This is a genomic window from Runella sp. SP2 (assembly GCF_003711225.1).
Taxonomy (GTDB): domain Bacteria; phylum Bacteroidota; class Bacteroidia; order Cytophagales; family Spirosomataceae; genus Runella.
In genome coordinates, this window is the sequence record NZ_CP031030.1 from 3,744,270 (window position 1) to 3,801,940 (window position 57,671).

Here is a 57,671-nt window from a genome sequence, read left to right on the forward strand (position 1 = left end):
ACAAACCCGTTGGTGATGGTCGGAATTTGTACGTCTTTGACCAAGTCGGGGGCATGTTGAAAAATGTTAAACAAAAACATCCGTAACTCCGTCGGCCCAGCTTGAATCAAATCCAAATACTCACCAAAAGGCATGTGGATTTTGGGTGCCATGTAGCCTTTTCCCGCATCGTGAAAATCGTTTCCAAAGAGCGGTACGTTCATTTGTCCGTAGTTTTTTTTCAAATACTCAAACGTCCACTTTTGAGTGGCGGGCCACTGAGCCGCCAAGTCTTTAAAAACAACGGGTTTGCCTGGCAATAGGTACTGTTCTCTAAATTCTTCGGGGGTAAGGCCCGAACGTTTTTCAATTGGCTGCAATTTCATGATATAACGCTGGTTATGAAGTGGAAAATAGTATTGTCAAAATAACAAAAAACCCAAAAAAATGACTCACACTGTTCTAACAATTTAATATACGTTTAATGAGCCCTGCCCTTTCTGAATGACAACTCACCGCGCCTTCTCCCTCAATAATTTGACATAACTTTTCGATTCACTTGCAAGATTCGGCTGAGTTAGTAAATTTGTCCGTCAACAGTCAGATTTTATACACAGATTATTTCTCAAACCTCCAAAAACATAAACCTACCATGCTCGAAGCTGCTGTACAATCCAAAATAGACCAATGGCTTAGCGGAAATTACGATGCCGAAACAAAAGCAACTATCCAACAACTTGTTGATCAAGAAAACATTACCGAACTTACCGATTCGTTTTACAAAGACCTAGAATTCGGAACAGGAGGTTTGCGCGGTCTGATTGGCGTGGGTTCCAATCGGATGAACCAATACACCATAGGGGCAGCTACGCAAGGATTGGCCAATTACCTCAACAAAAATTTTGCGGGTGAAAAAATTAGCGTGGCGATTGCCCACGACAGCCGTATCAAATCAGACGAGTTTGCACGGGTAACGGCCAATATTTTTTCGGCCAATGGCATTGATGTCTATCTTTTTGAAGCCCTGCGCCCCACGCCAGAACTGAGCTTTGCGATTCGTCTTTTGGGATGTAAAAGTGGCGTGGTCGTGACGGCTTCCCACAATCCTAAAGAATACAATGGCTACAAAGCGTACTGGGACGATGGCTCGCAAGTGGTAGCACCACACGACCGCAACGTGATTGCGGAAGTAAACGCCATTCAGTCGATTGACGACATTAAGTTTGAAGGCGATACCTCGAAAATTCACCTCATCGGCAAAGAGGTGGACGAAAAATACCTCGACCAAATTGTGTCACTTTCTATTTCTAAAGACGCTATTGCGCGCCAAAAAGACCTTAAAATTGTCTTTACACCCATCCACGGAACGGGCGTGACGTTGGTACCGCCGTTGCTTCAAAAAATGGGCTTTGAAAACGTGACTGTTATCGCCGAGCAAGCCGAAGCCAGCGGAAACGGCCAATTCCCGACGGTAGTTTATCCCAACCCTGAAGAATCGGAAGCAATGTCGATGGCGGTCAATAAAGCCAAGGAAATTGATGCGGATCTTGTATTAGGTACCGACCCCGACGCCGACCGCGTAGGGATTGCCGTTAAAAACCACCACGGTGAGATTCAATTACTTAACGGTAACCAAACCGCTACGTTACTCATTTATTACCTCCTCCAAGCGTGGAAAGAAGCGGGTAAATTGAGCGGAAAAGAGTTTGTTTGTAAGACCATCGTAACCACCGACCTCATCGACAAAATGGCGGCGGGTTACGACGTTTATTGCTACAATACGCTCACAGGCTTCAAGTACATTGCCCAAGTAATCAGAGAGTTAGAAGGACAGCAACAGTTTATCGGCGGTGGTGAAGAAAGCTACGGCTACCTCATCGGCGACGCTGTGCGCGACAAAGATGCCATTGCCAGTTGCGGAATGATCGCTGAGTTGACGGCCTACGCCAAAGACAAAGGCTTGAGCTTATTTGATATGCTAATGGAAGTCTATAAACAATTTGGCTTCTACTACGAGGGACTCATTTCGCTAACCAAAAAAGGAAAAGCTGGGGCCGAAGAAATCCAGCAAATGATGGCCGACTTCCGCGCCAACCCTCCGCAGTCGTTGGCAGGTTCGCCCGTGATTCGCATCGACGATTATAAATTCTTGAAGCGCACCGAAAACGGCACGACCGTTGACATTCCTTCGGGAAGCATGGGAATTGAGTCATCTAACGTGCTTCAATTCTTTACCGCCGACGGCACGAAGTTTACCTGTCGCCCGTCGGGTACGGAGCCTAAAATCAAGTTTTATGTAGGCGTAGTAGCACCGCTCAACAGCAACGAAGAGTTTGATGCAGTTTACGCTTCATTGAAACAAAAAGTAGCCTCTATCGGGGAAGAATTGGGACTGAAATAAGACCAAATAATAATTTTTTTTAAAAATTTTTGGGCAGATAAAATAATTTGCCGTATATTCACGTTACGTTTAGAGTCCCAGTGACAAACTGGGGCTTTTCATCATAGGTTAAGTGTGAGAAAAGCCATTCGCATATAGCGAGTTGGCTTTTTTGTTTTAGAGGTTCTTCCGTATTTTTACACCCAACCAAATTCTACCATACACAACGTACAAACCCTAATCAACTCGTAATGAGGAAAATAAATACCTTACTATGGTGTCTTACCCTCTGGGCAGGGGTAACGCTCTCGTACCAAAGTTTGGCCCAAGACGCCAACTACGAACGCGACTATAAACGTGCCGTAGCACTCTATAAAACAGGCGAATACAACCTCGCCATGGCTGACTTGCTTCCCCTAACAGCTCGCAAATACCAGCACGGGTTGGTGCCTTTTGCGCAGTACTATTACAGTTTGGCGGCCCTCAAAAACAACCGCCCCCTCGAAAGCCAACAAATGTTGCTCCAACTCAGGGAACGCTTTCCTGAATGGAAAAAAATGGACGAAGTATCGTACCTACTCGCCGACTTATCGTTTCGTGATAAGCAATACAACAAAGCGCTTGAATATTTAGCCGAAATTACCAACGTTTCGGTCAAAAAGGACGTAGAGCCGCTCAAACGCGTGTATATCAATCCCGTTCAAGATTTAGCGTTGCTAAAAAAACTCAATCAACAACATCCTTCCGATAAGATTGTAGCCCTTCGGTTGATTGACGTTATTCAACGTACTTCCAACGACAAAGCCGATTTGGAACTTTCGGACGACCTTACGAACCGTTTTGGGATTGCTCCCTCCAAGCCCGCCAACGACGTGACGCCGATGAAAAAAAACACCAACAGTCAGTCAAAGGGATATTACAACATTGCGGTCATTTTACCATTTAAAGTAAAGGAGTTTTCACCCAACCAGCGCGTTCGGAGCAATCAGTTTGCTTACGACATGTACGAAGGCATGAAACTCGCCAAAGCCAAGCTCCAGCAAGAAGGGATTCTGGTAAATATGTTTACTTACGACATAGGCAGCGACCCCGAAGACATGCTCAACGTGGTCAACAACACCAATTTTGCCCAAACCGACCTCATCGTTGGCCCCGTTTATAGCGAGCCCGCCAAATTGGCCGCTGATTTTGCCCAAAGCAATGGTATTTTTTACGTTCACCCCACTTCGCTCGTCACCGACCTGAGTGCTACTTTTTCCAGTACACTTTTACTACACCCTTCTTTTGAACGTCAAGCGTCTCAGAGTTTTGATTATATGCGGTCGTTGCCCGCTGCTACCTCCAAAAAAGTAGCCATCTATTACGGCAGCTCCCGCCGCGACTCCACCTTGGCCGCCGCCTACCGCGCCAAAGCCACTGCTTCGGGCTATCAGGTAGCGGATTTTCGTCGTACCCGCGAAAAACTAGATACCACCGCGACCATTTCGAGCGTAAACAAACCAGGTCATATTGCCGTTTTTAGTAGTAATGAAAACGATGGAAACAAAATCTTGGCTTTGATGGACAAACGTCATATCAATGTTCCGTTACTTGCCAACTCTACGGCCTTTAACGTAGGCGGAATTGGAGCAAATGCCTTCAACAACCACCCTGTTTACATCATTGATACCGAGTTTATTGACATTGCCAAATCTCAAGTTCGTGATTTTCAAAATTTGTATTTTTCAAAACGTAACACCGTTCCTTCGATTTATGCCTTGCAGGGATACGACCTCGTGTTGTTTTTTGGGCGAATGCTCCACAAGTACCAAAATCAATTACGGAACGGGCTAGACGTTCGTTCCTACGACGATGATTATTTATTGTCGGGTTTTAATTACCAACATTCCAACGATAACCAAGTTGTACCTATTATCCAAATCGACGATGCAAGGTGGGTGCGGGTCAATGCGCAGTAACGTTTATTAATTCAATTAATTTTGCCAAAACAGCAATGCAAATCAGTCAAAGTCAAGCACTTTTCGAAAAAGCCAAACAATACATCCCAGGCGGAGTCAACTCGCCCGTACGTGCCTTTCGTGCCGTAGGCGGCTCCCCTCTTTTTATTAAATCGGCCAAAGGCCCGTACCTCTACGACGAAGACGGTAACCAATACCTCGAATGTATCAACTCTTGGGGGCCCATGATTTTGGGCCACGCCCATGAGCTCATCGAAAAAGCCGTGTCGGATGCCATTCAAAACTCGTTTTCCTTTGGCGCCCCTACCCGCAAAGAAGTCGAAATGGCGGAGTTGATTATCAGCATGGTACCTTCGGTCGAAAAAGTACGGATGGTCAACTCGGGCACCGAAGCCACCATGTCGGCCATTCGGGTAGCGCGGGGATATACAGGCCGTGATAAAATCATCAAGTTTGAAGGCTGCTACCACGGCCACGGCGACAGTTTTTTGATTGCTGCAGGCAGTGGTGCCGTTACCATGGGCGTTCCTGATAGCCCAGGCGTCACCAAAGGCGTCGCCAACGACACCCTCACGGCACCTTTCAACGACCTCGCCGCCCTAACCACCCTTGTCGAAGCCAACAAAGGCCAAGTAGCGGCCTTGATTTTAGAACCCGTGGTTGGGAACATGGGCTGTGTATTGCCCAACGAAGGCTACCTCCAAGCCATCCGCGACTTGTGTACCAAAGAAGGCATCGTCCTCATTTTTGACGAAGTAATGACGGGTTTCCGCTTGGCCAAAGGTGGTGCGCAAGAGCGTTTTGGCATTGTGCCCGACATGACGACGATGGGTAAAATCATCGGGGGTGGAATGCCCGTAGGGGCTTACGGTGGAAAGCGTGAAATCATGGACTGCGTATCGCCCGCAGGGCCTGTGTATCAAGCAGGTACGCTCTCTGGAAACCCCATTGCGATGTCGGCAGGGTTGGCCATGTTGCGTTACCTCGACAGCCATCCCGAAGTATATACCCGCCTTGAAGAAGTGGGTAGCACCATCAAAAACGGGTTTAACGCCTCACTCCAAAAGCTGGGGCTCAACTACACCATCAACCAAATCGGGTCGATGTTTACGTTGTTTATGACCGACCAGCCCGTGACCGATTTTAACTCCGCTAAAACGGCTGATTTGGCCTTGTTTGGGCGGTATTTTCAGGCCATGTTGAAGCGCGGCATTTACCTTGCTCCTTCGCAGTTTGAAAGCCTATTTTTCTCATACGCACTTGAAGACCAGCACGTTCAGCAGTTGATTGAGACCAACGAAGAAGCATTGAAAGAAGTCATATAACTTCCCATGGAGATACCCCACGAGCGCAGAAATAGCTGCGTTCGTGGGAGTTTTTAGTCTTCCAATAAATGTACCCTAACAGGGCGTAAAGTACGACCCGACGTAACAGGCGATAATTCCATTTCACCTTCCAGAACAACACGTCGATTTTCTTGGTCAAGTTCTACCTCGTACTGCCCTCTAAAGAAGAGACGAAGATTTTTGTATAACGCCTCATCGCAGCAGGGTTCATTGAAAAATACTTGGTTGGGGCTATTTATGACGTAAGCCGCCGTAGCCAATGCCTGGTTATCAAAACCATACGTAACTTCAGCGCGATGGTTTGTTTTCCCTTTTTTAAACTCCAAAAAGCTCGCATTATAGTACTTGACAGAGTCATTCTCTGCCGCATTTCTTCCTAAAAATTCAATACGTTGTATCTGCCAGCGTCCTTGCAACGCGCTTTGGGTAAAATCAGGTTCTCTTTGACAACATAGCAGCAGAGTGCATAACAAAATAGAAAGAGTGGTTTTCATAAAATATACATGATTTTTACTTTATCGCCTCAAAACAAAAACTCGGTTATTACTTCCATCTATTTATTCAACAATAAATCCAAAATGGTTTTGTCGATAGGAAGGCAAAAGAGGATAGATGACCCCTATCTGATTGTTTGTTGATTTTATGTTAACCTGTGCATTGAAATAGGGACTCCCAAGCATACAGACCCCTTTAGGAAGTTTCCATGCTTTAATTTCATCAAAGTTACTTAGCAATTCATATTGGCCTTTCTTTTTAGCAATGTATTGGAGTTCCAACAGCCAAACGCCATTTTTTAACTCACAATCAAAATGGTAAGCATTGTTTCGTTTTCCCTTTAGAACCCGCATTGTAAAGTATTGGTCAAAAACGCGAGCAATAGTCGTGTCAGTAGCAAAAGGGTTATTTTTTTTATAAGTAGTATCGGGAATCAACCAAACCTTAATCCACAGAGCTACTTGTTCGCTAACTTTTACATTTTCTCTCGTAAGTGAATCATAGACATGTTGATTCATAGCCAAGTTCACGTACACTGTATCTCCAATATGAAGTTTCGGTTTAGTGGTCTTTACGTTGAGGTCAAAACTGCCCAGTTTATACGCTTGCGGAATACGGCTACTGCAAGGAAAAACGTTTCTCCAAAACTCATCTAATCGGCAAGAAACTAGAGACAGCATTACCCCCATGCTTATAATAAGCTTACAAACAATCTTCCTGATTACCATACCTTAGTATAATTATAAATTTCTATTTTCTTTTTACTTTATCGCCTCAAAACAATACGTATGGTAGCCCGTACGCGTAAAAATTCGCCCTTTTTCACCGTCTTTCCCTGATAAGCCCGTCACAAACACCCCGAAATGACCATCTAATTTCCCATCCGTATCTGAGGGAATATCCCACAATAATTTGGTGGTTTTCAAGTCCCTTGCGCGAAGGCGACCCTTGGAAAGATAGTACAAAATACCCTCTGCATAGTATGAACTCGTGTAAGAAAGTGTCTCGTTATCCAGTTTCCAAATTTGTTCTCCCGTATCGGCATCTACGCAGTAAAGTGTACTCATACTATCATACAAGACCATGTAACGGTTTTCAAATATACCTTGTATCTCCGCAAAGCTTGGTAGCACTTTAATCCATACTCGCTCGCCTGTTCGCCAGTGATGGCAAACCACTTCATTACTCGTAATCGTGTACATCTTATCTCCTCGCAAACGAACTGCCCCATTCAAAACACCTATCTTGCGCTCACCCCACAACGGTTTACGATCGTATAACCACCGCTGCTGCGAGAGATTGTAAAGAGAAAGAAAAGCTTCATATTCGTGGCGTTGGGGACCAAGCTCGGTATAGGTAATCAACAATAGTGTATCTTTTCCCTCTACTATCGGGCGAATATCATTGATAGACCCCACATGAAACTGCGTAATGCCTACTCCTACGTATTTACGGCTGTAATTGGGCATTAAGATTTTTTCCTCCTTACCAGTTAGAATATCTCCTCGATATATGGATTGTTCCCAAATGCCTTTATCATATAACGCCATGGGCGTGCCAAAAGTAAAATAATATGTCCCTAATCCATAACATAAACCTACCCCCGAATAATCCGTTGTTTTTTTCCAAGCAGTCTTGCCAGTCTCTATATTAATACAATAATTGCGTGGGCCATACTGGTATAGTAAAAGGTTTTGGTATTGATAAACCTCATGGCCTTGATAATTAAGTAGCATAATTTCCTCGTTAGGTCTAATAACATCACGCCAACGCCAAATCGGTTTTCCTGTATCAAGATTGAGCAATCGAAACTCATTTTCCAAGGTACTAGGGTTGGTGTAGTAGGTATCTAACAATCCATTGTTGATAAAGTGAACAAAACTTGGCCCAACTCTGGGTCTATTAAAATCTGAAATATTCTCTACTTTCCAAATTGATTTCTTTTGAAAAACTACACCGTTTTCATCAACTTTCTCAAAAGAGATATTTTCTTTGCAGGAAGTCATGGTTACACCTAACAGTGTAACCATGATTAGTTCATTCAACCATTTCATCGGCGCGGAATAAAAAAACTATTGCCAAACTGAGTTCCTGCATCAAAAGCTCTGTTTAACTCATTCCTTGAGAAATCACTTCGTCTCATCTCCTGATGATTATTACCTGCTAGTTCTCGTATTTCAGCATTGGATGCCCAAGCCGTGTTTTCCGCAATCTGTGAGCGGCGCGGTACGAGGCCATCGGTTTGGTCACGAGCAAACATCGTTACGTCGTGCCTTGGCTCAACATTAGACCACGCCCTCACAAAGGCATTAATGGCGTGGTTAGGAAAGATGTTAACTACTGACATTTATAGCTGTTTTAAGGTACTGATTTTAGACAAACACTTCATTTTCAAGCCCTTTACAGGCTTATTTCATAAGTTATGTTCTCAAAAGCAGGGTAAAACAGGGTAATTGTCAGCAATGTAGGAGCTTTCTTATTCAAACGCAACTAATAGTTTCACTTTTGAGTAAACGGTAAAAAAATGTCACCTTTTTTCAAAACCTACTGCCGAAAGTGTAGTTTTGAAAAATAGAACAATTACACGATTTGTCTTATGCCCAAACGCATTATTTATTGGTTCCGAAACGATTTACGTTTACACGATAACGAAGGTTTTTTCAAAGCAACCCAAGACGCCGAAGAGGTGATTCCCGTCTTTGTCTTTGATACACGCCAATTTCAGCAACTTGATCGGCTTGGTTTTCCTAAAACGGGGACGTTTCGCGCAAAATTTCTGCTCGAATCCGTGCAAAACCTACAAGACAACCTCCGCAAAAAAGGCGGTAACTTGGTCATTCGTACGGGAAAGCCTGAAGTTATTTTGAGCGAATTGGCCCGCCAATATACCGCTGACGCCATTTATACCAGCAAAGAAGCCGCCCAAGAAGAGGCCGACATCGAAACGGCGCTTTCCAAAAAGCTCAAGGTTGATAACGTTGAGTTTGAGGTTTTTTGGCAATCTACCCTGTATCACCCCCGCGATATTCCGTTTTGGGTTTCGCGCATTCCTGACACCTTTACGGAATTTCGCAAAGCCGTTGAAAAACAATCCAAAATACGCCCGACCTTTGCCACACCTACGGTCGTTCGCCTTCCCGAAGGACTTGAAATTGGCAAAATCCCCGAAATTTACGAGCTGATTCTTTTTTCCAGCCTTCCCATTGCGGACGTCCGTGGAGTCCTGCCTTTTCACGGAGGAGAAACGGAAGGATTACGGCGTTTGAAAAATTATTTTTGGGATACCGACCACCTTAAAGTTTATAAAGAAACCCGCAATGGCTTGCTTGGCGAAGACTATTCGTCCAAATTTTCGGCTTGGTTGGCCTATGGTTGCGTTTCGCCGCGCTACATCTACGAAGAAGTAAAACGCTACGAAGCCCAGCGCGGCGCCAACGAATCGACTTATTGGCTTATTTTTGAGTTAATTTGGCGCGACTATTTCCGTTTTATTACCCTAAAATTCGGCTCTCGCCTCTTTAAAGTCTCTGGTATTCAGCACAATATCCTACAAAAATGGGAAAATAACCAAGAACTTTTCCAAAAGTGGATCAACGGAAAAACGGGTGTACCTTTTATAGATGCCAACATGCGCGAGTTGCAATTGACAGGCTTTATGTCGAACCGTGGACGCCAAAACGTGGCTAGTTTTTTGGCCAAAGATTTACACCTAAACTGGACGTGGGGAGCAGCTTACTTTGAAAGCCAACTCATTGATTATGATGTGTGTAGCAACTGGGGAAACTGGAATTATGTGGCTGGCGTAGGCAACGACCCGCGCGAAAATCGCTACTTCAACATCCATACCCAAGCCACTCGCTACGACGAACAAGGCGAGTACGTCAAGACGTGGCTACCACAGCTTGCAAACGTGCCCGCAGCCAAAATCCACCAAGTATGGAACCTGAGCCCTGCCGAACAAAAAACTTTTGGGTTACAGCTCGGCAATGATTATCCCAAAGCCATCGTTAATGGCAACAAATGGTTAAAACGATGAAAATCAAGCACTATCTACTCAGCACCGCTCTCTGTATTTCGGCAGCCGCTTATTCGCAAGATTTTATTCCTGCGTACGACCGTTTTTCGGGCAAAGAAACTTCTTATCTAACCCTCGAAGACGGCACCAAAATTGAAGGCACGCTCGAAGACCTCGACCGCCGCAAAGGCTTAATCGAAGAAGTAACGATTAAAGATGCCAACGGCAAAAAATGGAAATTTACACCCGACAAAATCAAGTCGATGTACCTGATGCCCAGCGGCTTCTCTAAATTTTCAACCAACATGGACGTGGGCACCAAAGTCAAAAAATGGGACGCTACCTACATCGACAGCGAAATCATCAAAAAAGGGTACGCCTATTTTGAAAAAGCCAACGTAGCCGTCAAAAAAGAGCCCGAAATGCTCTTGATGCAGCTGCTTAACCCAGGTTTTAACAGCAAAATCAAGGTATTTCACGACCCTTTTGCCGCCGAAACCATGCGCGTAGGGTTTGGGGGTATGACCATGGCGGGCGGCGACGATAAGTCGTACTACGTTCAAATAGGTGATAATGTAGCCAAAAAACTCAAAAAGAAAGATTACGACGACGAATACAAAGTCCTTTATTCAGCCTGTCCAACACTCTTAAAAAAGGTAGGTGAAAAGGTACGCTGGACAGAATTTTCTAAAAACGTGTATGAATATACGTTTGAATGTCAATAACTAATTTAAGGGACAAAATACAAAGTTGCAAATGGCAAGTTTGCACAGGGCAAAAGTCCAACAAACGGCAACAATTTGAGCATTTTCACGAATAAACAGCCAATTCTAAAATCTGATTTTAGAATTGGCTGTTTATTTTTGTCATAAATCACTCAAGAAAATCCGTTTACCCCGCTAACTTTGGGGCAAACGGATTCCAACAAACAAGAACGTTATATTCCAAAAGATGACAAACTACATCGAAGCCAACAAAGATAGATTTTTGAGTGAGTTGCTCGACTTGCTCCGCATTCCATCGGTCAGTGCCGACCCCAAATTCAAAGACGACGTCCGCCGCTGCGCCGAGGCGGTCAAAGACGCCATTCTGAAAGCAGGAGCCGACCTCGCCGAAATTCACGAAACTCCTGGTCACCCCGTAGTTTATGGTGAAAAAATCATTGACCCCACGCTTCCAACGGTGCTCATTTATGGCCACTACGACGTGCAGCCTGCCGACCCGTATGAGCTTTGGGACTCGCCGCCGTTTGAGCCTGTTATCAAAAACGAGCGGATTTATGCCCGTGGTGCGTGCGACGACAAAGGACAGTTTTATATGCACATCAAAGCCCTCGAAACGATGGTGGCAACGGGTACGCTGACATGCAACGTCAAGATTATGATTGAGGGAGAAGAAGAAGTGGGCTCAGACCACCTCGGAACGTTTGTGAGAGAAAACAAAGAGAAACTCAAAGCCGACGTTATCCTGATTTCTGACACCAGCATCATTGCCAACGATACCCCTTCAATTGAAGTAGGGTTGCGTGGGCTGACCTACCTCGAAGTAGAAGTAACGGGCGCCAATCGCGACCTCCACTCGGGCGTGTATGGTGGTGCCGTAGCCAACCCTATTAATGTATTGTGCGAAATGATCGCGTCGTTGAAAGACGAAAACAACCACATTACGATTCCTGGGTTTTATGACAAAGTACAAGAATTAAGCCCCGACCAGCGCACCGCGCTCAACGAAGCGCCGTTTGATTTGGACGAATACAAACGTGACTTGGCCATCGACGAAATTGAAGGCGAAACGGGATATACCACCATCGAACGTACAGGCATTCGTCCTACCCTTGATGTGAATGGCATTTGGGGCGGATATATTGGCGAAGGGGCCAAAACGGTATTGCCTTCTAAAGCCTACGCCAAAATCAGTATGCGCCTCGTACCCGACCAACATAACGACGAAATTTTGGACCTTTTCACCCAACATTTCTTGTCGATTGCGCCGCCGTCGGTCAAAGTTGTGGTAAAACCTCATCACGGTGGCCTTCCTTACGTTACCCCCGTTGATTCGGTAGAGTATCGCGCGGCTGAGCTTGCCATGAAAGAAGCATGGGGCGGTAAGCAACCTGTACCTACGCGCGGCGGTGGAAGTATTCCGATTGTGGCGTTGTTTGAACAAGAACTTGGTTTGAAGTCTATTTTGATGGGCTTCGGACTTGACATTGACGCCCTTCACTCGCCCAACGAAAGCTACGGTTTGTTCAATTTTTACAAAGGAATTGAAACCATCCCGTTGTTTTTCAAGCATTATGCTGAATTGAAACGGTAATTGACGTCAATAATTCTCGCTGACACTACGGGTAGGGTTTCTTAAATGAAGCCCTACATCAGGGTTTTTCGTTAAAAATTCCCTATTTTGCATCGCTAACACTCGTTAGTCGGGAAACCCACCGTAAAAATTAAACATTTCCTTTAAAAAAGATTATTTTTCCTATGAGCGAAACTTCAAGCCTCTTCAAAGCGGGCGTCGTAACAGGGGATGGTGTGAGCGAACTTTTTCGTCATGCCAACCAAAATGACTACGCCCTTCCTGCTGTCAACGTAGTAGGCACCAACTCCATCAATGCAGTTCTTGAAACAGCGAAAAAAGTAAACTCGCCTGTCATCGTCCAATTCTCAAACGGCGGTGGGATTTTCTACGCAGGAAAGAGCATTTCAAACGCGAACCAACAAGCTGCCATTGCGGGCTCAATCTCAGGTGCAATGCACGTTCACCAAATGGCTGAGTTGTATGGTGTTCCAGTAATTTTGCACACCGACCACTGCGCAAAAAAATTACTTCCTTGGATTGACGGTTTGTTGGATGCAGGCGAAAAATATTTTGACCAACATGGTAAGCCGTTGTTTAGCTCACACATGATTGACTTGTCAGAAGAGCCTATCGAAGAAAACATCGAAATCTGCGCTAAGTACTTCGAGCGTATGTCGAAATTAGGCATGACGTTAGAAATTGAGTTGGGTGTAACAGGTGGCGAAGAGGATGGCGTGGATAACACCGACGTAGATAGCTCAAAACTATACACTCAGCCTTCGGAAGTAGCGTATGCCTACGAAGAATTGAGCAAAATTTCGGACAAATTTACCATCGCAGCCGCTTTCGGAAACGTACACGGCGTGTATAAGCCAGGTAACGTGAAATTGGCTCCAATTATCTTGAAAAATTCTCAAGACTATATCCAAGAAAAATTCGGAACAGGACCACTTCCAGTAAACTTCGTATTCCACGGAGGTTCGGGAAGTAGCCGCGAGGAAATCCGCGAAGCAATTCAATACGGTGCCATCAAGATGAACATTGACACCGATATGCAGTGGTCAACTTGGGAAGGTGTCTTGAAATATTACAAATCGAAAGAAGGATACTTGCAGTCACAGTTGGGTAACCCAGAAGGCTCAGATTCTCCGAACAAAAAATATTATGACCCACGCGTATGGCTTCGTAAAGGCGAAGAAAGCATGGTTGACCGCCTTGCAGTTGCTTTTGAAGACCTAAATTGTATCAACCGTTTGGGATAATTTCGGCGTGATTTTTGCACTTGAAAAGCGGTGAAAATAAAATTTTCACCGCTTTTTTATTTTACCCCTTTTTTCATTTATTTTTAGTGCATGAACGACGCCATACTTCAGTACTACCTACCCCATCAGCTCTCGCCCAAACGCCTCGACCGCTACCTCGCGTCAGGCTGGTTTCGGACTGTAAATATGCTATTTAGAGCAAAGGTAACGTGCTTCGATAATGATATATGCTCCCCTATAAATATCCGCATCAACCTCGCGGAACATGAGCATTCGAAGCGTATGAGAAAACTACTGAATAAGAACGGAAAGCTTTTTCGGCACGAAATTCGCAAGGCAACCATCACCCGCGAAAAAGAAGAGCTTTTCCACCAACACCAGCGTCGGTTTAGAAGTTTTTTGAGTAATTCTTTGGAAGAATTTTTGGTACTTACCCCTAGGTTTGATACCTACGAAATCAACGTTTTTGACGACGACCGACTGATTGCCATCAGCTACTTCGACCAAGGCCACAACAGCCTGATGAGTCTATTGGGGTTATTTGACCCTGGTTATTCTTCGTACAGTTTGGGAATTTATACCATGCTCCTCGAAATGGAATATGCCAAATCGACTGAGCGTCAGTGGTACTACCCTGGTTACGTTCACGAACGGCCTTCGATTTACGATTATAAACTTAGAATCGGAAAAACTGAAATCTATGATTGGCAAAGCCGCCGCTGGCTTCGCCACATCGACCCGCATAAACTTCCCAACTGGGCCGACCACATCAAGAACCGTACTTTTGCGCTCGAACACGCCCTACAAATGGTAGAAATTAGTTTCCAACGCAAAGTTTATCTTTTCTTTGGTTGGCACTATTTCAACTCTCTCTACGAACAATTGTTCCACTGCCCACTCATGCTTGTCCTATCTGATGGGCGCGTGGTGGCTTACGACGTGGAGCGCGACCAATACGTATGCGCAAAATTGGAGATTTATGTACCATTTCGCGATATTCAAATGACGTTGGCTCCCGATTTTGACGTAGCAGTTCACCACACGGACGTCATGCGGGTTGTCGAATTCACCTATCGTACCGCAAGTGCCAACGATATGGTGAATTACATTTGGAAAACCACTTACCCGCAGCAAGAGATTAGCTGGTGGATTAAATCAAAATTAATGAACTAGCAACCTTTCCAAGTTTCTACTCCGACGCAAACGAAACTTGGAAAGGCTTCAGGCATCTAGCCATTTTTTAAAGTTTTCGGCTTTTTCGCGACTCACGTAGATTTCATCATCATCACGTTGGCGAAGTTTGATTTTTAAACGCCCATTAAAATGGGGTTCAATGCGCTCAATGGCCGAAATTTGGCTCAAATACTTCCGATTGAGCCGAAAAAACTGTTTTGGATTTAGCTTTTGTTCCAGTTCATCCAGTGTATCGTCCACAAAGTATTTCTTTTGCTCTTTGGTTACCAAAAACACCACTTTGTCTTCCGCGTACAAATACGCCACTTCGGGCACTTCTACCACGTCGAATCGTGCACCTGCTTTCAGCAAAAAACGCGACTTCCAGTCGGTGCGTTGACTGAGCATCGCCTCTAACACTTTTCCAATTTTATCCTGAGAATTAACCGATTGCTGTTGATGAAATTTCTCAAAAGCAGCCTCCAATTCATCCTTTTCAATCGGTTTCAACAAATAATCGACGCTATTTACCTTGAATGCCCGAATCGCGTATTCGTCATAGGCCGTCGTGAAAATGATGGGTGCTGTTATATCAACCTGCTGAAACAGCTCAAATGACAGACCATCGGCGAGTTGAATATCCATTAAAATCAGGTCGGGCTGCGGGTTTTCGGTCAACCATTTTGCCGCACTTCGCACACTTTCTAATTTAGCCAAAATAACCGCTTGGGGTTCGATAGACTTGACAAGTGCCTCCAATCGCTTGGCAGCCAAAGGCTCATCTTCTAAGATAACAATGTTCATTACCGAAAAATGTTTATGTTTTTAAGAGGCATTACAAAAAGGGATACTTACTTCAAAAAAGTCAGCAGTTTCTTTCACCTCAACAGGCGCAGACGTAACGAGCTTGTAGCGACTTTTCAGATTGCTTAGTCCAATGCCCGTTGATTCCAAAAATTGCTTGTTTTTGGGCTGAAACGTATTTCGAACCACTACACGGTCACCATCGACAAATAGCGAAATGGTCAAAGGCTTTTCGCTCGAACATTCATTGTGTTTCAACGCATTTTCTACCAGCGTCAACAGTCCTTGGGTGACAATCGACCGTGTTTTATCTATTTTATCAACTAAAAAATCATACTGTAAGTTTTCGCCAAAACGCATTTTGTGAATAAACAAATACGCCTCCACGATTTTAAGCTCCGTTCCCAGCTCTACCGTCACGCGGTCGTTGTTTTGTAAATTATAGCGAAATACTTTAGAAAGTCTTTCGACCAAATTTACCGCATTTTCGGGGTCTTCGGGGATAAGCGCACTCAGGATGTTGAGCGAATTAAACAAAAAATGCGGATTTACCTGATTTTTAAGGGCGTCATATTCGGCCCTGAGCAACGCCTGATTAAGCTGTTCTTGTTGAAGCAGTGATTTTTTCCAGCGGTCAGTTAACTGCTGAATCACATATACCGACGTAAACGCAATGGTCATCAACACGTACGTCAGCCCGCTTGAGACATAGACTCGGGCGGGGAACACCTCCTTTTTTACCAATTGAATAATGATTAACACCAACGTACTAATGAGGGTTGCCACCAGCACACATACCAGCACATAAGCACCCAGCATCCGCTGCACGGGCCAGTTGGCCGCTCGGCGCATCAACAGAGGCATCAAATATTCTTGAATTCGGCTAATCATAAAAGCCGACGCCAGTATAACAAGCGTCCACATCCAGTTGACTTCTCCCGTTTTAAGATTTGTATTCAAGAGTAAAATCAACGCAGCCGAAATCGACCAAGTGATTGCGTCCATTCGGTTGATAGTGAACTTCATTGGAAACGTTTTCAGATTCATGGTAGCTAAAGTAAAACAATTATTTAGTACCAAAACTACAACATCCCGTAAATTGTAGCACACACATCTACGACGACCCGTCGGATGTGCGGTGTGAACTGTCTGAACCAAGGAGTCAACAAAAAACGGGTGATACTAAGTAGGAACCCTACTCAGCATCACCCGACGCGCACACTTAACACTCCTATTTGTTACTGAACCGTCACTTTCCGTTCGATTTCAATTTTTTTGGACACTACATTCAATTGCTTTACAACGCGGCTTTCACCCGACTCAATTTCCAAATTATACACCCCATCCGACAACTCATTGATGTTGAATTTGGCCGAGTAATTCATCTCGTTTTTGGCTACTGTTTGCTTGAAAAGCACATCACCATTGGCATCTTTAAGCGTCAAAAACACTTTTGCGGGTGCGTTTTTTCGGATGGCCACTTTAATTTTGGCGTCGTTTGTCACGTAAGCACTGCTTTCAAAAGCAGCTTCGGGACGAGTGGTTGTTTTTTCTTCTTTTGTAGGGTGAGCAAAAGCTACCGTAGAAGTAAGCGCCAAAGCGCAAGCAATTGATTTGATGAACGTTTTCATGGTTTGACTGTTTTAAATTGGCTGTGATTATGAAAAAAAATTAATTGACTAAAATAATGCGTTCGGTCTCCGACTTTGGTGAAGTCAAATGGAGGTGTTTGACAACGCGGTCTTGGTTGGTGGCAATTTCGAGCTTGTAATTACCGTCTGACAAGTCATTTACGTTAATTTTAGCGGCGTACGACATTTCGTTTTGTGTGATTGTTTCACGGTACAAAATGACGTTTTTAGCATCCCGTAGCGTAATATATACGCGCTCTGGTGCATTTTTTTTCACGGCCAAGCGTATGGCCGCATCCTTCGTTACAAACGCACTGGTTTCAAAAGTAACTCCTGTTCGGTTGTCCGACACCCGACTAGCTTTTTTTTCCCCGACCCTTGGGCTTGCAAAAGCCACAGTAGATGCTGTCAGGAGGAGCCCCCCTAAAAAAATGTTTGATAAGAATTTCATGGCAGTGGATTAAATGGCTGTTACTTATTGAGTTTTACATTACGAACTGCCTCTTGTTTGGCAGACTGGATTGACACTTTTTTCTGGATTTTGTCTTTCCCTGAAGTTACTTCTAAGGTGTATTCACCTTCTTCGAGCTGACTTACGTCAAAACGCGCATCGTACTTTTCTGACTTTTTGCTCATTACATCTTCGTGCAAGATGTTTTGTTTGGCGTCGCGGAGGGTAATGACAGCTTTTTCGCCCTGTCCTTTACGCACCGCCATCTGAATCTTGGCTTCCTTTGTAGTAAATACGCCGATTTGAATCGGTTTCGCTTTTTTATCTTCTGTTGGATCAGAAGCAAAAGTAGCAGTTGAACCAAGCGCTAAAGCGCAAACGAGGGTTGTTACGAAAGTTTTCATGGTTTTGGAAATTTAAAATTGGCTGTGTTGTTTATGTTAAATTTTGATTTTCAATGGCTGTTTGTCTTATTGACGTTACAAAGATGCTTGTTTTATTTAGTACCTTGCAATACAAAGTACACAAGCGGTACTTAAAAAGGATGGGTGGCAAATGCCTGTTTTGTTATGTAATGAGGGAAATTTGAGTGAATGAGTTACTTGTCTTCATGGCTGTAAAAAAAAATCTTAATGGCTGTTGTTAAATACTGTCTATCGTTCAAAAGGTTACATCGCTGTTGTAATTATTTACTTTCAAAGGCTGTGCCAGCTACTTAACCAAACCCAAACCTCTCATTTTCAATTACTTATATTTTTTGAGCGATTTTAAATTTGTCCGATTCCGAACAGTTTAAATTATAATAGCGGACATTTCACTTGGTCATACATTTTCAAAGAACCGTTCAAATCATAAACGCACTCTAATGATGCAAATGTATAACGGAAGGTTGCATCCAAGAATAAAAATGTGTTAAATCATCCTTTTCGGGGGATGAAACGTTTAAAATAACTTACAAGACGTCCGAAAAAGAACTTTAACCCACCTACCTTCGTTAAGAATTTCATGGCTATTTTTGTAGCATCAATTTTTTTTCAACTAATTCGGCGGACTTTGAATCCGTTTAGAAACGACACATGAGCAAACACGGACGTATTTTGGTCGCCATGAGTGGCGGCATCGACAGCTCTCTCGCCTCTGTCTTATTACACGAACAAGGCTACGAAGTAATTGGCATGACCATGAAAACCTGGGACTATGCCAGCAGCGGAGGTACCAAAAAAGAAACGGGCTGCTGCTCGCTCGATTCCATCAACGACGCGCGCACCATTGCCGTCGAACTCGGCTTTCCTCATTATATATTAGATATTCGTAACGAGTTTGGTGATTACGTCATCGACCACTTTACGGGCGAATATTTAGAAGGACGCACGCCCAACCCATGCGTGTTGTGCAATACCCACATTAAATGGGATGCGCTCTTGCGCCGTGCCGACCGCCTCGACTGTGAATTTATTGCCACGGGCCACTATGCCAACCTGCGCGAAGAAAACAATCGCTTTGTGGTATCAAAAGGCATCGACGCGTGGAAAGACCAGAGTTATGTGCTTTGGGGCGTATCGCAAGAAAGTTTGGCACGCACGAAGTTGCCTTTGGGAAATTTGCACAAAAGCGAAATCCGTGAAATGGCCAAAGAGCGTGGTTTCATGGATTTGGTCAATAAATCGGAAAGCTACGAAATCTGCTTTGTCCCCGACAACGATTACCGTGGTTTCCTCAAACGCCGCTTACCCGAACTCGAAGGACAAGTAGCGGGTGGAAATTACGTGCTTCAAGACGGAAGCATTGTAGGCAAACACGAAGGGTATCCTTTTTATACCATCGGCCAACGCAAAGGCTTAGGCATCGCTTTGGGCTATCCAGTTTTTGTCACTGAAATTCGTAAAGAAACCAATGAGGTGGTTCTTGGACGTGACAAAGAACTGGAGCGTAACGGGATGTTTGTCTCTAAGCTTAACCTCCAAAAATACGCGCGCATCGAGTCACCCATCGAAACCATCACGAAAGTTCGTTACAAACACGACGGCGCGCCTGCCCTCATTACCCAAGTCGAAGACGACCGCATCAAGGTGCGTTTCCACGAATCAGTAAGCGCCATCGCTCCAGGACAAGCGGCTGTTTTCTACGAAGGTGACGACGTGGTAGGCGGAGGCTGGATCAGTAAAAGCTTTAAAGAAGAATAGTTTTTAATGAGGCTGTCTCAAAAGTAACAGGTCACAAAATATTCTTTGGATTCAACTTCATCCCAACCCTTCTCCTTTCTGGAGAAGGGCTTTGTAAGTCCCCGTCTCCAGAAAGGAGAGGGGGATTCAGGGGGTGAGGTTGAACACAGGCCGAAGATAATTTGGTGATACTAGGCTTTTGAGACAGCCTCATCTACACTCTCCCCTCGACCTTCCCCTAGAGTACTGCTTTTTTTAGCTCCTCACCTAGTTGCTTCATTTTTCGTAGCGAGCTTGCAGAGTTTTTCCGTTTGTCAAATTTGATTCTCAACTTCCCAGGAGATGATTTGATGTAAAAAAACATCCCATTTCCAGGGTTAATGTCAGCATCTAGTTCGGTATTGACAAACGACATCCCCGACGGGTCAAGGCATTTATCCAAACACTTTTGAACATTCCTTGCTTTGTCTTTGGGATAATCCGCTGATACTTTATAGACATTGTCCGAGTCGCTCACACTGATACTCACATTGTCACCATTGGCTTCTTTTACAAAATAAGGGAGACTCGCAATCCCTACGATAATACAAAATGTAGCAAAAAAGACGGTTGTTTTCATAGCATTACTTTTTAAATGTGCTGGATGGTTGTTAATTTATTCACGAAGATAGGCTATGAAAGATACTTTGCAATACACAGTACCTTGTTATAGTAAAATATTTTTATAAACGGCAGCAAGCAAGGATAAACGGAAACAAAAAATCCCTCGGCTTTGGTTGAGGGATTTTTTGTTTAAGTATTAGACCAAAAGTTTTGGGGTATTTGCTTTAATACAATTCGTTGACTTGGAACGGATAACTATTAACTTGTGCTTTAGCACTTAATATTGATGGAAAGCATCCGAAATAAAGCCTAATACTTCGGGCAGGGCACGGCGCCAATACGTCCAAGTATGTCCTCCGTCATGGATACGAAACTCGTGCGGAATCTCTTTTTTCTTCATCGCGATGTGTACCAACGAGTTTCCCTCATACAGAAAATCATCATCGCCGCAGTCGATATACCAACGCACGGCCTTTTTCTTATCATCTGGCACAGCGTTGATAAGCTCCAGCACACTTTGGCGTTTGTAATACGCCTCCACCTCGGCATCGGTATATTCAACCTCGGGTTTAGCGCGTTTTAAAGTGGCCTTGGTCATTTCCAAATTCATAGGGCCAGTGGCGGCACTTAAAGGGCAGGCCGATGAAAAAAGTTCGGGACGGCGAAGCGCATACGTAAACGTACCCCCTCCCCCCATCGACAAACCAGCAATTGCTCTAAAACGCTTTTCGGGTTTGGTTCGGTAGTTTTTTTCGATGTATGGCATCAATTCTTGAAAGAAAAAATCTTCGTAGCGCCATTCATTTTTAGGGTCATTGGCGTAGCCGCGCTGCCCCGTATTGGCATCTGGCATCACAATAATCATCGGTGTGGCCTTGCCTTCAGCAAAAGCTTTGTCGGCAATATGCTGCACTTCACCAAATTGCACCCAGCCCGTTTGGTCATCGCCAGCTCCGTGTAGCAAATACAACACAGGATAGCTCCGCTGAGAGGCTTCGTAATTGGGGGGAAGATAAATGGCAAACTTGCGGTCGCTTTTGAGGATTTTACTTGGCAAACTTAGGTTGTCATAGACTTTTGACTGCGCAGATACGCCCTGCCCAGCTAGCAACAAAGCCATGGCAATCATACAAAAAGCTTTTTTCATTTTCGTTCAAGAGTTAAGTGATTGGTTTATACCAAAAGACACCTTTCCTCTTATTTATACCCTTTTGAGCTTTCTGTCAGTATCCAATCTGATTTTCAATCCAGTCAAGTCCACGCATATACAAGGTTTTGGCATAATTGACACGGTTATCAAAATCGTGGTAATCGGTGCGGCCATTGTGCAAATACTTCCGAATCAGCGTAGCATTCACTTCGGCCGTGGGGTTTGCAACGACATCATCGGCTTCTGTACGGAACTGCGAAAACATCGGGAAATCGTGCTCCAAGTGCGTAAAAAACAAATGTCCATTGGCATTTCTTACGGCACACAGCAAACCATTGGCTTTGGACGTGGCGGGGGCAAGGCTTCCTTCCAAGCCACGTTTAAGCACCATTACCCCGTCAAAACCAGCCATCAAGGCCAGCTCCGCCATTTTCATTTGGTAAGTAATATGAAACACCGACGTCACCAATATACGAGCACCGCAAGGATTTAATACCTTTTCGAGGGTGGCCAAAAACGGACGCTTTAGCGCCGTTCGACGACGTTCAACCCAGCCATCGAGGGCAGGAGAAAGCAATTTTTGGTCGAGTACCCAGCCATAAGTAGGGTTCATTTCGAGCAGCTCGTGGTTGTCGGCCAGCAACCAACTTCCCATGTATAAATATAAATCGTGGGAATTAAGTCCATATTTTGGCCCCGACGACCGACCAAGTGCCGTGACAGCGTTGTAATTTCGTTCTTGAAAAAAATAAGCTAAAAGCGGCGTAATCATATACGAATGTTCTACGCCATCGAAGGGTTCGGCCAGTTGTACAATGGGAAACTTGGTTTTTACGTGCCGCTGAAAACCAGGCGTAAAGGTAGTTTTCACGGCATCGTACAATCCTTCATATTCATCGTTTGTCTCGTAGCGCACCCGAAGAATGCTGACAGCCATCCCTTTAAAGGTTTCACAGCAATCGCTCGTAAACAAAAAATCCCCCAACTGATGCGCTTCTGACACTTGTAGTGAGTGACCGTTGAGCAATTTCACGCCAATCGGGAACAATTGAGGTGGCAAATCGGGACACAGTCGGTTTAGAAAAAACACAGGGTTGCTAAATGCGTGTTTACCTATGTATTCTTCTAGCTTCAATTCAGCATCGGTCGGTCCTTTCATCATCAACGCCCCAAAAAAGACCCCCTTTTGTAGCTGACTAGCCGCACCTCGATGAAGTTCGGCCAAACACTCTTCCACCAATTCGGCAGAAAGTGATTTGCTTCCATGTTTTCCTATCCCTACTTGGCGAATTCCTTTCGCGAGGGGTGTATCTATATTGTATTTTAAGGCGAAATCTGATGCTATCACAATTACTTATCAATTACTTAGTTTAAAAACTAATATTATTAAATATCACAATTTATTATTCTCAAATAGTACTTTTTCAAAGAAACTTTTTGAAAAAATAAAGAACTTTCGACTTTTTACTCAAAAAATAAAACTAAAATTTGGCAGTTATACAAATTGAGCCTAGTTTTAAGTAAAATTTTTAAGCAGGCACAAGTAGCAAATAATATTCTGTATAAATTGAGTAGTAAATGTATAAACTTTTTTGATAATCTTTTTTTTACAAACGATATTTTTCACAAGCAGTCTTTTAGCGAATTAGCGCTCAAAAAAACGAAAAAATGACAAATTGAATTTTTTAAAGATATTAGCAATCACCCACCTCAATAACATTGGATGCTCTTACGTGAACTTATAACGGCGTTGGCGGACGCTCGTGGTAAGGAAAAAGAAAAACCCCGCAGAATGGCGGTTCTGACGGGGCTATTGGTAGTTCTAAATTAGGGATTAACTTAAAACGTTACAAAATTATGAAAAAATTGTTACACGTCCAATCGTGCAGCGTACTTCTTTTTGCTCTACTGGTAAGTAGAATTACTCATTCTCAAATCTCTCTTCAAGGCCAAGTAAGAACCCGTACCGAAGTACGCGACGGCCTCGGCAACCTAGCTAAAATCGGCGCAAAACCCGCCGCTTTCACCTCCCAACGAACCAGTTTGAACTTCGGCTACAAGTGGGATCGGCTTACGTTTGGCATGAACGTACGGGATGTACGCGTCTGGGGACAAGACGCGGCGTCTATCAACAACGCCGATGGTTCTAAGTTGTTTGTCCACGAAGCGTGGGCCGAAATTGTACTGGCCAACATCGCCGACACCACCATTAAGTTTAAGGCGTTCGACAACCTTTCCCTCAAAGTAGGCCGTCAGGAGTTAATCTACGACGATGTGCGTTTGATTGGCAACCTCGACTGGCTTCAGCAAGGTCGCCGATTTGACATGGCGTTATTGAAAGCCATGAAAAAAGGTTGGCAAATCGACCTTGGCGTTGCTTTTAATCAAAATTCGGACGCCTTTGGTCGAGCGGGCACGTTTTATACCGCTGGCAATGCGCCTACCACCGTTGCCAACTCCAAAGGAGCGTACGTTACCGTTCCTTCCGACTTCCTCCCCACTTCGGGCAAAGGGGGCGCTCCCGTGTTGGCCTCCCCGCTCAGCACCAACGGGCAGAATCAGATGTACAAATCAATGCAAATGCTCTACTTGAGCCGCAAATTTGGACAGACAAAATTTTCGGGACTGGTCTTCAAAGATGACTTCCAAAAGTACCGTATAGACAGCCTCGGTAGCACTGCCAACGGCGTAGTCTATGGCCGCCGCTACGATGTAGAAGGAACCAACAACCGCATTACCTACGGGGCAATGCTTACAGGACTCATCGGAAATGCTTCCTCTAAACTGGGAAAAATCGCGTGGCAAGCCTTTGCGTATAAACAAGGCGGCAAAAACCGCGACGGGCAAGACCTCACGGCTTACCACTATGGGGCTAACTTTAGTGTCCAAAAAGGAAAATTCTCGTTTGGCCCTGGCTATGAAGTACTTTCGGGCAACAATACCGTTTCGCCTGATGGTAAAGACCATCGCTTCGATCCATTGTATGGCACGCCACACCGCCACTGGGGCTACATGGATTATTTCTACGTAGGCACGGGGGCAGCCGCAGGTGGTTTGGCCAATGCATTCTTAAAAACCAAATACGTCGCCAATCCAAACCTCTATTTTACACTCGACTTCCACAATTTTGCCTTGGCCAATGACATGAAAAATGGCCTAGACGCCTCGGGGGGAAAAATTGCGCGCCAATTGGGCAATGAATTTGATTTTATTGTCAATTATAACCTCAACAAATTCACCAACATCGAGTTGGGGTATTCGCACTTGAGTGGCACCAATAGCCTCGAATATGCCAAGTTGGGCACGATGGACAAAAGCAAACACAGCGCCAACTGGGCGTACTTGATGCTCAACATCCGCCCTGATTTCTTCTACACCAAACCCGTGGCTATCAAGCAATAAACACAACCCTTTTAGTCCATTTTTAACACCTAAATCAATGAAAGTAAGCTATAAATTTCTCCTTGCTGCCTGTGCAGCCGTGGTTCTTATTGCGGGTATGTCGATGCGCAAAGCAGCACTTCCCCAAGTCAAATTAGGCTTTATTCCCCTCACCGACTGTGCTCCTTTGGTAGCTGCCAAAGAACTAGGTCTTTTCCAAAAATACGGCGTTGACGTCGTTTTGACCAAAGAAGCTTCTTGGGCCAATATCCGCGACAAAGTTCTCAATGGCGAGCTCGACGGCGCACATTGCCTTTTTGGAATGCCTTTTTCCGTTTATACGGGAGTAGGTGGCAAAGCAGGCTCCGAAATGCAAATTGCGATGGTACTCAACAACAACGGCCAAGCCATTACCCTTTCCAAAGATTTTTGTGGACTTGTAGGCTATAAGGAAGTAGGCAAAGTAAACGCCGCCGTGAAGCAAGTGCAAGGCCGTAAAGAAGTGACTTTTGCCATGACTTTCCCTGGTGGTACGCATGATATTTGGCTTCGCAACTGGATGGCAGCTGCGGGTATCAACCAAAAGAGTGTAGGTATCATCACGATTCCGCCGCCACAAATGGTGGCTAATATGCGCGTCGATAACATGGAAGGCTACTGCGTGGGCGAACCTTGGAACGGCGTGGCGGCTTCTCAGAACATCGGTTTTACCCAAATCGCTTCGCAGGACATTTGGAAACATCACCCCGAAAAAGCTCTGGTTGTCAACAAAGCATTTGCGACCCAAGAACGCGAAAACCTCAAAAACGTTATGAAAGCCATTTTGGAAGCCTGTCAATGGCTCGACAACATGGGTAACCGCAAAAAAGCAGCGGGTTGGCTCTCAAAACCCTTTTATGTAAACGCAGCTCTGCCTGTCATTGAGGCGCGCCTGCTGGGTTCGAGCGATTTAGGTTGCGAATTAGGAGTGGCTAAATACAAAGAAGATTACATGACTTTTTTCAACAAAGGTTACGTAAATACCCCGCGTAAATCGCACGGAATGTGGTTTATGGCGCAGTATGTGCGGTTTGGGTACCTCAAATCTAACCCTGATTTTAAAGGAATTGCAGAAAAGCTCATCCTCGACGATTTGTTTGCCGAGGTTGCCCGTGAGGCCAAAGTACCCGTAATGACCGACGATATGAAACCTTTCAAAACCACCTACGATGTGTCGTTTGACCCAAGCAATGTCGGTGCGTATTTAGCTTCAACAAAAAAATAGCTCCCCCATGAAAAAACTACTCAATTTTCAGACTTACTTGCCAGTGCTGTTCGGCCTAGGTAGCACAGTGCTTTTAGTGGGTGCTTGGTGGACGGTGTCATTACTGACCAACAACGAAATCCCGAATCCATTGTCCACTTGGACGGTTTTCAGCGAAATGCTCGCTACGCCTTTTTACGATTACGGTCCCAACGACAAAGGCATTGGAAACCAGCTTTTCAGCTCTCTCATTCGTGTATTTAGCGGTTTTGGTGCGGGGAGTCTGTTGGCCATTCCACTTGGGCTGCTGATTGGTTCGAGCAAAACGGCTTTTCGCCTCATCAATCCCATTGTTCAAATCTTGCGCCCCGTTTCACCCTTGGCTTGGTTTCCGTTGGGGCTATTGGCCTTCAAAGCCGCCGAAGGAGCCACCGTTTTCATCATTTTTGTAACAAGCCTTTGGCCTACTTTAATCAATACCGCGTTTGGCGTGGCTTCCATCCCCCAAGACCATAAAAACGTGGCAAAAGCGTTCGGATTTTCTCGTTGGAAGTACATCGTCAAAGTCATCATCCCCTATGCTTTACCCCACATTATCACGGGTTTACGCCTCAGCATTGGTGTCGCATGGATGGTAATTGTGGCAGGCGAGATGCTCTCGGGGGGCGTTGGCATTGGCTTTTTTGTTTGGGATAGCTGGAACGCCCTCAGCCTTGAGAAAATCTTGTCGGCGATTCTTATCATTGGCACCGTCGGGTTATTGCTCGACAAAGGATTCGATTGGCTCCAAAAACGCTTCGCTTTTTCCTAGTCCAACACAAGTTAAGTTCAGAAACTACTACCAACATGACTTCCAACCCAACCATTGCTCCCATAGATTCGGCGAGTGAGTTTCATAAAATTCAGTCGCGCCCTGCTTCCATTGAAGTAAAGGACATAACTGTTTCGTTCAAAACCCCCAAAGGTGTTTTTACGGCCATCAAGAACATTGACCTCACCATCAAAAAAGGCGAAATTGTCGCGCTGATTGGCCACTCTGGCTGCGGAAAATCTACCTTAATGGGAACAATTTCGGGCATGACGGCCCCTACGAGTGGCAGCGTCATTGCCAACGGGACATTGGTCAAAGGCCCAGGCCCCGACCGTGGTATTGTCTTTCAAAACTACTCACTTCTTCCTTGGCTGACGGTTTATAAAAACATTTACGAAGCCGTGGACTCCGTTTTTAAAGACAAAACTGCCGCCGAGAAGCGGGAAATCGTTGAAGAAAACCTCAAAATGGTCAACCTTTGGCCACACAAAGACAAACTCCCAGGACAACTATCGGGCGGGATGAAGCAGCGCGTTGCCATCGCACGTGCCTTTGCCATTAATCCTAGTATTTTATTACTCGACGAGCCTTTTGGCGCGTTGGATGCCCTCACCAAAGGGTCGATGCACATCGAACTTTTGAAACTTTGGAACTTGGACAATCGCAACAAAACGATTGTAATGGTAACGCACGACATCGAAGAAGCTATTTTCTTGTCTGACCGCGTGGTGGTAATGAACAACGGCCCCGAAGCTACCATCAAAGAAATTGTGGAAATTCCCTTGCCGCGCCCGCGCAACAAAAAAGAGATTGTCCACGACCCAATTTATATGGAAACCCATGACAAATTAATGAGTTTGCTCTTCGACAAGTTTTCGATTGAAGATGAATAAGTGGTTGCATTTGTACTCAGTTGGGCCTCCAACTGAGTACAAACCAAAAATTACAAATACTTTCATTTAAGTTTCAAATAACTCATTTTTTACATCAAATTTTGTTATTTTACAGAAATTTAGTATAATATTTTAAAGAATATTGAGTATTTTCCGAAAATTACTTATTTTTAACTTTGAGCATAATTACTTATTTTGTATGTTTGATGTACCAAATCGGTGCAGCGTGGCGGCGCTCAACCGATGCAGGTAGCACAGTCTTTAACGAAACCCGTTGAACGAGGAATCGTTATTGGATGTACCCTATTGCATCGCTTCAGGCCTTACGCTGGTTTCATGTTCTACTTTTAACCAACAAAGCGCAATGAGCCAGCTTATCTCCAATCAGCCTCTTTCAAAACTCCACATTCTCAGTACCAAAGGGGTACAGATGCGTACCTTTCACATTACTTGGCTTACCTTTTTTGTCTGTTTCTTCGGCTGGTTCGGTTTAGCGCCACTCATGCCTGCCATTCGGGCAGATTTGGGCCTAACCAAACCCCAAGTCGGAAACACCATCATTGCGGCGGTATCAGCTACCATTTTTGCCCGACTCATCATAGGAAAACTGTGTGATAGCTGGGGACCCCGCAAAACCTACACTACATTGCTTATCGTGGGTGCTTTGCCCGTGATGTTGGTAGGCTTAGCCCACGACTACACCACGTTTTTGTTGTTTCGTTTGGCCATTGGCGTTATTGGCGCTTCGTTTGTCATTACGCAATTTCACACTTCGGCCATGTTTGCCCCCAACATCAAAGGTACGGCCAATGCCGTAGCAGGCGGTTGGGGAAACCTTGGCGGCGGAATCACCCAATTGGCCATGCCCCTCATCATGGCGACCATCGTTGGGTTTGGTTTTGTCAAGGCCGACGCTTGGCGCTTAGCAATGATTGTCCCTGGTGTTCTGATGCTTTTTATGGCTTTTATTTACTGGAAATATACCAAAGACACGCCCGCGGGCAACTACGACGAAATCAACCGCACCGCCGTTAGCAAATCAGAAGTAAGTTTTTGGAAAGCTTGTTCCGATGTTCGCGTTTGGGCGTTGGCATTGGCCTATGCGTGTTGCTTTGGCATGGAAATCACCTTCGACGGCGTAGCAGCGCTCTACTTCTTTGATAATTTCAAGATGGAAGAAACGGAAGCAGGTTTTTGGGCGATGTTGTTTGGGTTTATGAACATTTTTGCCCGTGCCGTTGGCGGCATTGTAGCAGATAAAGTCGGTCAAAAATACGGGATGCGCGGTAAAGGTATTCTTTTAGCCTCCATGCTTCTTTTGGAAGGACTGGGAATTTTATTGTTTGCTCAAGCAGGCAACCTGACCATGGCAGTTGTATCGATGCTCGGCTTTGCGATGTTTTTGAAAATGGCTAACGGCGGCACCTATGCGATTGTTCCCTTCGTCAATCCCAAAGCAGTAGGCGTCATTTCGGGCGTAGTAGGGGCAGGAGGCAACGTTGGTGGAATGTTGATGGGCTTTTTGTTTAAATCCCAGTCGATTACCTACGGACAAGCATTTATGTACATTGGCGGCCTAGTGGCTACCGTGGGCTTGCTGCTTTTCCTAGTCAATTTTGGCAAAACCATCACCATCGAGCAGCCTGAAGCAGAGTTACAAGCCGTTTAACCCAAATTTTCAAATGGTAGAAATCCACAAAACCACTTGTTGTTACTGCGGGGTAGGCTGCGGGGTATTGGTCAAAAAAAACCGCGACGGACGCATTTCGGTCGAAGGTGACCCCGAGCATCCTTCGAGCAAAGGAATGCTTTGTTCGAAGGGCATGAACTTGCACTACACCGTCATGGACAGCAGCGACCGCTTGCTATATCCACAAATGCGCTGGAATCGGCAAGCGGCTTTGCAACGAGTGACGTGGGACACAGCCCTTGAGCGGGCAGCGGCCGTTTTTAAGACATTTATTGACAAATACGGCCCCGATTCCGTTGGTTTTTACGCATCGGGGCAATGCCTGACGGAAGAATATTACGTGGTCAATAAGCTCATCAAAGGCTTTATTGGCTCCAACAACTTAGACACCAATTCACGCTTGTGTATGTCATCGGCGGTGGTTGGGTATAAAATGGCTTTGGGCGAAGATTCAGTTCCATGCAGCTACGAGGACATCGAGCTCGCCGATTGTTTCTTGGTGGCAGGGGCCAATCCTGCCTGGAACCACCCCATCGTTTTTCGCCGCATGGAAGCCCACAAGGCCGCCAATCCGCGCGTCAAACTGATTGTCGTTGACCCTCGTCGTACCGATACCGCACGCTTGGCCGACCTGCACTTGCAAATCAAGCCTGGCACTGACATCTCATTACTCAATGCAATTGCCAAAGGATTGATTTCTAGGGGCTACATTGATGAACCTTTCATAAAAAACCATACCGAAGGCTTTGACAGTTTTCGAGTAAAAGTAGCTGAACGCGACATGCGCGAAGCCGCCAAAATTTGCGGCATTAGCCTCCACGATATTCACCAAGCTGTGGAGTACATTGGTAAGTCAAAAAGCTTTATTTCGATGTGGGCGATGGGCTTTAATCAAAGTGTGATTGGGGTCAATAAAAACCTAGCATTGCTCAATTTGCACCTCATTACGGGGCACATTGGCAAGCCAGGCTCTGGGCCATTTTCGTTGACGGGCCAGCCAAATGCGATGGGAGGGAGAGAAGTAGGTGGGCTATCGAATCTCCTACCAGCCCACCGCAACTTGGCTGACCCGCAGCACCGCCAAGAAGTCGCTGATTTTTGGGGAGTACCTTCGCTCAACCCCAAACCAGGCTACTCGGCCACCGAGATGTTTCAGGCCCTCAAAGACGGCCGCATGAAAGCAATTTGGATCATGTGTACCAATCCGCTGGTAAGTTTACCCAACGTACAGCTCGTCGAAGAAGCCCTCAAAGCGGCCAAATTTGTGGTGGTTCAGGATGTTTCCAATCGTTCGGATACCCTTGCTTATGCCGACTTAGTGCTTCCTGCGGCTGCTTGGGGTGAAAAAACGGGCACCATGACCAATTCTGAACGGCGGGTTTCGTACCTCAACAAATTCAACGAGCCCGTTGGCGAAGCCCTTCCCGACAGTGAAATCATCGTACGATTTGCCCACAAGATGGGGTTTGGGTATGCCTTCAATTATCCAAATCCCGCAGCGATTTACGACGAGCACGTTCGCCTCACCAAAGGTACCAACGTGGATATGAGTGGGCTGTCGCATGAGCGTCTTCGTGAGAACGGCACTATCCAATGGCCTGTTCCTTCGATACAATCCAGCGGAACACCTCGGCTGTTTGCAGACGGGCAGTTTTTTACCCCATCTCGAAAGGCTCAAATCAAAACCGTACCCGACGAAAATCAATCAGAAGCCCTTTCTGAAGAATTTCCGTTGGTTCTGACCACGGGGCGGATTCGCGACCAGTGGCACACCATGACCAAGACGGGACGGGTCAACAAACTCACGCAACACCTTCCCAAAGCATTTTTAGAAATACACCCCGCGGATGCAGCCGAGCGAGGCATCAAAGAAGGCAATATCGTCGTTATCCAAAATGGCCGTGGGGAAGTTCAGGTACCTGCCAAAATCACTACTGACATTCGGCAAGGGGTTGTTTTTTTGCCGATGCACTGGGGGAAAATTTTACAAAGCAATGCTGCCCGAGCCAACAACCTCACCAGCGACCTCATAGACCCGCTTTCAAAAGAACCCGATTTTAAATTTGCGGCGGTTCAAGTCACAAAATTTAGTAAACCAAAAGAAAAAATCATCGTGATTGGAGCGGGAGCGGCGGCCTACAAATTTGTCACTGCTCACCGCCAGCATAACCTCACTGATGAAGTTCATGTCTTCAGCAAAGAACCCTTTGCTTTCTACAACCGCGTGATGCTTCCCGACTACATTAGCGGTGCTATATCTTGGGACAAATTGCTCAAAATGCCAGACGACGAACGCGCTTTGGTGCATCTATACGAAGGGGTCAGCATTGAACAAATTGACCGCACAAAAAAAACAGTCACTGATTCTCAAGGGAATACCCATTCCTACGACCGTTTGATTATTGCGACTGGAAGTCGTTCGGCACTTCCTCGCGACTATGATACATCGTTGGTGGGGGTCTTTACCATGCGAACGCGCCAAGATGCCGATGGCCTGACCAACTATTTGAATCAACTTGTGTCAACTTCTGCTCCGCGCCACGTCGTGGTGGTGGGTGGTGGGTTATTGGGCTTAGAATTAGCCGCCTCATTGGGAGAAATTGGCGTCAAATCGACCATTATTCACCGAGGGTCACGGCTTATGAATCGCCAACTGGATGGTACAGCTAGTTCGCTTTTGCACGAAGAACTCACCGACCGAGGCATTGATGTTTTTTACAACGACGAAGTAAAGTACATCACTGGCCAACAACACGTGGAAGGACTTCGCCTTACCTCAGGGCGTGTATTGACTTGCGACGCGGTGATTCTGACCATTGGCACAACGCCCAACGTAGAAATTGCCCGCAAGTCGGGCCTCGACGTACAACGAGGCATTGTGGTCAACGCATACCTTCAAACCTCCGACCCAGCCGTATTTGCCATTGGTGAAGTGGCCGAATTTGAAGGACAACTTTTTGGCATCACCGCTGCCGCCGAGGAACAAGCCGAGGCGCTTTGTGCTTACCTCAACGGCGACATTCAAAGTTACTACCGCCCTACCCTATCCATGAATATCTTAAAAATGGAAGGTTTGGATTTATGTTCTTTGGGGATGACCGAAATCCCTGCCAATGGCGCTGGGGCTGACTTTGAAGAAGTTATTTTTTCAGATAAGCAAAAACGTTTTTACAAAAAGTGCATCATTCAAGGAGATAAACTGGTGGGGGCTATTTTGTTTGGCGATAAATCAGAATTTACTGAATACAAAGCACTGATTCAGCACCAAACCGAACTTTCGGACAAGCGGCTAAAGCTGCTACGAAGTGGCAAAAGTGCCCCTGCATTGAAAGGAAAAATCGTATGTTCTTGCAATAACGTCGGCCATGGTAATATTCGAGAGGCGATTGTAGCGGGCTGCCATGATTTTCAATCACTTTGCCAGCAAACGGGAGCAGGAACAGGCTGTGGCAGTTGTAAATTGGAAGTAAAGGCAATTTTGGAGGATGTGCTGGTCAAAGCTTAATTTTTGGGCAAGGATGAACTTTTCGCCAATGCCGAAGGTTTTGCGATAATTGCCCAAAACGAACTAGCTTATGCAAGACACTATTTTTCAAGCATTTATCGACAAAGTTGTCGCTGTTTTACAAGAATCTCCCGACATGCTCGGCCTAGCGGTAGCGGGTTCTTGGATTACGCAAGAAATGGACGCGTACTCGGATTTGGACTTAGTACTTGTTTCAAAAACGAGGCTCTCGACCGACCCTGCGCAAATGAAATCAGTCGCACAAAGATTCGGCAACGTTCTCTCCGCATTTACGGGTGAACACGTCGGTGAGCCGCGCGTGTTGATTTGTTTGTACGGGAATCCGCTTTTGCACGTTGACATCAAGTTTTTGACACCCGACGAATTTTACCAGCGCGTAGAAGACCCCGTTGTGGTGTGGGAACGGGATGAGATTTTAACAAAAATTATCCAGCAAACGACTTCCGCTTGGCCTTATCCTGATTATCAATGGATTGAAGACCGTTTTTGGGTGTGGATCCACTACGGCGCTCTAAAAATTGGCCGAGGAGAGTTAACGGAAGCTGCTGACTTTCTGGCCTTTTTGAGAATCGTTGTTTTAGGGCCTCTTTTGCACATCAAAAATGGCAACCAGCCCCGTGGCGTACGAAAAGTTGAAACAAAACTCCCCGAAGCTGATTTTGAGGCACTGTCAGCAACTGTCGCCTTATTAGATAAAACGTCGTTGGTAACTTCTTTAAACAAAGCCATTGTTATCTACGAACAAACCCGAACCGTCCTTTTTGACTCGTCTGTTCAGCTTAACAGCGAGGCAGAAAGAGAAGTAAAAAAATACTTAGCAGCTATTTCTACCTAACCAAACCACTATGCCATACCTCCGCATCGCTACCCAAGGTGGGGTCATTACCCCCGACGAGCTTCAACGTTTGGCCATGTTAGCCAAAAAATGGGCTTTGGGCAAAATTGAAGTTGGTTTTCGCCAAGATTTGCTCGTTCCTTGCACCGATTCTCAACGCTCGTTGCTTCGATCGCAATTAATGTCGGAGGGGTTTGGAGTAGAAGAAACCGCGGCTGTGCATCCCAACATCGTTTCGTCGTTGGTAGCTCAAAATATCTTTCCCCAGCTCTCTTGGCTTCGGTCGGGCGATTACCTTGATATTTTGGATGAATTTACCTTTCGACCACGTCTCAAAATTAACCTCATCGACCCCACGCAGGAGTTGATTCGACCGTTGACGGGGGAGCTTAATTTTATCGCTTCCCCTACGCCCTCATTTTGGTACTTGGTGATCAATTTATCCGAGTTAGGGGGCATTCATGTCTGGCCCAAACTTATTGATGGGGAACAAATTGCGGCCTGGGTCCAGCACATTGAAAAAATATGGTTGGAAAATCCACCGCCTAATTGTTCTTTTGAAGAACTGTACGGGAATGTTTCAAAAGCGTTTACGGGACGAACGCGCCCCATTCAGAAAGAACTAAAGCTTACACCCAAACCCTACCCGCACCACGAGGGTATTTACCGCTACGATGACCGCTATTGGATGGGGTTATACCAGCGCGACAACGAGTTTGACACGGCTTTTTTAGAAGCCCTTTGTCAGCTTTGCATCAACACTAAAATCGGGCGTTTGTATCCGACACCTTTCAAAACATTCATCGTTCGCGATATACCAAAAGAGACGATTTATCAGTGGGAAAAACTCTTAGGAATCTGGGGGATACATACGCATTATTCGTCGCTCGAACTCAACTGGCAGCTCCCCGATGCTGACGCGTCGGCATTGCGCCTTAAAACCGAACTGGTCGAAGCTTTTGAAAGACTGCGCATTCGGACATCTAGCCTTAGTTTTGGCATTGGTCACCGTAATGCCGAAACGACATCGACGATTGTCATTGAGCCATTATCGACGGAGTATCAGCGTTTTCGCGTAGTTCATTCTCCTGATTTTTACATTGGGAATACGGAATGGGAAGTTTTTGCGGGCGATGTTGCCCGTAAGAATCTCCCAGAAATTCTTCGACGCCTTACGCTGAAATACTACGAACAACTTTCGACGGATAAAAAGGCAAGTATCACCCGTAAAACGTCGGGAATAAAACCCGCTCCTACCCAAAGCGTAATGCAGTGTAAGCACTGTCAGACGGTTGCGGATCTGCCACTTCCTTTACCTTCCTCTTATTTATGTTCACTTTGCGATGCACCTGTGGCTGATTTTGTCGAAGTTGAATTGGAAATAGCGCCGTGATTTGGGCTCCTCAGCGTACGTGATTTCGGTTGCTCTACATATGTGATTTCGATTTCTCAGCGTATGTGCTTTCGGTTTCTCAAAACCGAAACGACTGCCGCAATCTTGCAATAGGTTTCTCAAAACCTCGACTCAATCTTCACGAGGTTGTAAGCAGCCTCTACTTTGGTTTTGAGAAACCAAAGGCACACTCGCACCACGTGATTTCGGTTTCTCAAAACCGAAACAACTGCCGCAATCTTGCACAAGGTTTCTCAAAACCTCGGCTCAATCTTCACGAGGTTGTAAGCAACATCACACTTTGGTTTTGAGAAACCAAAGGCACACTCGCGCCACGTGCTTTCGGTTTCTCAAAACCGAAACGACTGCCGCAATCCTGCAAGAGGTTTCTCAAAACCTCGGCTCAGTCTTCACGAGGTTGTAAGCAACCTCTGCTTTGGTTTTGAGAAACCAAAGACACACTCGCACTACGTGGCTTTCGGTTTCTCAAAACCGAAACGACTGCCGCAATCTTGCAATAGGTTTCTCAAAACCTCGATTCAATCTTCACGAGGTTGTAAGCAACCTCTACTTTGGTTTTGAGAAACCAAAGGCACACTCGCACCACGTGCTTTCGGTTTCTTAAAACCGAAACGACTGCCGCAATCTTGCAATAGGTTTCTCAAAACCTCGACTCAATCTTAACGAGGTTGTAAGCAACCTCACACTTTGGTTTTGAGAAACCAAAGGCACACTCGCACCACGTGCTTTCGGTTTCTTAAAACCGAAACGACTGCCGCAATCTTGCAATAGGTTTCTCAAAACCTCGACTCAATCTTAACGAGGTTGTAAGCAACCTCACACTTTGGTTTTGAGAAACCAAAGGCACACTCGCACCACGTGCTTTCGGTTTCTCAAAACCGAAACGACTACCGCAATCTTATGAACGATTACGACAACTCTTCACGAGGTTTCCCAAAAACCAAGTGACTTTTTCAGCAAAGCAAGTATTACAGAGAATAAAAACTTGTTTTATGGGAACAAAACGAATTTCTGGCTCAGAGGATGAACGCTGTTTTTTCATTACTACCTCCTGTTATCAACACAAGTTCTTATTACTAGATACGCAGGCATTTAATATTGTACTTGACAACTTTCGTTTCTATAATAAACGTTACTCTGCACGACTCTTGGGATATGTGCTAATGAGTAATCATATTCATTTCATGCTATTTTTCGAAGACCGAAATTATTTATCAAAGTACCTTCGAGATTTTAAAAAATATAGCTCCCTGCAACTACGCGCGCACATCTCACGATTTTATCCTCATATTTTACCTGAAATCCTGTATGAATATAGAAGTCAGCATTACAAAATTTGGGACGATGAGTTTGATGATGTAGTAATTTACAGCAGGAAAATGTGCGAAATAAAGCTTGATTATATGCACAACAATCCAGTAAAAGCGGGTCTTGTGACAGAGCCAAGCGGTTATCTATTTTCGAGTGCTAAATTTTATGAAAACTGGAAGGTTAACATCCAATCTGAGCTTTTACATTACAGAGATGTTTTTTAAACGAGGTTGTGAGCAACCTCTGCTTTGGTTTTGAGAAACCAAAGGCACACTCACACCATGATTTCGGTTTCTCAGCATACGTGGCTTTCGGTTTCTCAAAACCGAAACGACTGCCACAATCTTGCAAGAGGTTTCTCAAAACCTCGGCTCAATCTTCACGAGGTTGTAAGCAACATCACACTTTGGTTTTGAGAAACCAAAGGCACACTCACACCATGATTTCGGTTTCTCAGCATACGTGATTTCGGTTTCTCAAAACCGAAACGACTGCCACAATCTTGCAAGAGGTTTCTCAAAACCTCGACTCAATCTTCACGAGGTTGTGAGCAACCTCTAGCTTTGGTTTTGAGAAACCAAAGACACACTAAATCAACAAATTACACCCACGCACGTCCGAATTATCAAACCGCCCAATCACTTCAAATTGGGAAGAGGAATCACCAACAAATCGACCCAAATCTTGGGTTTCTAAAAATGAGCAAGAATCTAAGTTACCCAAATCAACCACATTGATACCGCCGTACCTCATTCCAAGCTGTGGGGAATCTGTTACAGAGAAAGGGTCATTTATATCTCTAAGTAGGATTCGCATCGTGCGAGAGGTCTCAAAAACCCCATCTCCCTTTGAATACGACTGTGACAAAAGCTCCGTCATTCCGTATTCCGAATGAATGTTTTCTAACCCAAAAGCCGACGTGAGCTCAGCGTGTACTTCTTCACGGAGCATTTCACGGCGGCGTCCCTTCATTCCGCCCGTTTCCATTACCACCAATTCGGGCAATTCCTTTAAAAACGACAGGTCGTACTTCGACTCTGCTAAATCCAACAATGCAAACGTCACCCCCCACAAAATTACTTTCCGACCGTCGGGTTGTTGTACTAATTTTTTGAGTGTTGCTAATAGCTCATCTACATTATGCAAAAAGAACCCAGAGACAGGCGACTGCGTTTCTGCAATAAATTGTTGAACCATATACACCAACGAGGAGTTATTTCGTTCAAGATACGAAGGTAACAATGCCAACAGGTGAAAGTCAGAAAGTGAGCCGTAGCTTTTTTCAAAAATCTCGGTACTGATTTCATCATACCAGCCCAAGTCCGCCACCAAATGTCGGCTAGTTTGGGTTCCAGTTGTACCGCTACTTTCAAAAACTGTTTGTATATTGGGGGTCCCCGTCACTACTTGATGGTGTTTAAAGAAGCCAATCGGCAAAAACGGAACCAACGACATACGGTTAACTTGATCGGGGCGAATTCGCAAATGGGAAAGATACTGACGGTAAATGGGGCTATGAACCGCCTGATAATGAAACACCTGCAAGGCAACCTCCTCAAACGTATCGGCCGTTAAGGTTCGTACAGCATTTCGTAAATTGGGCAAAATTGGCATTTTACTAGGGTCGAATTTCAATTTCCGATTGACAAAGCATTAATAACTACTAAATTTATCCAATATTTGGAACAAACTTAACAAGAAAGATGAAGGGCTTCGTTCGTTTTATTGCTACTCTTTTACTATTTGCCATTTCGACAACTGGTTGTTTTACTCCTCCCAACTACAGCCCCGTTCCCGAAATTGGCTTCAATAGCATTGATAAGTTTGAGGTGATTGAGCCTTTCTCACAAGCCAAACAAGACTCGGTTGTCATCACCATCAATTTCAAAGATGGCGATGGCGATTTAGGCGAAAGCACCGAAAACCGCACCAATGCAAAGTATGACACTTGGGGAAATTATGAGCTCAAAACCTTCCGTCGAGTGAGCGGAAATCAGTACCAAGAAGTAACGTTAGCAGCTAACTCCAAACTATTTTTTCCTGTGCTTAAACCCGACGGCAAAAGAGGCCCCATCGAAGGTTTATTGGATTATGCCGTGTATTTTCCTTATTCACGAAACTCAAAGCTGACAACCGTTAAATTCCAAATTAAAATCCGCGACCGCGCACTCAATGTAAGCAACGTCATCGAAACCGATACGCTTTCAGTTCCGTTACTTTTATAAAATATACAACTTTTTCTCTCATTAAAAATCCCTGTGAAATTCTCATTTTGAAAACTTCACAGGGATTTTGTTTAACTATATATTGAGATTACGATTCCACCCCAAAATCACCTTTTGAAAAACATATCACACAACGCATAAGAAACTATTCTTGATAAGCCAACTCTTTTGCTATGAAAACACTGTTCTTTTTCATTACCTTAACCGTTCTAAATCAAGCTATTAAAGCGCAAATGAAATTTGAAGGGACACACCCTCCAAATAAAGAAGTTCTTGCACTACTTGAGCAGGAAGCCAAAATTATGGATAACGTTCGCAATGTTAGCCAAAGAGATAGTTTAAGAGCGCAGATTCTTTCCAAAGGATTTTTCTACCATGGTGTTGATGGTAAGCCCATAAATTTGGATGGCTTAACTAAAAGGCAAACAAAAAATAACTTTCAGGCACTGGAGGCAAAGGTCATCAGTGAAACACTCTATCAGTATGAAAGTACTGCCATTCTTGTCATAATGGAATGGCAAAAGATAAAGGATAAGGGAGTGATTTCTGACAACTACAATTCGGTATTGATTGTCATGGGTATTGAGAATGGCAAATGGAAAATACTATCGGATATAATGGGACGAAAACCTAAACTCAGTGAAGAAGAAATGAAGAAGGCCAATAAATAGCCCCTTCTCATTCCATTTAAGATTCTACCACTTCCACCCCCAAAATCACTTCTTCAATCAAATCACAAGCTTCGTGGATTTGCGTTTCTGTAATCACCAATGGCGGGGCAAAACGAATTTTATTGCCGTGGGTTTGTTTGCAAAGCAGTCCTTTTTCCTTGAGTTGGAGGCAAATTTGCCACGCCAAGGGGCTTTCTTCGTCGGTCGCAATCACGATGGCATTTAGCAATCCTTTTCCACGAACGGTTTCAATCAGGGTCGTTTTTTGCTGGATTACCCGCATTCGTTCACGGAATATTTCCCCAAGACGCTCCGCATTTTCGGCTAATTTTTCATCCTCCAACACCGACAACGCCGCTACCGTCACCGCCGCCGCCAACGGATTTCCACCGTAGGTTGACCCGTGTTGGCCTGGCTTAATGGTGAGCATAATTTCGTCGTTGGCCAAGACGCAAGAAACGGGATAAACGCCGCCCGAAAGCGCTTTTCCTAATACCAAAATATCGGGTTTCACGCCTTCGTGGTCGCAAGCAAGACGCTTGCCCGTACGCCCAAGTCCCGTTTGAACTTCGTCGGCAATAAACAAGACGTTGTATTTAGTACACAATTCTCTCACTCCCCGCAAGTAGCCTTCGTCGGGCACTACTACGCCCGCTTCACCCTGAATAGGTTCCACCATGAAACCTGCGATGTTGGGGTCGGCTTGGAAGGTTTGTTCGAGTACTTTTAAGTCGTTATAAGGAACAATCATATAGCCAGGCAAAAACGGGCCGTAATCGTTGGTACTTTCGGGGTCGGTTGACGACGAAATGGCCGCGAGTGTACGTCCCCAAAAGTTTCCTGCGGCATAAACCGTTTTGGCTTGGTTTTGGGGAATTCCTTTCACCAAATACCCCCACTTACGGGTCAGTTTGAGCGCCGTTTCTCCGCCTTCTACCCCTGAATTCATCATCAACACCTTGTCGTAGCCAAAGTAATCGCACAAGAACTTCTCACATTCACCCAAAACAGAATTATGAAACGCCCGCGATGTCAGCGTCAGTTTTTGCGCCTGTGTTGTCAAGGCATTTACAATGCGAGGGTGACAATGTCCCTGATTAACAGCACTGTATGCCGACAAAAAATCGTAATAACGTTTGCCTTCAATGTCCCACACAAAAACACCCTCCCCGCGCTCAATAACCACAGGCACGGGCTTATAATTATGCGCTCCGTAGCGCTTTTCAAGGCCAATAAGATAGTCGGTTTGAGTAAGTTCGGTTGTCATGGTGGTTTTAGAGATTGAAGCCAACAATTTTTATTACTTTTGTAAAGTTACATTTTAACTTATTTTCAATTTTTAACAAGTCAAATTTCTTTTAAACGCTTAAATTACAAACCGTTTTTTAATTTCAAACACGCTATAAAACCAAATCTAACTTTCGTTAACATGTTTAAACAACTCCTTTTTTTGGCCACAGCACTTAGCTTTTCGGCCATCGCGCAAGACCGCCGCCCCACCACGCCACCCGCAGCCAGTGGCACCCCAACGGCAACGGCACCCGCAGCACCAGCCGCTGCCCCTAAGGCAGGCCCCAAGCCTTACAAAGAAGTAATTACCGACAAAAGTAAGACGACCAAGGGCTTATTCATCGTTCATAAAATTGATGAAAAATACTTCTTTGAACTTCCTGATTCGCTACTCGGTCGCGAAATGATGGCCATCACGCGCCTCTCCCAGTCTAGTACCACACCTGGGTCGGTAGGTTTGCCTGCCTACGGTGGAGAATTGCTTAATCGCCAAGTAGTTCGCTTTGAAAAAGGCCCCGAAAACAAGATTTTCATGCGTTCGGTGGCTTTTATCAACGTAAGCGATGATGTCAATTCGCCTATTTACAAAGCTGTTCGCAACTCTAACCTCGACCCCATTGCGATGGCTTTTGATGTGAAAGCCGTTCGCAAAGACACCTCAGTAGTGATTGAAGTAACAGACTTTTTTAAAAGCGACAATACCGTTATTTCAATGGCTCCTATCGTTCGTCAGGCTTACAAATTGACGATGATTCAAAACGACCGTACCTACATTCAGAGCATCAAGTCTTTCCCAATCAACACGGAAGTAAAGGTGGTAAAAACCTACGGCGTTACCCCTCCTACCCCAAGTTTTGGACCTTCTACAAGCCCTATTCCTTCGGTCAACTTACCCGCAGGCTCGATTGCAGGGGCAGTGACAATGGAGCTAAACACCTCATTTATTGTTCTACCTGCCGTACCGATGAAACAACGTTTGTTTGACTTACGGGTCGGTTATTTTGCCAATGGTTATACCGTTTATGGCGAAAACTCACAACGCACTGAAGACAAAACGTTTGTAGTTCGTTGGCGTTTGGAACCTAAAAACAAAGCCGACGAAGAGCGTCAGCGCCGTGGTGAGTTGATTGAGCCTAAAAAACCGATTGTTTTCTACATTGACCCTGCTACGCCAAAACAATGGCGTAAATACCTCAAAATGGGGGTTGATGACTGGAACGTAGCTTTTGAAAAAGCAGGATGGAAAAATGCCATCCGTGGCGAAATTTTGGCCGACAACGACACGACCATCAGCATGGAAGACGCGCGCTACTCGGCGATTCGTTATTTTGCTTCGGACATTGAAAATGCCTACGGCCCCAACGTCCACGACCCTCGTACGGGAGAGATTTTGGAAAGCCACATCGGTTGGTACCACAACGTGATGAAACTCCTCAAAAAATGGTACATGACCCAAGCCGCTGCCGCTGACCCACGTGCACGCAAGAATAAATTTGACGATGAATTGATGGGGCAACTCATTCGCTTTGTGTCGTCGCACGAAGTAGGACACACGCTTGGCCTTCGTCACAACTACGGCGCATCAACGGCAACACCCGTTGAGAAACTCCGCGACAAAGAATTTATTACCAAAAATGGCCACACTTCGTCTATCATGGACTACGCTCGTTTCAACTACGTAGCCCAACCCGAAGATGGCGTAACTGACTTTTTCCCTCGCATTGGCGACTACGACATTTGGGCCATTGAGTGGGCATACAAACCCATTTATGACACCAAAACTGCCGAGGAAGATAAGCTTGTTTTGAACAAATGGTACAAAGAAAAAGCCCTTCCCAACCGCCGTTTGTGGTTCTTGACCGAAACCAACCCCTATGACCCTCGTTCACAAAACGAAGACATCGGTGACAACGCCATGTTAGCCAGTGGCTACGGTATCAAAAACCTCCAACGCATTGTGCCTAACCTTATCGAGTGGACCAAGCAAGAAGGAGAAGACTACGAAATGTTGGAAGAAGGGTTCAACGAAGTGGTGACGCAGTTCCGTCGTTATATGGGTCACGTAACCAAAAACGTGGGCGGTATTTACGAAACACCTAAATCAATGGACCAAGAAGGGGCTGTATATGAGCCAACGCCTAAAAAAATGCAAAAAGATGCGGTTGCATTCTTAAATCAGCAACTCTTCAACACGCCTAAGTGGATACTAGACGAAAACATTTTGCGTCGTATTCGTCCTGACATGGGAGTTGATTTTATTTCAAAAATTCAGGAAACTACCCTCAATAGCCTTTTTGCTAGTGACCGCCTCCAACGGATGATTGAGATGACGGAAAAAACGACCGATGCTTACTCAATGGACGAGCTATTTGCCGATGTAAAAGGCGGAGTTTGGGGAGAACTAAAAACGCGCAAAGCAGCTGATGCTCACCGCCGCAACCTTCAAAAAATCTATGTCGAGCGCATGATTGCAACGCTGAATGCACCTGCGGCAGCTGGTTTCCCTACTACTACTCCGATGAAAATGTTTGGCGCAGTGGTAGCTCCTTCGGTGGACATCCGCAAAAACGACGTGCAGTCGATGGTACGGGCGCACTTGACTTCGTTGCAAGGCGAAATTCAAGCGGCACTTCCAACCATTACCGACAAAATGACAAAATACCACCTTCAAGATTGCGTTTTCCGCATTAAGAAGGCATTAGACCCTAAATAGTCTGACGAAGACCTTGTGCGTCGGGTTTTGACCCGACGCACTTTTATTACATTCTCTATCCTCTGAGTATCAAAAATTATGGAAGAACCACTTGACGAATATGACCGACTTATTTTGCAGCAACTCGAACGAGACGCCCGCAAAGCTTATTCGGCCATCGCCGACGATTTACAGATTTCGAATACCATGGTGCATCAACGGGTAGGAAAGTTGAAACGGATTGGTATCTTAAAAGGAAGCACGATTGTATTAAACGAACGAAAATTAGGCTACGAATGGGGGGCTTTTACGGGCATTACCCTCAAAGAAGACTCCGATTCTGAAAAAATTATTGACGCACTCAAGCAAATCCCCGAAGTCACTGAGTGTTATTATATTACAGGAAAATATACGCTTTATATTCGCATCGTAGCACGCAGCAACGAGCACATGCGCAAAGTTTTATACGAAAAAATAGACCATATCCCTGGCGTTCTCAAAACCGAATCGCTGATTGATTTTGGGGCAGCCTTCAAACGAAATGTACCCATCGAAGAATAATAACTTTCAACTACCATGGCTACCTCAAAAACCTACCTCTCGCTTCTCTTTTTTCTCCTGAGTTTCACGTTTTTGTTTGCCCAAAATACCAAAATTCAATTGACTAAAGCCACCAAAGCAGGTCAACAAAATGGGATTATCATCTACCAAGTACAGTTTAAAGTTTTGTCAGGCGAAGCCAAAAATAGATCGGAGTTTACCCTTTTTGAAAACGGGATTATAAAAGGCTACGCCTATCTCGAAAGCTACAGCGACCCACTAACCGCAGGCCAAGTCACCAAATTCGATGAAGTACTTTACGTACTCGGAGGCACCATTTCGGCGGGTCAAACCCTGTCATCACACGATTTAGTGAAACCCACTTTGCCAGTAAACCGTACATTTTCATTTACAACGGGCACGGCGTTTATCGGCAATACTCCGACCGCATTTTCCACGAACATTACCGATATAAAAGGTCTTATAAAAGTCGGCGATGCCGTTGAGTATCAAAATTTTAAAGGTGAACGTTCAAAAGCCAAAATCACTAGCATTGATATTGAGCAGAAGTTTCACCCCACAGTTCTCATCGACGATTTACCCAAAGATGCCTTCGTTGGAATCACCATTGAATCAGAAAGTAAAGCCGATTTTTCAAACGCCAAAGTAACCGCGCTAGGTGGCATATCATCGTCCGCCACTGCAACTGCCTCGAATACCAAAACCTCCCAAATAACGGGTAAAACCCAAACCATTCCTGTAAACGTTGTTTTAAAAAACGACGAAATAAAAATCACCGTTCATAACCTTATAAAATTCAATCCCGACCCCTCCAACAGCCAATACGATGTCATTAAAATAGACTATTCGCTTGATTACTACATCGTTGACGCAACTGTTGAAAATATTTCTTCCCACGAAATCGACCCAGGAGAGTACCTATTGCGCTTCAACTTTTACAGCCCCGACGGTAAAAGTGCCGATGAATTTTTACGGCTTTTTAAGAATGAAAAAGGCACTACCAATGAAGTGAAACAACAAGCTGACTTGGTGGATAAAATGGTATTTGGCGGAACGAGCAAAATCAAATCTGCAGGGGTGTTGGTCAAATACCAAGAGATGATTCCTGATTATGACCAAAAACACAAGCCGCTTGTAGAAAAACTTTCAAAAACGATGGCACCCAAGCAGCAAATCCACAGTGTTGTAGCCACAATTTTGTCTGTCCCCCCCACCTACAAAATTGAAGGGCTTGGCACATGGAAAGGCACGTTTTTTAGCAAAAAGAATTTGATTTTTGTTCCTGTGAAAATATAAAGGGCAAGTTGGCAAGAGGCAAAGGGCAAACGTACAAATGTGCTTTTGGTTGCTCACAACCAAAACAGGGGTTACTCATAACCCCGTACGATGAAAAACTATCAGTAACCAAAAATAACTTTAACGAATGAAAACCTGGATTGGGGTGGACATTGGCACTACCAATGTCAAAGCAACTGCTATCGACGAAGCTGGAGAAACCGTCGCACATGCCTCGGCAGCCTGCGTTACTTACCACCCAAAACCGCGCTACGTTGAGCAAAATCCTGACGAAATTTATGGTTTGTTCATCGCTGTCATCCAGCAAGTTTCGGAGCAATTGCGCCACAAAAACGCCAGCATCGAAGCCATCGGTTTGTGTTCGGCCATGCACAGCGTCATTCCCCTCGACAATCAAAACCGCCGTCTTACGCGTTCGCTCCTTTGGGCAGACAACCGCAGCGAAGCCCAAGCTGATACCCTTAAAACCCACCCCGTTTTAGCAAAACTGTACCCGCAAGTAGGCATACCTGCCCATCCTTACGCACCATTGACCAAAATGGTGTGGTTTCGCGAACAAAAACCCGCCGTTTTTGGAAAAATCAGCCGTTTTGTTTCCCAAAAAGAATACATCTGGTACCGACTTTTTGGAAAATTCCAAATCGACTATTCGATGGCCTCAGGAACCGCCCTGCTCGACAACCGACGATTTCGGTGGAGTGCATTGGCCATGGACTATGCGGGTATTAACGCCTCCCAACTCTCCGACCTAGTTCCAACTTATCACCAAGAAAAACTCACCCAACGAAGTCTTGCCAAGCAACTAGGCGTTCCCGTTGGTACTCCATTTGTCATTGGCGCAGGCGATGCCTGTTTGGCCAATCTAGGTTCAGGAGCATTGGATATGGGCGTCACCACCCTCACAATTGGTACCAGTGGCGCGGTTCGACAAACGGCTGCTACACCCGCCCGTGACCCTCTACGGCGTTTGTTCACTTACGTTTTGGACGAAACTCATTACGTATCTGGAGGCCCTACCAACAACGGCGGTAACGTCCTCGAATGGCTTTCTAAACACTTACTTTTAAAAGACACAAGTGAGCTTCTTGCCATGGCCGAAAGCATCGGGACTGGCTCCGATGGCTTACTGTTTGTCCCCTACCTTTTGGGTGAACGCGCGCCCGTTTGGGATGCCCACGCTTATGGAAGCTATCAACGTTTGCAATGGCAACACACCCAAGCTCACATGGCCCGCGCGACGTTGGAAGGAGTAATGATGAACCTTAACCAAATTCGTCAAATTATCGACTCCCAACTCAACAAAAGCCGCATCTTGCACGCCAACGGTGGTTTTACGCGTTCAAAATTCTGGGTTCAATTGTTAACCGATATTTTCAATACGCCCGTTCGGGTTAATGAAAGCAACGAAAGCGGCTGCCTTGGGGCGACTTTGTTGGCGATGAAATCACTGGGAAAACTTGACACTTTGGAAGAAGGCGTTCATCAATACGTTCGGTTTGCAGATACTTACCACCCCGACCCTTCGCGGACTAAAATCTATCAAAAAGTCCAACGTGAATTTGTAAAAGCGATGGCTGTGAGGTAACTACAAAAATGGCTTGGTATTTGTACTGGAACAAATTGAAAACTTTAAACGTTAAACAATCATCTTAAAATAATACGCCAAACCATGAAAAAGATTGGAATCGCCGCCGTCATCACTACTGTAATGGTAAGCCTTATGGCTTTCAAATCCGTTGAACCCAAAACCGAAGAAGCCAAAATTCAGTGGGTGACGTTGGAAGAAGCCTACAAACTTAACCAAAAGCAACCACGCAAAATTTGGATTGATTTATATACAGAGTGGTGCGGATGGTGCAAAGTAATGGATAAAAACACCTTCAAAAATGCGGAGGTAGTTCAATTTACAAACAAGAAATTCTACGCCGTAAAATACAATCCTGAAAAAGATGCCGACGTAATGTTTGGAAAAGTGTCGTTCCGTAGCCTAATCAATGGCAAAGTAACGGGCTATCCAACCACGGTTTTCATGGATGAAAAAATGAACCTCATCCAACCGATTGCTGGTTATTTGGAACCGCGTATGTTCCACCAAGTGCTCGCATATTTTGGCGACAATAATCACCAAAAAGAGCCTTTTGACCAGTTTCAACAAAAGACTTACCCTACTAAATACACCGCCAAAGCACAATAACGGCGTATTTTAGTTCTTTTAATTTCTCTTATGCAATTATCACTTTATCAACTCGACGCGTTTACCGACAAAGTTTTTGGCGGTAATCCTGCCGCTGTCGTACCACTTACTTCATGGCTTCCCGACGAAACCATGCAGGCCATAGCCGCTGAAAACAACTTGGCCGAAACGGCCTTTTACGTCCCAACGGAAGCAGGTTTTCATATTCGTTGGTTCACCCCTACGGTGGAAGTTGACCTCTGCGGCCACGCCACATTGGCCAGCGCCTACGTATTGTTTTCCCTCGAAAATTATGCCCACGACGAAATAAATTTCGACTCTCGAAGCGGTATTTTAAACGTTCGCAAGGAAGGCGATTGGCTTGTTCTTAACTTCCCCGCTGACAGCATTCACAAACAGTTGCTTTCGCCTCCTGCTTTATTAGAAGCGTTGGGCGACATCACTCCCGTTGAAATTTTACGTGGTAAAACCGATTTTATGGCGGTATTAGAATCGGAAGAACAAGTACGCACACTTCAACCTGATATTATTGTTTTATCAACTTTACCAGCACGAGGTGTCATTATCACTGCTCCTGGCGATTCAGTTGATTTTGTCTCGCGTTTCTTTGCGCCACAGTCGGGCATCGCCGAAGACCCCGTGACAGGTTCGGCACACACCACACTCACGCCTTATTGGGCTGAGAAATTGGGCAAAACCGAGATGGAAGCCCTGCAAGTTTCTGCTCGTGGTGGTGTTTTAAAAACAAAACTTATCGGCGACCGCGTAGAAATAGCAGGCCAAGTAAAACTTTATTTACGAGGCACGATTGAAATTGAGTAACCCCATTGGTTCACAAATAGAAGTCGGTTTTGAGAAATCAATGGCAAAGCGTCGGCAGGGGAATTTCCCACCGACGCTTTTCTTTTCTCTATTTTTCCGTTATAGCCTTCGCCAAACGCCTTCCTTTTAAAGGCATTTCCTTAGACTCTTCGTCTGGCAGGGTCAATGGGCGTTCAGGCTCTTCTTCTACAGGAGCAATTTCGAGGCCCGAGGCTCTCAGTTTTTCGATTATGGAAATAATTTCGTTTCCACGCCGACCTTGCTCCTCAATCGCAAGCTGATTATATTCTTTTTCGCGCGCAGTTTCCCAGATAAACAGCTCTGTTTTAGCATCATAAATCCCCAAAGGCAATCCTTTTGAGATTTGGGAAAAATTTTTAATCGCATCTTCCGCCTCGGGACGCGTCGCGTACGTTAGGTGATAAAAACTTCCTTTGAACAAATATAAAATTGAAAAACGGTTCATAGCAGTAGTGATTGAAGTAGGGCTTTCTTGAAAAGCAAAAACGAATAAAACAATGGATTCTTGTACCGAATGATTTTCGGCAGGGTTTCCTCTTAGAGGGCTTTTAATTTGTAGGTTGATTGATGAGCTGTAGCATTGTAGGGTAAGCTACTCATAACTCAAAAATAGACAAAAGAAAGAACAAAGTCTCTTTGAAGTGAGATATTTACTTAAACAAATATCAAGAAAATATAGCATTAAACAAAAAAATCAAAGAAAATATTTTTACACTTCCTTCGGTTCAATTTTATCAAAATATGATTTTTTCTAGTTTTAAACCATATAAGACATATAAGGAATTATAAGAAAAGCTTATGTGCTCTTAAATGTCTTATATGGTTCACAGAACTATTTCTTCAAAATCGTAAACTCTACGCGGCGGTTTTTCTTGCGGTTTTCCTCCGTCGTATTGGGAGAAACGGGCCGTGTAGGGCCATAACCTTTGGTCTGAATTCGGTTACCCGTAATTCCTTTTGTACCCAAATAACGCTTCACCTCTTCTACCCTATCTTTTGATAATTGCAAGTTAGCATCAAAGTCCCCGACGTTGTCCGTATGCCCTTCGATGAGTACTTCCATCGTCCCATTTTCGGTCATCATCTGCGCGATTCGATCTAATTCTGGCAAGGAAGCAGGCAACAAATCAAACTTACTTTGGGCAAAGCCAATCGTGTTTAGTGTCACTTTTTGACCAATTTCAATGGGTGATAAAACGAGTTCGCGGCGAAGTTCGCGGTACTGCGTTTCTTTGGTCAAATCAATGACCATTCCCCCCGACTGATACCCTTTTCGTTGCGCCGTTAGTCCGTATTGTTTTTGGGTATCTAGGACCACTTTGAAATCTCCCACAGCAGGGTCGTAGTCGATGCGTTGAGGGGTTTGTTTTTGATCCAAATCTTCCACAATTACCTCGGCTGCTACTGGTTGCTTGGTCGTTTGGTCAAGCACTACTCCTTTCAACATTACCGTCGGGACGGGGCGAATCTGCTCTGGAAGCTTCATTCTGAAAATGTCAAACTCGCCCAATGAGTTTTCGGACGAACAAAAATACGCATACGCCCCCGAAGCAGGAATGGTAAAATGGGCTTCAAAATCGGAGGTATTAAAAGCAGGGCCAAGGTTTTCTGGCTCCGACCAACGCGTCCAGGTTTCGTCCAAACGACGGCTTACGTAAATATCCATTTCACCGTATCCGCTACGACCACTGGAGGTAAAGTAAATCGTCTGGTTATCGGTAGCTAAAAAAGGCGTAAACTCGTCATCGGCTGTATTCAAATCAGCACCCATGTTTTTAGCGGGCGACCAAGTACCGTCAGCTTGTTGGAAAGACACGTACAAATCTGCCCCTCCTTTGGTATTTCCATCTTGCAACGACAATACCATTACTTTTCCGTTGGGACCAATGTAAAACCCCGAAAAAGAGTGTTCGTTGACATAACTTTGCAGACGTAGTTCTTGTGGTGCTGTCCAGCCTGTGCGATTTTTACGACTCACTGATACCCCCTTCGACAAGCTTCCATCGGGGTGATAAATATTCATTAAGAGCGCAGTACGGTCGTCGGGAGAGATATAACAAATGGAATTTTCTTGGGCGTTATTGATGGGCTTTCCCATGTTCTGCGCTTTTTGCCAAACGCCATTTTTTTCCTCGGCGTACCAAACATCGTAATCTTCGGAAGTACGAATATTTTCAGGATGGTCGTAGCGGGTAAAATAAATTGTACGTCCATCAGGAGAAATTACGGGTGCTACTTCGTTGGCTTTGGAGTTAACGTTAGGGCCAAGGTTTTCTTTCTTCAATTCTTTTGGAACATTCTTGGCGAGATTAATCATGGCCTCGACGGGCTTTTCGGAAGCAGATATACCGATGGCATCAATTTCGTTCCAACCTTCTACCAACTGCGTGTTAAGGGTTACTTTCAAAGAAGTTACTTTAAACGCCGTGAGTTGCGGTAGCCAAATACGGTGCATTCCTGCGCCACGCTTACTTGCTTCGGGCTTGGATTTGTAAAAAGTATATTCTTTGTTGTCGGTATCATACCCTACAACGCTTGTTACACAACCTGCTCCGTGGTTTTCGGCGATTACTATCTGGCGAATCTGCGCGGGAGTTTCAAATCCTACTTTTATCCATTCTTCGCCCGCGTCAGGTTGCGCTGGCCGCCAAGCCGACGCGCCACTTTCACCCTGAGGAAGTTTGTTGGGTTTACCCAAAAGTTGAAACGGGCGGTACTGTGCGCCGTTTCCTTGAGCATATTCGGAAGATACACCGATGACTTTTGAAGCCCACTGAACCTCCTGTGAATGAAGTATATAACTGGCAAGAAACAGTACAAAAAACGAAAAAAAACGCATGATTACAAGTTTTTTTAGGTAGCCGCACATTTATCGTGCCAATTACAACAATTCGTCCGAAGGATTCCAAAAGACTTTTTTAAAATCTACGATTTTATCATTTTTCACTTTCACACCTTCCAGCTCCAGCAGTTCTTGCATAGCCGTAGGCGTTCCAAAAAAGTGTTTGCCCGTCAGCATTCCATCACGGTTCACCACGCGGTGCGCAGGGACATCGGGCATTCCGTGGCAGGCGTTCATCGCCCAGCCGACCATGCGGGCTGTCAATTTTGTCCCTAAAAAAGTAGCGATTGCACCGTAAGAAGTAGCGCGCCCTTCGGGTATTTGCCGAACGACATCATAGACGTCATCAAAGAAGTTTTTTGATTCCATGGTTCTTTTTGAACCATATAAGACATATAAGGGCAAATAAGTTTTTCTTATAATCTCTTGTATGTCTTAATATGGTTACAAGTAGTACTAAGGCTTTTCGATTTTATTGACCAGCTCTTCATACCACTTTTCTCCGTATTTGGTAATCAGGGGGTCTTTTAAGAATTTATAAATCGGTACGCCTAACTCCCGCCCATTGTCACACGCAGGGCGACAAATGTGCCAGCGGTCGTAATTGAGCGCATCAAAATGGTCGTATTTAGTAATGCGAATGGGGTATAAATAACAAGAAATCGGTTTACGGAACGTGATTTTTTTATCCAAAAATGCTTGTTCAATACCGCATTTTAAAATGCCTTTTTGGTCGTAAATCGCGTAAGCACACTCCCGTCCATTGACAGTTGGAGTAACGTAATCGCCGTCAGCATCTTGTTCGTACAAGCCCGTTTTCTCAATGGCATCAAGCCCTTTTTTATTCAAATAAGGCTTCACTTTGGGGAAAACTTCTTCTAATTTCTCCAATTCGTCTTCGTTGAGCGGCGCACCCATGTCGCCTTCAATACAGCAAGCACCTTTACATTTTGTCAATTCACAAACGAAAAACTGATCCGCTATATCGTCGCTGATGACGGTATTATCAATGACTATCATTGTTTCTTAATCTTAATTTGTTGACCAATTTTTACACCCGTATCAGGCAATTCGTTCCACTCTTTGATTTGGTCCACTTTTACGCCATATTTTTGAGAAATGCTGAACATTGTTTCGCCTTGGGCTACGGTGTGCGTGACGAACTCAGCTGCTTTAGGTTGCTGCTCAAGGGTATTGCCAACGGGACGAATATTCAACTTTTGTCCGCTCAACAACTTCGCATCTTGCGGTAGGTTATTCCAATACAAAATGTCGTTGACCGTTACATCATACATTTTTGAAATGCTGTAAAACGTTTGCCCTGCTTCCACTACGTGAACCAACGCCTTACCCGCTGAAGCAGTAGGCTTAGGCGTTGAAGGAGCCGTCTCTTGAGTCGAGGGCTTCGATACTACCTTATCTTGTTTGGGAGTTACTGTAGTAACTTGTTTTTGAGGCGTCTCGTTGGTGGCAGGTTTCGTAGCTGGCGTTGTTGACGACGAAGTGGGGGTCGTATTTTTGGCCGTTGACGATTTAGGCTTTGAACTAGGAGCCGTCGATTCATCATTGATAATGACCACGCGATCATCATCGCCTGGGTTAAACGATGGCGCGCGACGGTTCGGCTTATTAGTCGTTGAATTCGACGAACTTGTTTGTTTGCTTGGTTTAGGCTCCGAGTCCGTAAACTCTACCCCACCGTCTTTAGAATCAGTCGTTGTTTGGGGCTGAGTTTGGGCTGGTGTAGAAGTTGTTGTCGCAGGGGTATCCGCCATTTTTGGGGTATAAACCTTACGCTCCGACGCATTTTGTGGAACTTTATTGGTTGTCGTATTCGCTCCCGCCGTTTGCTCAGTGCGTACAGGCTCTTGAACCGCTGGACGAGGTTGCGACTTATCCATTCCTGGCTTCCATTCATCTTGCGGAGTTTCAATGATTTCTACAGGTTTGCTTCTTGGGCGTTTTTTGGTCAACCAAAGCACACGTCCTGTTTGTAGGCGCGTATTGCGATTGTCAATGCGGTTGTAACGCACCAAAAATTTCAAGCGAACGCCGTAAATCTGTGAAACTTTCCAAAGAGATTCTCCTTCACGCACGGTGTGAAAAGGCACCACGGCACGTTTGTTTTTCTTGGCCAAATAATATACTTCACCTGGTACGACGGGGCCGCGTTCCGACATATCATTATAGCGCAAAAAACTACTAAAACTCACGCGCGCTTTTCTGGCCAACGACTCCACATTGTCATTACCACCCGCCATAATTCCAGGCAAACCGTTGATTTCGTACAAAAGCAGGTCATTGCTATATCCTTCTGCCCGCACAAGCACTGGAAAACCAATGTCTTTTTGGGTAAAATTATCACGCTGATTCGGTTTTTTGAATACCGACAAACGCGCACGTACTGTTTCGTACTGATTATTATTGACTGGCAACAACAAGGAATAATCTTTATCGCTAGGAATATCGTTGGTCGTTACCCAGCGATTTTGAGCGCGAAGGTTTGTTTCATCAACGGCAAATTCTTTGGCAATTCCTTCTAATGAGCGACCGCCTGCTTGTGGATACTCCAACAACACAAACTGGTTAGGCGACTGATAGCGTTCGATGGCTGACTCAATGGCTATTTTATGTGCCAAAAAGCGTAAAATATAACGGTCAGACTTGCCATCTAGCTTGATTTCGCGGGCATATCCCCATTCGGCGGGAATCGTTTTACTAATTCCACCCGCTCCCAAATAATACGAATACAATGACGCTACCCAGTTGTTAAACTGCGTATTGCTTTTTTTGAGGTACTTAGCGGCAGCTCGCGTTGACGAAGTAATGTTTTTACGCTCGTCTATCTGGTCATCTACACGCAGACCATAATCCAAGGCCGTTTCTTTCTTGAACTGCCAGAAACCTACCGCATTTGAAGCCGAGACTGCATCGGGCTGTAGGTTACTTTCTTGTACTGCCAAATATTTAAAATCGACGGGTACATCTTCGTCAATCAAAATCCCTTCAACAATAGGAAAAAACAGCAGGCACCGATCCAATTTTGCTTCCCAAAATTTTTTATTGCCCATAAGAGCTTTTACATCTGTCTGAACTACGGCCCGCGCATCTTCATCAAGCTGCACGTTCATCCCAGCAAAGCCAACGCTACGCGGTACAGTAGGCACGGCAGGGGCTTGCGCAACGACAAATCCTACCAAAAAGAATGAAAAAAGAGTGGTTAGGGCTACAATACGTTTCATTGTGGTTTCGGTTCGCTTCATAACTAATTTTTATATGCAATCATCAAGCCGTCGCGGATAGGCAAAAGTAGGTTGCTTACCCGTGGGTCGTTGTGTACTTTTTGATTAAAGTCTAAAAGGTTCTGCGTATCCTTATCTATTTTTTTGTCTGTTTGTACAACTTTTCCGCTCCAAAGCACATTATCGGCAATAATAACGCCGCCTGGGCGCACTTTGTCAATGACCAAATCGTAATAGAGCGCGTAGTTGAGTTTGTCGGCGTCAATAAACACCAAATCAAACGTATCGGGCAAGGTAGGAATCAATTCTACGGCATTGGCAATTCGGTAATCAATCTTGTTTTTATACGGAGATTTGTCAAAAAACGACCTCGTAAAACCCTCTAACTCTTCATTGACATCAATGGTTGTCAGAAGCCCATCTTCGGTTAATCCTTCCGCCAAACACAAGGCTGAATACCCTGTGTAGGTACCTATTTCGAGAACCCTGCGCGGGCGCATCATCGTAGAAAAAAGTGCCAGCAAACGGCCTTGCACATGCCCCGACAACATACGAGGTTGTAGAACTTTCGCGTGCGTTTCTCGATTGAGAAGAGCCAACAACGTACTTTCGGGCGAGGTATGCGCCTGCGAATATCCCTCTATGGCCTCTGACAAAAACTCCATTTAGTGTAGGTTGTTTAACAAATATAAACGGAAAAACGCCTAAAAGTATATAAAATGGGCTTTTTTCACAAGACAGTCGTTTGTTCGGGTTGTGAGCAACCCTCTTCACATGTTACTCTCAACCCGACTACTTGCCGTGGGGAGGGTTGCTCACAACCCGACTTTTACCCGACTACTTAGAATCCTCCTCAGGCACAAAACACAAGCTACTCCATTGGCTTTCGTCGAGCATTTCTTGGGCAATATCTTGGAGTTGTGAGGCAGTTACGGCTTCAATCTCCCGAAAAATTTCTTCCAACGAATCTATTTTCCCCGTATCCAAAATGCTCTTGGCCATCATCAGCATAAAGCTTTGATTACCTTCCTCCGACATCGCCAATTGCCCCATAAGTTGCTCTTTTAGATTACGAAGCTGGACAGGCGTAAGTGCTTTTTCGCGCACCTGGCGCAGCTCTCGATGTACCAATTGCATGGCACGGTCGAGATTTTTGGGTTCTGTCCCAAAAAACACGCCCAAAAAGCCTGTATCCAAAAAAGGTGCATAAGTAGCTTCAATTGAATAGACCAAGCCGTATTTCTCCCGAAGCGTCATGTTAAAACGGGAGTTCATACCAGGCCCACCGAGCAAGTTAATCAGCATAAAAAACGGCAAACGTTTTTCATCCATCAAGGCATAAGCTGGACGCCCCATCGCCACTTGGGTCTGGGTCATGCCACGTTGTACTCGCAAAGTTTGCGGCACATAAATATTCGGCGACGTACGAATCCGTTGGCTGGTTGAATGAGGAATATCGTAGAGGTATTTTTCAGCTTGCTTTACCGCTTTATTGAAGGGCAAATTACTCACCAAAGACACCACGATGCGTTCGGTATCCAGATTATCGGCAATAAAAGTCTGTAAATCGTGACGACCAAACGAGCGAACGCTTTCGGCCGTGCCGAGGATATTTTTGCCCAATTGATGGTTTTGAAACACCAATTCGTCAAAATCATCTTGGATGGCATCTTCTGGCGAGTCGTGGTACATGGCCATTTCTTCCAAAATTACCCCTCGCTCTTTCTCAATTTGTTTTTCGGGAAAAACCGAGTGGAACGTGATGTCAGACAACAATTCAATCGCTTTATCGCTGTGTGATGCCAACAATGACGCGTGAAAACATACCTTTTCTTTCGTCGTATAGGCATTCAACTCCCCTCCTACGGTTTCGAGGCGATTGATGATGTGGTACGATTTACGTTTTTGAGTTCCTTTGAAAGCCATGTGCTCCCAAAAGTGTGCGAGGCCCTGCTGGTGTGGTTGCTCATCCCGACTACCAATGTCGAGCATAATTCCCCAGTGAGCGATTTGGGTATGTGGTACTTGTTTGTGTACAACACGGATGCCATTAGGCAAGGTGTGTAAGCGGTATTCTTCCATTCTTTGCGATTATCACTTCTACAAAGGTAACAGTTTTTGGTGGATGTGGGTTTCGTCAATGCACCTTAAAGCCCGTTATTCCTTGAGATTTTGCAGTTTTATGCGTTGTTTTGAGGTTTAATCAGCACTTTTCCGAAAGTTTTAAAACAAAGAGGAAGGTTACAATTTAATAAACCGTATGGCATTTCAAAAACTTTCTATGGACGAACTCAACCGCCTGTCGGTCGAAGAGTTCAAGGCCGCCGCCAAACATTCCTTTGTATTTATCCTCGACGATATTCGTAGCCTCAACAACGTGGGTTCGGTTTTTCGCACGGCCGATGCCTTCAAGGCATCCAAAGTCTATTTGTGTGGACTAACAGGCACCCCTCCTCACCGCGACATTACCAAAACTGCCCTCGGCGCCGACGAATCGGTGGAATGGGAGCACGTGGAAGAAGTGCTTTCACTCATCGCCCGCCTCAAATCGGAAGGCTACGTAATTGTCGCCATCGAACAAGCCGAAGGGAGTACGCTTTTACAAGAGTTTAAACCCGTAGCTAACCAGTCATACGCGTTTATTTTGGGAAATGAAGTTTTTGGAGTCAACGAAGACGTTGTGAATCAAAGCGATATTTGTTTAGAAATCCCTCAATTTGGGACTAAACACTCGCTCAACGTATCTGTCACAGCTGGGATTGTGGCGTGGGATTATGTGTCTAAATCATTGGCTACAAATGTTTAACTGCTCCGCAACTAAGTTTTCATGTCACTATGCGCCTTATCATTGACCCACTAGGTGACGGCCATCATGACCTTTTCTTAAAAATCGACGTAATGCCAGGCCAACTCAAAATTGCTGACAGTTATTATCTTTTTGATTTTCTGGAAATTAGCCAAGAAGAAATAAAAGCCATAACACAACAAAAAATGACACCGATAG

50 protein-coding genes (2 of these 50 cut by a window edge) are annotated in these 57,671 nt (G+C 45.0%); 28 read left to right on the forward strand and 22 right to left on the reverse strand.

Features of this window, described 5'->3' with window-relative positions:
* On the reverse strand, positions 1–365 hold the beginning of the coding sequence (locus DTQ70_RS14890) for a cupin-like domain-containing protein (RefSeq protein WP_122931540.1). The gene continues 481 nt to the left of window position 1, outside the view; only the first 365 of its 846 coding nucleotides appear in the window; its start codon is at positions 363–365; the stop codon falls past the left edge of the window.
* 266 nt (positions 366–631) lie between these two features.
* On the opposite strand from DTQ70_RS14890, the gene DTQ70_RS14895 reads away from it, so the two are divergent.
* The 3 genes from DTQ70_RS14895 to hemL all read left to right on the forward strand — a co-directional run bounded on the left by DTQ70_RS14895 (position 632) and on the right by hemL (position 5,642).
* The gene (locus DTQ70_RS14895) at positions 632–2,380 is read left to right on the forward strand and encodes a phospho-sugar mutase (RefSeq protein WP_122934419.1); all 1,749 of its coding nucleotides are present in this window, start codon (positions 632–634) and stop codon (positions 2,378–2,380) included.
* A 230-nt stretch (positions 2,381–2,610) separates the two neighbouring features.
* Positions 2,611–4,317 carry an ABC transporter substrate-binding protein gene (locus DTQ70_RS14900; protein WP_122931541.1) on the forward strand — a complete coding sequence of 569 codons (1,707 nt, stop codon included), beginning with the start codon at positions 2,611–2,613 and terminating at the stop codon, positions 4,315–4,317.
* A 35-nt stretch (positions 4,318–4,352) separates the two neighbouring features.
* Positions 4,353–5,642: a glutamate-1-semialdehyde 2,1-aminomutase gene (gene hemL / locus DTQ70_RS14905; protein ID WP_122931542.1), complete on the forward strand. Its 1,290-nt coding sequence runs from the start codon at positions 4,353–4,355 to the stop codon at positions 5,640–5,642.
* Positions 5,643–5,695: 53 nt separating this feature from the next.
* Here hemL and DTQ70_RS14910 read toward each other — a convergent pair whose 3' ends face one another.
* The 4 genes from DTQ70_RS14910 to DTQ70_RS14925 form a co-directional block, all read right to left on the reverse strand.
* On the reverse strand, positions 5,696–6,157 hold the full coding sequence (locus DTQ70_RS14910) for a hypothetical protein (protein ID WP_122931543.1): 462 nt from the start codon (positions 6,155–6,157) through the stop codon (positions 5,696–5,698).
* Between the two features lie 63 nt (positions 6,158–6,220).
* Positions 6,221–6,838: a hypothetical protein gene (locus DTQ70_RS14915; protein WP_206019523.1), complete on the reverse strand. Its 618-nt coding sequence runs from the start codon at positions 6,836–6,838 to the stop codon at positions 6,221–6,223.
* A gap of 81 nt (positions 6,839–6,919) precedes the next feature.
* Positions 6,920–8,188 (reverse strand): PQQ-binding-like beta-propeller repeat protein, encoded by a 1,269-nt coding sequence (locus DTQ70_RS14920; protein ID WP_164490046.1) that lies wholly within the window; start codon positions 8,186–8,188, stop codon positions 6,920–6,922.
* Between the two features lie 20 nt (positions 8,189–8,208).
* Positions 8,209–8,505, reverse strand: coding sequence for a hypothetical protein (locus DTQ70_RS14925; RefSeq protein ID WP_122931546.1), 297 nt, complete (start codon positions 8,503–8,505; stop codon positions 8,209–8,211).
* A gap of 249 nt (positions 8,506–8,754) precedes the next feature.
* On the opposite strand from DTQ70_RS14925, the gene DTQ70_RS14930 reads away from it, so the two are divergent.
* The 5 genes from DTQ70_RS14930 (at position 8,755) to DTQ70_RS14950 (ending at position 14,906) form a co-directional block, all read left to right on the forward strand.
* Positions 8,755–10,194: a DASH family cryptochrome gene (locus tag DTQ70_RS14930; RefSeq protein WP_122931547.1), complete on the forward strand. Its 1,440-nt coding sequence runs from the start codon at positions 8,755–8,757 to the stop codon at positions 10,192–10,194.
* Positions 10,191–10,898, forward strand: a complete 708-nt coding sequence (locus DTQ70_RS14935; protein ID WP_164490047.1) for a hypothetical protein — start codon at positions 10,191–10,193, stop codon at positions 10,896–10,898. The genes DTQ70_RS14930 and DTQ70_RS14935 overlap by 4 nt, the downstream gene beginning before the upstream one ends.
* Positions 10,899–11,124: 226 nt before the next feature.
* The gene (locus DTQ70_RS14940; protein ID WP_122931549.1) at positions 11,125–12,489 is read left to right on the forward strand and encodes a dipeptidase; all 1,365 of its coding nucleotides are present in this window, start codon (positions 11,125–11,127) and stop codon (positions 12,487–12,489) included.
* A gap of 164 nt (positions 12,490–12,653) precedes the next feature.
* Complete coding sequence (fbaA, locus tag DTQ70_RS14945) at positions 12,654–13,733, forward strand: class II fructose-bisphosphate aldolase (RefSeq protein WP_122931550.1); 1,080 nt, start codon at positions 12,654–12,656, stop codon at positions 13,731–13,733.
* A gap of 282 nt (positions 13,734–14,015) precedes the next feature.
* On the forward strand, positions 14,016–14,906 hold the full coding sequence (locus DTQ70_RS14950) for a hypothetical protein (protein WP_164490048.1): 891 nt from the start codon (positions 14,016–14,018) through the stop codon (positions 14,904–14,906).
* 48 nt (positions 14,907–14,954) lie between these two features.
* On the opposite strand, the gene DTQ70_RS14955 is transcribed toward DTQ70_RS14950, so the two are convergent.
* From DTQ70_RS14955 to DTQ70_RS14975, 5 genes are all read right to left on the reverse strand, one after another.
* Positions 14,955–15,710, reverse strand: a complete 756-nt coding sequence (locus DTQ70_RS14955) for a LytTR family DNA-binding domain-containing protein (RefSeq protein WP_122931552.1) — start codon at positions 15,708–15,710, stop codon at positions 14,955–14,957.
* 21 nt (positions 15,711–15,731) lie between these two features.
* A complete protein-coding gene (locus tag DTQ70_RS14960; RefSeq protein ID WP_164490049.1) occupies positions 15,732–16,736 on the reverse strand; it encodes a sensor histidine kinase in 1,005 nt (334 codons plus the stop codon).
* 212 nt (positions 16,737–16,948) lie between these two features.
* Positions 16,949–17,341, reverse strand: coding sequence for a hypothetical protein (locus DTQ70_RS14965; protein WP_122931554.1), 393 nt, complete (start codon positions 17,339–17,341; stop codon positions 16,949–16,951).
* 40 nt (positions 17,342–17,381) lie between these two features.
* Entirely contained in the window at positions 17,382–17,792 is a 411-nt protein-coding gene (locus DTQ70_RS14970) for a DUF3244 domain-containing protein (RefSeq protein ID WP_122931555.1), read from the reverse strand.
* 20 nt (positions 17,793–17,812) lie between these two features.
* Complete coding sequence (locus tag DTQ70_RS14975) at positions 17,813–18,196, reverse strand: DUF3244 domain-containing protein (RefSeq protein ID WP_028527006.1); 384 nt, start codon at positions 18,194–18,196, stop codon at positions 17,813–17,815.
* A gap of 672 nt (positions 18,197–18,868) precedes the next feature.
* On the opposite strand from DTQ70_RS14975, the gene mnmA reads away from it, so the two are divergent.
* Positions 18,869–19,975, forward strand: a complete 1,107-nt coding sequence (gene mnmA, locus DTQ70_RS14980) for a tRNA 2-thiouridine(34) synthase MnmA (RefSeq protein WP_122931556.1) — start codon at positions 18,869–18,871, stop codon at positions 19,973–19,975.
* A 217-nt stretch (positions 19,976–20,192) separates the two neighbouring features.
* Here mnmA and DTQ70_RS14985 read toward each other — a convergent pair whose 3' ends face one another.
* The 3 genes from DTQ70_RS14985 to DTQ70_RS14995 all read right to left on the reverse strand — a co-directional run bounded on the left by DTQ70_RS14985 (position 20,193) and on the right by DTQ70_RS14995 (position 23,055).
* Positions 20,193–20,573, reverse strand: coding sequence for a hypothetical protein (locus tag DTQ70_RS14985; protein WP_122931557.1), 381 nt, complete (start codon positions 20,571–20,573; stop codon positions 20,193–20,195).
* 261 nt (positions 20,574–20,834) lie between these two features.
* A complete protein-coding gene (locus tag DTQ70_RS14990) occupies positions 20,835–21,704 on the reverse strand; it encodes an esterase family protein (protein WP_122931558.1) in 870 nt (289 codons plus the stop codon).
* A gap of 76 nt (positions 21,705–21,780) precedes the next feature.
* Positions 21,781–23,055, reverse strand: a complete 1,275-nt coding sequence (locus DTQ70_RS14995) for an anthranilate phosphoribosyltransferase (RefSeq protein WP_122931559.1) — start codon at positions 23,053–23,055, stop codon at positions 21,781–21,783.
* Positions 23,056–23,564: 509 nt separating this feature from the next.
* Between DTQ70_RS14995 and DTQ70_RS15000 the strand changes: the two genes are divergently transcribed.
* The 9 genes from DTQ70_RS15000 (at position 23,565) to DTQ70_RS15040 (ending at position 37,035) form a co-directional block, all read left to right on the forward strand.
* Positions 23,565–25,109 (forward strand): alginate export family protein, encoded by a 1,545-nt coding sequence (locus DTQ70_RS15000; protein WP_122931560.1) that lies wholly within the window; start codon positions 23,565–23,567, stop codon positions 25,107–25,109.
* Between the two features lie 37 nt (positions 25,110–25,146).
* On the forward strand, positions 25,147–26,352 hold the full coding sequence (locus DTQ70_RS15005; protein WP_122931561.1) for a CmpA/NrtA family ABC transporter substrate-binding protein: 1,206 nt from the start codon (positions 25,147–25,149) through the stop codon (positions 26,350–26,352).
* A gap of 7 nt (positions 26,353–26,359) precedes the next feature.
* Positions 26,360–27,142: a nitrate ABC transporter permease gene (ntrB, locus tag DTQ70_RS15010; protein WP_122931562.1), complete on the forward strand. Its 783-nt coding sequence runs from the start codon at positions 26,360–26,362 to the stop codon at positions 27,140–27,142.
* Positions 27,143–27,177: 35 nt separating this feature from the next.
* A complete protein-coding gene (locus tag DTQ70_RS15015) occupies positions 27,178–28,035 on the forward strand; it encodes an ABC transporter ATP-binding protein (RefSeq protein ID WP_122934420.1) in 858 nt (285 codons plus the stop codon).
* Between the two features lie 364 nt (positions 28,036–28,399).
* Positions 28,400–29,704: a NarK family nitrate/nitrite MFS transporter gene (locus tag DTQ70_RS15020; RefSeq protein WP_122931563.1), complete on the forward strand. Its 1,305-nt coding sequence runs from the start codon at positions 28,400–28,402 to the stop codon at positions 29,702–29,704.
* A 13-nt stretch (positions 29,705–29,717) separates the two neighbouring features.
* Complete coding sequence (locus DTQ70_RS15025) at positions 29,718–33,230, forward strand: nitrate reductase (RefSeq protein ID WP_122931564.1); 3,513 nt, start codon at positions 29,718–29,720, stop codon at positions 33,228–33,230.
* Between the two features lie 70 nt (positions 33,231–33,300).
* A complete protein-coding gene (locus DTQ70_RS15030) occupies positions 33,301–34,086 on the forward strand; it encodes an aminoglycoside 6-adenylyltransferase (protein WP_122931565.1) in 786 nt (261 codons plus the stop codon).
* Between the two features lie 10 nt (positions 34,087–34,096).
* On the forward strand, positions 34,097–35,479 hold the full coding sequence (locus tag DTQ70_RS15035; protein WP_122931566.1) for a hypothetical protein: 1,383 nt from the start codon (positions 34,097–34,099) through the stop codon (positions 35,477–35,479).
* A gap of 965 nt (positions 35,480–36,444) precedes the next feature.
* Positions 36,445–37,035, forward strand: a complete 591-nt coding sequence (locus DTQ70_RS15040) for an REP-associated tyrosine transposase (protein WP_164490050.1) — start codon at positions 36,445–36,447, stop codon at positions 37,033–37,035.
* 364 nt (positions 37,036–37,399) lie between these two features.
* Here the strand turns inward: DTQ70_RS15040 and DTQ70_RS15045 are convergent, their stop codons facing one another.
* Positions 37,400–38,425, reverse strand: coding sequence for an acyl transferase (locus DTQ70_RS15045; RefSeq protein ID WP_122931568.1), 1,026 nt, complete (start codon positions 38,423–38,425; stop codon positions 37,400–37,402).
* Between the two features lie 89 nt (positions 38,426–38,514).
* Here DTQ70_RS15045 and DTQ70_RS15050 point away from each other — a divergent pair, with 89 nt between their 5' ends.
* Together DTQ70_RS15050 and DTQ70_RS15055 are read left to right on the forward strand one after the other, a co-directional pair.
* On the forward strand, positions 38,515–39,036 hold the full coding sequence (locus tag DTQ70_RS15050) for a hypothetical protein (protein ID WP_122931569.1): 522 nt from the start codon (positions 38,515–38,517) through the stop codon (positions 39,034–39,036).
* Positions 39,037–39,209: 173 nt separating this feature from the next.
* Positions 39,210–39,707 carry a hypothetical protein gene (locus tag DTQ70_RS15055; protein ID WP_122931570.1) on the forward strand — a complete coding sequence of 166 codons (498 nt, stop codon included), beginning with the start codon at positions 39,210–39,212 and terminating at the stop codon, positions 39,705–39,707.
* A 16-nt stretch (positions 39,708–39,723) separates the two neighbouring features.
* On the opposite strand, the gene rocD is transcribed toward DTQ70_RS15055, so the two are convergent.
* Positions 39,724–40,974, reverse strand: a complete 1,251-nt coding sequence (rocD, locus tag DTQ70_RS15060; RefSeq protein ID WP_122931571.1) for an ornithine--oxo-acid transaminase — start codon at positions 40,972–40,974, stop codon at positions 39,724–39,726.
* Between the two features lie 162 nt (positions 40,975–41,136).
* Between rocD and DTQ70_RS15065 the strand changes: the two genes are divergently transcribed.
* The 6 genes from DTQ70_RS15065 (at position 41,137) to DTQ70_RS15090 (ending at position 48,562) form a co-directional block, all read left to right on the forward strand.
* Positions 41,137–43,710, forward strand: a complete 2,574-nt coding sequence (locus tag DTQ70_RS15065) for a zinc-dependent metalloprotease (RefSeq protein ID WP_122931572.1) — start codon at positions 41,137–41,139, stop codon at positions 43,708–43,710.
* Between the two features lie 78 nt (positions 43,711–43,788).
* The gene (locus tag DTQ70_RS15070) at positions 43,789–44,250 is read left to right on the forward strand and encodes an Lrp/AsnC family transcriptional regulator (RefSeq protein WP_028527031.1); all 462 of its coding nucleotides are present in this window, start codon (positions 43,789–43,791) and stop codon (positions 44,248–44,250) included.
* A 15-nt stretch (positions 44,251–44,265) separates the two neighbouring features.
* Positions 44,266–45,546, forward strand: coding sequence for a hypothetical protein (locus DTQ70_RS15075; protein WP_122931573.1), 1,281 nt, complete (start codon positions 44,266–44,268; stop codon positions 45,544–45,546).
* 127 nt (positions 45,547–45,673) lie between these two features.
* Entirely contained in the window at positions 45,674–47,131 is a 1,458-nt protein-coding gene (locus tag DTQ70_RS15080) for a gluconokinase (RefSeq protein ID WP_122931574.1), read from the forward strand.
* A gap of 84 nt (positions 47,132–47,215) precedes the next feature.
* The gene (locus tag DTQ70_RS15085) at positions 47,216–47,740 is read left to right on the forward strand and encodes a DUF255 domain-containing protein (protein WP_122931575.1); all 525 of its coding nucleotides are present in this window, start codon (positions 47,216–47,218) and stop codon (positions 47,738–47,740) included.
* 30 nt (positions 47,741–47,770) lie between these two features.
* Entirely contained in the window at positions 47,771–48,562 is a 792-nt protein-coding gene (locus tag DTQ70_RS15090) for a PhzF family phenazine biosynthesis protein (protein ID WP_122931576.1), read from the forward strand.
* An 88-nt stretch (positions 48,563–48,650) separates the two neighbouring features.
* Here the strand turns inward: DTQ70_RS15090 and DTQ70_RS15095 are convergent, their stop codons facing one another.
* The 7 genes from DTQ70_RS15095 to DTQ70_RS15125 form a co-directional block, all read right to left on the reverse strand.
* Positions 48,651–49,028, reverse strand: coding sequence for a hypothetical protein (locus tag DTQ70_RS15095; protein WP_122931577.1), 378 nt, complete (start codon positions 49,026–49,028; stop codon positions 48,651–48,653).
* Positions 49,029–49,415: 387 nt separating this feature from the next.
* The gene (locus tag DTQ70_RS15100; protein ID WP_164490051.1) at positions 49,416–51,422 is read right to left on the reverse strand and encodes an OmpA family protein; all 2,007 of its coding nucleotides are present in this window, start codon (positions 51,420–51,422) and stop codon (positions 49,416–49,418) included.
* 42 nt (positions 51,423–51,464) lie between these two features.
* Positions 51,465–51,794, reverse strand: a complete 330-nt coding sequence (locus tag DTQ70_RS15105) for an MGMT family protein (RefSeq protein WP_122931579.1) — start codon at positions 51,792–51,794, stop codon at positions 51,465–51,467.
* Between the two features lie 87 nt (positions 51,795–51,881).
* Positions 51,882–52,445, reverse strand: coding sequence for a DUF3109 family protein (locus DTQ70_RS15110; RefSeq protein ID WP_122931580.1), 564 nt, complete (start codon positions 52,443–52,445; stop codon positions 51,882–51,884).
* A complete protein-coding gene (locus tag DTQ70_RS15115; RefSeq protein WP_122934421.1) occupies positions 52,442–54,667 on the reverse strand; it encodes a LysM peptidoglycan-binding domain-containing protein in 2,226 nt (741 codons plus the stop codon). The genes DTQ70_RS15110 and DTQ70_RS15115 overlap by 4 nt, the downstream gene beginning before the upstream one ends.
* A 23-nt stretch (positions 54,668–54,690) precedes the next feature.
* A complete protein-coding gene (locus DTQ70_RS15120; RefSeq protein WP_122931581.1) occupies positions 54,691–55,332 on the reverse strand; it encodes an O-methyltransferase in 642 nt (213 codons plus the stop codon).
* Positions 55,333–55,504: 172 nt separating this feature from the next.
* Positions 55,505–56,749 (reverse strand): pitrilysin family protein, encoded by a 1,245-nt coding sequence (locus DTQ70_RS15125; protein WP_122931582.1) that lies wholly within the window; start codon positions 56,747–56,749, stop codon positions 55,505–55,507.
* 178 nt (positions 56,750–56,927) lie between these two features.
* Between DTQ70_RS15125 and DTQ70_RS15130 the strand changes: the two genes are divergently transcribed.
* On the forward strand, positions 56,928–57,473 hold the full coding sequence (locus DTQ70_RS15130) for an RNA methyltransferase (RefSeq protein ID WP_122931583.1): 546 nt from the start codon (positions 56,928–56,930) through the stop codon (positions 57,471–57,473).
* 29 nt (positions 57,474–57,502) lie between these two features.
* Positions 57,503–57,671, forward strand: partial view of a hypothetical protein gene (locus tag DTQ70_RS15135; RefSeq protein ID WP_122931584.1) — the start only. It continues 320 nt past the right edge of the window; only the first 169 of its 489 coding nucleotides appear in the window; its start codon is at positions 57,503–57,505; the stop codon falls past the right edge of the window.

Excerpts from the sequence above, each read along its gene's own strand:
- DTQ70_RS15035 (WP_122931566.1), top strand. The coding sequence starts at position 34,097 with ATGCCATACCTCCGCATCGCTACCCAAGGTGGGGTCATTACCCCCGAC.
- DTQ70_RS14950 (WP_164490048.1), top strand. The coding sequence starts at position 14,016 with ATGAGAAAACTACTGAATAAGAACGGAAAGCTTTTTCGGCACGAAATT.
- DTQ70_RS15020 (WP_122931563.1), top strand. The coding sequence starts at position 28,400 with ATGAGCCAGCTTATCTCCAATCAGCCTCTTTCAAAACTCCACATTCTC.
- DTQ70_RS15085 (WP_122931575.1), top strand. The coding sequence starts at position 47,216 with ATGAAAAAGATTGGAATCGCCGCCGTCATCACTACTGTAATGGTAAGC.
- DTQ70_RS15045 (WP_122931568.1), bottom strand. The coding sequence starts at position 38,425 with ATGCCAATTTTGCCCAATTTACGAAATGCTGTACGAACCTTAACGGCC.
- DTQ70_RS15050 (WP_122931569.1), top strand. The coding sequence starts at position 38,515 with ATGAAGGGCTTCGTTCGTTTTATTGCTACTCTTTTACTATTTGCCATT.
- DTQ70_RS14960 (WP_164490049.1), bottom strand. The coding sequence starts at position 16,736 with ATGAAGTTCACTATCAACCGAATGGACGCAATCACTTGGTCGATTTCG.
- DTQ70_RS14940 (WP_122931549.1), top strand. The coding sequence starts at position 11,125 with ATGACAAACTACATCGAAGCCAACAAAGATAGATTTTTGAGTGAGTTG.
- DTQ70_RS15090 (WP_122931576.1), top strand. The coding sequence starts at position 47,771 with ATGCAATTATCACTTTATCAACTCGACGCGTTTACCGACAAAGTTTTT.
- DTQ70_RS14910 (WP_122931543.1), bottom strand. The coding sequence starts at position 6,157 with ATGAAAACCACTCTTTCTATTTTGTTATGCACTCTGCTGCTATGTTGT.
- DTQ70_RS14915 (WP_206019523.1), bottom strand. The coding sequence starts at position 6,838 with ATGCTGTCTCTAGTTTCTTGCCGATTAGATGAGTTTTGGAGAAACGTT.
- rocD (WP_122931571.1), bottom strand. The coding sequence starts at position 40,974 with ATGACAACCGAACTTACTCAAACCGACTATCTTATTGGCCTTGAAAAG.
- DTQ70_RS15030 (WP_122931565.1), top strand. The coding sequence starts at position 33,301 with ATGCAAGACACTATTTTTCAAGCATTTATCGACAAAGTTGTCGCTGTT.
- DTQ70_RS15005 (WP_122931561.1), top strand. The coding sequence starts at position 25,147 with ATGAAAGTAAGCTATAAATTTCTCCTTGCTGCCTGTGCAGCCGTGGTT.
- DTQ70_RS15000 (WP_122931560.1), top strand. The coding sequence starts at position 23,565 with ATGAAAAAATTGTTACACGTCCAATCGTGCAGCGTACTTCTTTTTGCT.
- DTQ70_RS14970 (WP_122931555.1), bottom strand. The coding sequence starts at position 17,792 with ATGAAATTCTTATCAAACATTTTTTTAGGGGGGCTCCTCCTGACAGCA.
- fbaA (WP_122931550.1), top strand. The coding sequence starts at position 12,654 with ATGAGCGAAACTTCAAGCCTCTTCAAAGCGGGCGTCGTAACAGGGGAT.
- DTQ70_RS15055 (WP_122931570.1), top strand. The coding sequence starts at position 39,210 with ATGAAAACACTGTTCTTTTTCATTACCTTAACCGTTCTAAATCAAGCT.
- DTQ70_RS15125 (WP_122931582.1), bottom strand. The coding sequence starts at position 56,749 with ATGGAAGAATACCGCTTACACACCTTGCCTAATGGCATCCGTGTTGTA.
- DTQ70_RS14920 (WP_164490046.1), bottom strand. The coding sequence starts at position 8,188 with ATGGTTACACTGTTAGGTGTAACCATGACTTCCTGCAAAGAAAATATC.
- DTQ70_RS15080 (WP_122931574.1), top strand. The coding sequence starts at position 45,674 with ATGAAAACCTGGATTGGGGTGGACATTGGCACTACCAATGTCAAAGCA.
- DTQ70_RS15110 (WP_122931580.1), bottom strand. The coding sequence starts at position 52,445 with ATGATAGTCATTGATAATACCGTCATCAGCGACGATATAGCGGATCAG.
- DTQ70_RS14985 (WP_122931557.1), bottom strand. The coding sequence starts at position 20,573 with ATGAAAACAACCGTCTTTTTTGCTACATTTTGTATTATCGTAGGGATT.
- DTQ70_RS14975 (WP_028527006.1), bottom strand. The coding sequence starts at position 18,196 with ATGAAAACTTTCGTAACAACCCTCGTTTGCGCTTTAGCGCTTGGTTCA.
- mnmA (WP_122931556.1), top strand. The coding sequence starts at position 18,869 with ATGAGCAAACACGGACGTATTTTGGTCGCCATGAGTGGCGGCATCGAC.
- DTQ70_RS15075 (WP_122931573.1), top strand. The coding sequence starts at position 44,266 with ATGGCTACCTCAAAAACCTACCTCTCGCTTCTCTTTTTTCTCCTGAGT.
- DTQ70_RS15095 (WP_122931577.1), bottom strand. The coding sequence starts at position 49,028 with ATGAACCGTTTTTCAATTTTATATTTGTTCAAAGGAAGTTTTTATCAC.
- ntrB (WP_122931562.1), top strand. The coding sequence starts at position 26,360 with ATGAAAAAACTACTCAATTTTCAGACTTACTTGCCAGTGCTGTTCGGC.
- DTQ70_RS15130 (WP_122931583.1), top strand. The coding sequence starts at position 56,928 with ATGGCATTTCAAAAACTTTCTATGGACGAACTCAACCGCCTGTCGGTC.
- DTQ70_RS14895 (WP_122934419.1), top strand. The coding sequence starts at position 632 with ATGCTCGAAGCTGCTGTACAATCCAAAATAGACCAATGGCTTAGCGGA.
- DTQ70_RS15100 (WP_164490051.1), bottom strand. The coding sequence starts at position 51,422 with ATGCGTTTTTTTTCGTTTTTTGTACTGTTTCTTGCCAGTTATATACTT.
- DTQ70_RS14965 (WP_122931554.1), bottom strand. The coding sequence starts at position 17,341 with ATGAAAACGTTCATCAAATCAATTGCTTGCGCTTTGGCGCTTACTTCT.
- DTQ70_RS14955 (WP_122931552.1), bottom strand. The coding sequence starts at position 15,710 with ATGAACATTGTTATCTTAGAAGATGAGCCTTTGGCTGCCAAGCGATTG.
- DTQ70_RS15025 (WP_122931564.1), top strand. The coding sequence starts at position 29,718 with ATGGTAGAAATCCACAAAACCACTTGTTGTTACTGCGGGGTAGGCTGC.
- DTQ70_RS14925 (WP_122931546.1), bottom strand. The coding sequence starts at position 8,505 with ATGTCAGTAGTTAACATCTTTCCTAACCACGCCATTAATGCCTTTGTG.
- DTQ70_RS14900 (WP_122931541.1), top strand. The coding sequence starts at position 2,611 with ATGAGGAAAATAAATACCTTACTATGGTGTCTTACCCTCTGGGCAGGG.
- DTQ70_RS14935 (WP_164490047.1), top strand. The coding sequence starts at position 10,191 with ATGAAAATCAAGCACTATCTACTCAGCACCGCTCTCTGTATTTCGGCA.
- DTQ70_RS14990 (WP_122931558.1), bottom strand. The coding sequence starts at position 21,704 with ATGAAAAAAGCTTTTTGTATGATTGCCATGGCTTTGTTGCTAGCTGGG.
- DTQ70_RS15120 (WP_122931581.1), bottom strand. The coding sequence starts at position 55,332 with ATGGAGTTTTTGTCAGAGGCCATAGAGGGATATTCGCAGGCGCATACC.
- DTQ70_RS15070 (WP_028527031.1), top strand. The coding sequence starts at position 43,789 with ATGGAAGAACCACTTGACGAATATGACCGACTTATTTTGCAGCAACTC.
- DTQ70_RS15065 (WP_122931572.1), top strand. The coding sequence starts at position 41,137 with ATGTTTAAACAACTCCTTTTTTTGGCCACAGCACTTAGCTTTTCGGCC.
- hemL (WP_122931542.1), top strand. The coding sequence starts at position 4,353 with ATGCAAATCAGTCAAAGTCAAGCACTTTTCGAAAAAGCCAAACAATAC.
- DTQ70_RS15015 (WP_122934420.1), top strand. The coding sequence starts at position 27,178 with ATGACTTCCAACCCAACCATTGCTCCCATAGATTCGGCGAGTGAGTTT.
- DTQ70_RS14930 (WP_122931547.1), top strand. The coding sequence starts at position 8,755 with ATGCCCAAACGCATTATTTATTGGTTCCGAAACGATTTACGTTTACAC.
- DTQ70_RS15115 (WP_122934421.1), bottom strand. The coding sequence starts at position 54,667 with ATGAAACGTATTGTAGCCCTAACCACTCTTTTTTCATTCTTTTTGGTA.
- DTQ70_RS15105 (WP_122931579.1), bottom strand. The coding sequence starts at position 51,794 with ATGGAATCAAAAAACTTCTTTGATGACGTCTATGATGTCGTTCGGCAA.